The following is a 57,671-nucleotide window of genomic DNA, read 5'->3' as shown; positions in this document are numbered from 1 at the left end:
ATGAGAACGTTAAAAAGAGCCAAGCTCAATCATATGTAAAAGAATTTGATAAAAATTTAACTGAACACAAAGACATTGTATACGAATATCTTGATTACGAAACAGTAGAGTTGATTGACTTCTTTCAAAAATCATTATTCATTAGAATTGATAATAGTTTGGATTATCCCAAAGTACAGAAAGATATGGAGCACCTTGAAGAAATATACAATATGATCCTTGGTGAGAAAATTATAATTGAAGAAAAGTATAGGCACTATAAAAATATAAAATAGCATCCTTCGGGGTGCTTTTTATTTTGGGGAGGGACACAACGTGGACAACTCACTCAGGGAACTAATCATTAACACAGCAATTGGACACGCAATAAGGACAGATCAATTGTATAACGGTCTTAAAGCCTTTAATAAAAGGGGATGCATATGGGCAGATGGGGAGATCATCAGGGGGTTAGGCATGCTTGGTTCTTACGGTGTGAGGGACAGGCAAGCTATAGACAGCTTACTACAGGTCAGCCAGACTCTGTCCTATGAAGCAGCTTGATCCTATCTAGCCTCATATCAAATGGAGTACAGGGAGTTTTATGCCTTACAGAAGGTAGGACATCTTCATGCCTTTGTATTGTTTGCAATGATAGATCAGAGGGAATCTAGTGAATCCAATGCCACCTAAACCATTGAGGGAGTGTAAGGTGCGAGGGTGCAGAGAGTTAACAAGGGATGGTTATTGTCCTACTCATGCTGATGGTAAGCAGCAGCAAGCGAAGTATTACAACAATCATATTCGAGATAAACAATCAACAAGTTTTTATAAATCAAGAGAATGGAAACAGACAAGATAACTTGTTCTAATGAGAGACAATTATCTTTGTCAAAGCTGTTTAAAACGAGATCGTGTCGTTCCTGCTGACATGGTTCATCACATAGTGAAACTAGATTTAAACAAACGCCTAACTTAAACAACCTTGAAAGCATGTGTATCACGATGGATAACAATAGTAAACTGAAAAGCCCTTCCATAATAATGAAGGGACTTTTTTGTTATTTAACACGCTCGATGTTAGTATCTACTTCCGAGATCCATTTTTTTGTTGTGGTTGTTTTGTATTTGCCGTTAACATATATTTTTGTGTTTGCTTGGTATTCAGCTTTAGTATACTTCTTAATCCATCTATACTTTTGTACTGCTTTTAATTTTATTTCACTTTTTGCCGAGATATAACCAGATACCATCCCAGCAAACGCAGCCTTCTTTCTATGAAAAAATGTAATTTAATTTCATTATAAGAAAAAATGTTTTAATTCCAATTTTTATGTAATAGAATTTATATGATTTAAACAAAGGAGTGAGATGGCGGTGAAGCATTTTTTAACGGCAATCGTAGTAGCTATCATTGTGGGGATCATTGTTTATGTTGCAGATAATCGTTTAGGTATGTTTCCGTTGATGCTAATTTTAGCGGTTGCGATCTATATCGTAAGCAGGATTAGTGAATCATTGATAAAAAAATACTCCAAAGAAAATAGTTAATTACACAGCCCCTCCCACTGGAAGGGCGTTTTTTAATGAACCTTCATTTTTTCTTCTCTTTATCTCATTCTAATACAACATTAATTAAGACAAGCTTTTTAACAGCCTTACGAATCTCCTGCTCAGTCACCGCAGAGGTTAATGTTAAATAGAAAGAACATTCTTTCTCTAACTTAAAAAATTAAGGTGTATAGTAGAAGGAGAATATGAAATGAGTAAGGAAGAATTCTAGGGTGTACAAAATCAAATCAGTGATTGACAAGGGGAGCAGCTCTTTGGCTACGGAGTTGATACTGGAAAAGGATATTTTATAGAAGAGCATGCATTGACATTTATACTTTCCCAACATGATTACATATATGATGCACCTGAAGAGAAATTTGAGAAACGTTATGAGGATACAAGAAGCTGGTTAGTCATGTGCTTTCAGGAGAAAGCTGATTTAGAGATCTTTTCTATTGGTTTTGGGGACAGTGTGTACCCAAGCTTTTGGGGGCTGGATGAAAATGGAGAACCCGCTTGTCTTGTGACAGACTTTCTTATAATGGACTGATGAGAAACCCTGGGTTCTTTTTTATTGCTCTCTGATTATGTTCCAAGCAGTTCTTGATTGAACTTGCTATTTTAAGAGGCTGCCTTTAACAACGCGCCTTTCTGCTGCTTTTTTACTATTAATTTCTTTTTAAAAAGACCAATTATTCTATAAAAATTTAAAAAAACTCCGATAATGAAGAAGTAAGATAATGAAAAGGGAGTGTTATTTTTGAAAAAATGGATCGTTATGATGTTACTGGTAATCCTTTCATTCACGCAGTCATTTCAAATGGTACATGCGGCGAAGGATGAATGGAATCAATTAGCTGATTTGCCAACAGCAAGAATTGGGGCTGTAGCTAATGCCGTTGAGGGGAAAATATATGTGATTGGAGGATTTAATGCTCTTAACGAAACATTAGAGTATGATCCATCTACAGATAAATGGACGAAGATGAAAGATATGCCTAGTGGAAGAGGAGGGGCAGCATCTGTTGTTGTAGGGTCTAAAATTTATGTTATAGCAGGCAAACACGAAAATTTATTCAATAAATTCGAAGTATACGATACAAAAAAAGACGAGTGGGAAGTTTTAACTGATATTCCTTTTGAAAGTCCTTCTAAAGGTGCTTATAATGTTCAAGCTGGTGTTATGGGAAATAAAATTTATGTATTAGGTGGCAATGAATTTTTTAGTTATGATCTAACAGAAAACAAATGGAAAAAGGAAGCTTCACCATCATTTAAAACACAAAGTGCAATTGGTTTAGTTTTGAAAGGGAAGTTCTATATTATTGGAGAAAACAATAATAGTGAAATTTTTGAATTTGATGCTACTAATGAAAGTTGGTCCGCAAAAAAAGGAGGATTCAAAAAAGTATATTTGAGTGGAGTTACTTATAAAGATAATATGATATTACCTGGTATTTCACCTAATAGATTATATGCCTATAATGCTGAAAAAGAAGAAATGGTGAAAGTAGTTGTACCTAACAATGATATACGTGTTGGTGCTTCATCAGTTATTATAGGGGATATGTTATATGTAATAGGAGGACGTAAATATAATATAAACTTGAATTATACCGATGTTGCTGATAGAAACTACAAATCTGTCATCTCTATCTCCTTAAAAGACCTGGAACTTCCAAACAACACCGAAACACCAGGCGACAAAGACCCAGAACCAACCACACCGCCTAAAGATGATACAACAGATGAAGACGGCGATGCTCTTCTCATCATCACAATGGTTAATGGCTTACAGAAAGAGTATGACCTTTCAATGAAAGAAGTCAACGCCTTCCTATCCTGGTACAAAAAACGTGATGCCGGCGAAGGTCCAGGGTTTTATGAAATTGACGAGCATGACAACAACAAAGGTCCCTTTGAAAGTAAGAAGGATTATGTGGTGTTCAAAAACATACTCATGTTCGAAGTCAATAAATATAAGAAGTAATTGAAATCAAAGCCATCTAGTCAAACTAGGTGGCTTTTGCGTTTGTTCGACAGTTTTCAGCAATTTTAAGGCAAATTTAAGCTTCTATTTCATTTCAATTACATTAAATCTTTGTTACAATAAGACAGCTTTGCCCGAAGACACGTTCATACTTTGGACATCTTTTTTTCATCAATTCTTAAAATTTTTATGTTTTGATATGAAACTCTTTTGATGATCCATGCGTCTTTATAAGTGTCAAAAGAAAAGAGGTTATCAATATGCTATTCAAAAAGCTATCAGAAAATAAGTCTGTAAAATGGATAGGATATACAAGCTTTTACTTACTTATTTTGCTATTATTGTTCTTTATTTACGGATTCCATACAGCAAATACGGGATCATTCATTTACAACGATTTTTAATTGGAGATTAAACTATGAAACTATTACACACGATTCATGAATACCAACAAACGAAACCGACACAGCCAGCATTTGTTTCTCAACATGCTTCGATCACATATGATGAGCTTTGGCGTCTATCAGACCAAATGGCTGGTGCGATCGATGCAGTCGCAACTGACAGTGCACCTGTCATTGTATACGGTCATATGGAGCCAGAGATGCTGATTTCTTTCTTAGGCAGTGTGAAATCAGGCAGACCTTATATTCCGGTCGACATCTCAATACCTGTCGAGCGCATCGTCTCAATCATTGAAAGCTCAAAAGCCAGTCTATTGATATGTGCAAATGAGCAGAATGTATTAGATGTAGAAGAACACATTGAAGTGAAGAGTGCGGCATCGCTTTTAGCACTTGAAAAAGAAGCACCGCCATCCACGCAGTGGGTTCAACAAGATGATGTTTTCTACATTATTTATACGTCTGGCAGTACCGGAAAACCGAAAGGCGTTCAGGTAACAGCCAGCAATTTAGAAAGCTTTACAGAGTGGATGTGCAGAGACTTCCCAATTGGTGAGGGGCGCACATTCTTAAATCAAGCACCATTTTCTTTTGACTTATCAGTGATGGATCTCTATCCAGCGCTTCAATCAGGCGGCACGCTTTACTGTTTAGTGAAAGAACTTGTGAATAAGCCGAAGGATATGTTTGCAGCGCTTGGTCAATCTGACGTTGAAGTGTGGACATCAACACCTTCTTTTGTGCAAATGTGCTTAATGGATCCTTCCTTTACAGGGGAGCTTTTACCAGAGTTGAAAGTTTTCTTGTTCTGCGGAGAGGCACTTCCTGTCTCTGTAGCAAGTGCGCTTCTTGAGCGTTTTCCTAAGGCGCAGGTCTTTAATACGTATGGTCCGACTGAAGCAACTGTTGCGATTACATCGATTGAAGTCACGCAGGAGATTCTTGATCAGCACGATTCTTTACCAGTCGGTTATGCCAAACCGGATACAGATATCGTCATTTTAGATGAAGAAGGCAAGACACTCCCTGATGGGGAAAAAGGGGAAATTGTCATCGTGGGGCCAAGCGTCACGAGAGGCTACTTAGGTGAACAAGCTTTAACGGATAAAGTGTTCTTTGAATACGAAGGACGCCCTGCTTACCGCACAGGTGACGCAGGTGTGGCGCAGGATGGTTTGATTACGTGCCACGGTCGTCTGGACTATCAAATTAAGCTACATGGATACCGGATGGAGCTTGAAGAAATTGAATATCATGTGAGCGAGACAACGTATGTCAATGCTTGTGTGATTGTGCCATTCCAGCCAAACGGTCATGTGGAGTACTTGATTGCAGCCATTGTTCCAGCAGCGCATTCCTTTGAAAAAGAATATCAGCTGACAAGTGCGATTAAGAAAGAAATGGCGGATTCACTTCCTGCGTACATGATTCCAAGAAAGTTTGTTTATCTTGAGCAGCTGTACATGACGCCAAACGGGAAGGTTGACCGTAAAAGAATCGCGAAAGAGGTTCTTCTATGATTCCGTTTAGTTCATTCTTTTTCTTCATTCTAATTGGTATTCTTCTTTTGCCGACGATGATTCTTGGTCTACGCGGCAAAAGAATGCAGGGCTACAACATGTTTGCAACGGTTGTGGCACTCGCGCTTATTTTCTCAAAGGATGCACATGGCGCTTTGTTGCTGTTCTTGTTTACAGTGTGGCAAGTCTTGATCATCCGCCTATACCTTGCGTACCGGCTGAAGGCGAACCGTGCGTCTGTCTTCTATATGGCAGTGGTGGCATCGATTTTGCCGCTTGTACTATCAAAGGTTTTACCGTTCTTTTTAACTCATCAGCCGCATCAACCGCCGCCAATGAACTGGCTGAGCTTTTTGGGGATCTCGTACTTAACATTTAAAGGTGTTCAGCTAGTTATCGAGACAAGAGACGGCTTGATTAAAAAGAAAATCCCGATTCACCGTTTGGTCTATTTCATCGTCTTTTTCCCGACGATTTCATCAGGTCCAATCGATCGTTATCGCCGGTTTGAAAAGGATATGGATACACCGCCTGAAAAAGAAGCGTACAGTGACCTTCTATATGCAGGGATTCATAAAATTTTTATTGGGTTCTTATATAAGTTCATTATTGGTTATCTCATTCACACATATATTCTCATGAATATTCATCACATTAGTAGCAGTCACTTTGTTCAACAGTTAACGTATATGTATGCGTACAGTATGTATTTGTTCTTTGACTTTGCTGGATATACAGCATTTGCTGTAGGTGTGAGTTATATCATGGGCATTAAATCACCAGAAAACTTTAATAAACCGTTTATCAGCCGTAATATTAAAGACTTCTGGAATCGCTGGCACATGTCGCTATCCTTCTGGTTCAGAGATTATGTGTTTATGAGATTTGTGTTCTTTATGACAAAGAAGAAGTGGATCAAGAACCGAATGGCTGTATCAAATATTGGGTACTTTGTCCTCTTTCTATTGATGGGTGCTTGGCATGGTCTCGCCCTTCAATACATTATTTACGGACTATACCATGCAGTTGTGATGTCCGGTTACAATTTATTTGAGAAGTGGAATAAAAAGCACAAGTGGTGGCCGGATAATAAGGTCACAATGGTAGTGTCGATCATTATTACATTCCATGTGATTTGTTTCGGATTTTATATTTTTTCAGGAAAACCATTTCATCATTAATGATTAAGGGAGTAGAGAATTATGGAATTTAAAAATCAAGTATACGGTATTATTGCAGAGGTTTGTCAGGACGACGTTGTGAAAGAAAATCCAGAGATTGCAATTTTTGACGAAGGTCTTCTAGATTCATTTGGTACAGTTGAATTGCTCATGGCAATTGAAAGTCAACTTGGAATTACTGTTCCGATTACAGAGTTTGATCGTGATGTGTGGGATACACCGAATCACATTGCTGAGCAGCTGGCAGAGATGAAGTAATGAAAAAGCGTTTTTTTGGGCCGCTTATTTTAGCGGCTGTTCTATTCATTGGTGTTCTTCTTGTACCAAATGCATGGCTCTCACATCTGATCCCAAAAGACAAATTACAAAAGTCAGCCACAGAATTAGATCCAGGGATGTTCCAAGGGCTTTATTTACAAGATGAAATGCTAAAAGATCCAACTTATTTGCCGATCTATGGATCTTCTGAACTCTCACGTTTTGATCCATATCACCCTTCGAATTTCTTTCATGAAAATCCTCAAGGGTTTACACCTTATCTTGTTGGAAAAGGTGGATCGCAATCATTAATTCATGCCATGAACTTTGCAGCGCATATGGATGAATTAAAAGGGAAAAAGCTTGTGTTTATCGTGTCCCCGCAGTGGTTTGTCAAATGGGGATCAGACGAAAATCACTTTGCTCCTAACTATTCAGCGCTTCAGGCGCTTGATCTTGCTTATAATAAAGAAATTGATCCAGCTGTTAAAAAAGAGCTTATCAAAAGAATCATGAAGTTTAAGGCAGTAAAGAACGACATGGTCATCACAGAGCTTTTTAAAGCAGAGCTTTCTGGGAACAAATTCGCCTTTGGTGCGATTTCTCCTATTGCAAAAATGTATTATGGCATGCTTCAAAAGAAAGACATGTACTATACGATCGGATCTGGGCATGAGCGCAAGCTTCGTCCGTCTCCTTCAGTGAAAGGGAAAACATGGACTGAGCTTGAAAAAGAAGCGAGCGTCTTAGGATCTGAAAAAGCAGGGGACAACCCGTTTTATATTGATCAGAGACTGTTTGATCGTAAGCTGAAGCCGATCATGAAAAAGATGAAGGATTCTCGTCGTGACAATTCTTATGCAGAATCACCTGAATATAAAGATTTCCAGATCATGCTGGATATTTTAAAACAGGCAGGGGCGAAGCCTTTATTCGTGACGATTCCCGTCAACGGAAAATGGTATGATTACACTGGTTTTCCGAAAGAGGGACGTACAGATTATTATCAAAAAATCAATCGTCAAATTCGGGATAATGGGTATGAAGTCGCAGATTTGACTTCGCATGAGTATGATCCATATTTCTTTAAGGATACGATTCATGTGTCGTATAAAGGATGGGTATACATCGATAAGGCGATCGAAAAGTTTTACAAAGAGCAGTAGATTGCAGCAGCTTTCTGCTGCTTTTTGTTTGTCGAATGAGTGGATTTCTTGTATAAATAAGGTGGAAGGGCTATGCTGAATATGGAGGCGATACGATGAATCGTTCTGAGAAAAAAGAACTATTAAAGCGTTCAAAGAAGCATTTTAATGATCAAGCCTTTTGGGAAAAGTTAAAAAAGACGGCACAAAAAGCTGGAGTTTCTCTTGTCTATGCTGTGCTATTACTTTATTATACATTGCAAAAACCCGAAGTACCGGTTAAAGCGAAGACCCTCATCATTGGGGCGCTAGGGTACTTTATCCTTCCGATTGACCTGATCCCTGATACATTGGTGGGGATCGGCTACACAGATGATCTAGGCGCCATCACATTTGCTCTGCTTCAAGTCGCGATGTACATTGATGACGATGTCAAAGGGAAAGCGAAAGATAGGCTTGGAAAATGGTTCGGTGAAAAAAGCGATACGTCTTTCATTGATCAAAAGCTTGAAGATGGCGGTATGCCGTCTGCTTAAAGAAAAGCCTCCTAAACGGAGTCTTCAGCGTGTAGACAAACCCTCGCATTCTTTGTCAGTCCTGCGCTTCGGTGCTCGTTCTTCCTAGACTTCAAGGGTTTTCAACTACGCTGAAAAAAAGACAAAGGGCTAAAATAAAGTTCATTTTAGCCCTTTGTCAACAATCTATTGCCTCCTAAACGGAGGCTTTTTTCATTATCCTAAAAATTTCACACAAACCGGATGCGGAACGGTGATGTCTGATTGTAAGACAGTGAGTCGACCGGTTTCCTTGTCACGTTTGTATAACACAAGGTTGCTAGATTCTTGGTTTGAGCCGACGAGAAATTCTTCTGTTGGATCAAGGACAAAGTCTCTAGGCCAATTTCCTTCAGATGAAGCAATGTCGACAAGGCTTAGTTTGCCGTCATGATCTGCTTTGAAAATGGCAATGCTGTCATGTCCACGATTTCCTGCATACACAAAGTGACCGTCAGAAGACACATGAATGGCGCTGCCTTGATTATTCTCTGTGAAGTCATTAGGAATGGTTGCGATCGTTTGGATCTCTTCGAAATGACCATCTTCAAAGTAACGAAGTACAATGACCTCTGAGCTGAGCTCTGTCATCACATAGGCCACAGGTTTCGTTGGGTGGAATGTGATATGACGAGGGCCGCTGCCTGGTTTTGTTTCAAATGTATGGGCAAGCTCAAGTTTGCCGTTTTCTTTCTTATACGTATAAATTCCGTCTGTGCCAAGGTCAACAGCTACTGCAAATTGTTCATCAGGTGTCAAACCCATAAAGTGAGTGTGCGGTTTTTCTTGACGGTCTTCGTTTGGTCCAGTACCTTCATGCTGCGCCTGTGACAGCGTGCGGATCACTGAGCCGTTTTCAGCATCAATTTCGTACATCTCTGCTGTTCCTTTATGATAGTTTGCTGTAAACGCCGTTTTCGTTTGGCTGTCCACGCTGACGTGACAAGGAGAAGCCCCATCGGCAAGCTCTTGGTTGATGAAACGAAGTGCGCCGGTGTCGGCATCAATTTGATACGCAGCAAGACCGCCCTGTGCTCCTTCTTTCACAACAGCATACACAAACTTTTGAGAATCTGAGACAGTTAAATATGTAGGATTTTCAAGTTCTGCAGCCACTTCTACTTGTTCAATCTGCTGCTTGTCCGTATTTAAAGTAAAAGAATAGATTCCTTTGCTGTCACCTTTTGTATACGTTCCGATATAACCTCTGATGTTAGCCATGTATTGCCCTCCTTCTATTAGATGCTCTCATTCTATCATAAATTTATAGGAAAACGCTTTAGAAAGGCATGCTGAAGAAAAAAACAAACGCAATGAAATCTCACAATATTCTTCAAAAACCGTGTGAAAAAATATTACAAAAGCTTGTTCAAAAGAAAACCGTTCATGTAGAGTAAATAAATTGAAGAAAAAATACAAAAAATTTTAAGTTTTTTCATTCCTTGTCTAGCAAAGGTGTAAGCGTATACATTTTATTTTGATTAGTCTAAATTGTCTAATAATTTTAAAAATGCTGTTGACACTGTATGGAAAGCGGCGTAAGATGGGTTCAACAAAAGCAAACAGACACGCAGATTAAGCGTGAGACACTTCAATATAAAGTGTCTGAAAATTCAACTACTTTTTGTTTGAAAGAGAGGGTGCTCACTGAAGATGGAAGACCAAAAGGAACAGTGGATCTTTTTAAACGATGAACTCGTGAAAAAAGAGGATGCGAAAATTTCAGTTTATGATCATGGCTTCTTATATGGTGACGGTGTGTTCGAAGGAATACGTGTATATAATGGAAATATCTTTCGAATGAAAGAACATTTAGACCGCCTGTATGATTCCGCTAGATCCATTATGCTGAACATTCCATATTCACTTGAGGAGCTCACTGAAAAAATGATTCATACAGTTGAAAGGAACGGCCTAAAAGATGCCTATATCCGCCTTGTTGTCTCAAGAGGAGCCGGTGATCTTGGCTTAGATCCAAACAACTGTGGGAGAGCCAACACAGTGATCATTGTAGAGCCGCTGGCCATCTTTCCAAAGCACCTATATGAAACAGGTATTGATATTGTGACAGTACCGACAAGGCGAAATCGTCCTGACGTACTAAGTCCAAAAGTGAAATCATTAAACTATTTGAATAACATCCTTGTCCGAATCGAAGCCCATATGGCCGGTGTGAGTGAAGCGCTGATGCTGAACGATCAAGGGTACGTGGCAGAAGGTTCTGCAGACAATGTGTTTATTTATAAAAAAGGTAAGCTCTATACACCGCCAGGTTATATCGGCGCTCTTGAAGGCATCACAAGAAATGCCATCATGGAAATCGCAGAAGACTTAGGCTACGAAGTGAAAGAAGAACCTTTCACAAGACATGATGTGTATACAGCTGAAGAAGTCTTCCTGACAGGAACCGCTGCCGAAGTCATCGCTGTTGTAAAAGTTGACGGCCGTATCATTGGCGAAGGAAAACCAGGGTTCCACACAAACAAATTTCTTGAACAATTCCGCAAACGAGTCGTTGAAGAAGGAGAAAAAGTAGTCTTTACCGATGAAAACATTCACGCAAGCTAAATAGATATCGATAAACGTTGAAGAGGACTAGTAGCTTTAGAGTCAGTATCTACAGAGAGCCGGTGCTAGCTGGAAACCGGTGTTACTTTCTAAAGTGAACTCACCTCTGAGTGTCTGCTTGAAATGATAGTAGGGCAGACCGAGTGACATTGCATCACTCGTTACCAAAATGGATGAAAGATGTCCATGAGACGGCAGCATGATTTGCCGTGAACAAGGGTGGTACCGCGAAAAACAAAGCTTTTTCGCCCCTTTGACCTAGTGAAAAGTAGTGTCATTGTGGGGTGAGAAGGCTTTTTTATATGGTCTCATATCTCTATCTTGAATGGAAAAGGGTGAAAGGACTTGACTGAAGCAAGACAAAGAGGAGGAAATCAAATGGGGACAAATGTACAAATGGAGACGGAAAAATCAAATGCACCACAAACGATGAACGGTGCACTCATGTTAATTGAAGCACTCAAAAGAGAAAAAGTAGAAGTCATTTTTGGTTATCCTGGCGGAGCTGTTTTACCGATCTACGATAAAATTTACGATTCTGGTTTATTTCATGTCCTGCCAAGACATGAGCAAGGAGCGATTCACGCAGCGGAGGGATACGCAAGAGTATCTGGTAAACCAGGCGTTGTTATTGCCACATCAGGACCGGGGGCAACCAACCTAGTCACAGGAATTGCGGATGCGATGATTGATTCACTACCTATGGTTATCTTCACTGGACAGGTGGCAACCTCAGTCATTGGATCAGATGCTTTCCAAGAAGCAGATGTACTTGGTATCACAATGCCAATCACAAAACACAGCTATCAAGTGAGACGCCCAGAAGAGTTACCGGGTGTCATTAAAGAGGCATTTCACATCGCAACAACCGGCAGACCTGGTCCAGTCTTGATTGATATTCCAAAAGATGTCGCTGGCATTGAAGGGACATTTGAATACGATCAGCCAATCGATTTGCCAGGTTATCAGCCGAAAATTGAGCCGAATTATTTGCAAATTCGCAAGTTGGTAGAAGCTGTAAGCAGAGCAAAGAAACCAGTTATTCTAGCAGGAGCTGGCGTTCTTCACGGCAAAGCGTCGGAAGAATTAAGGCAATATGTAGAGCAGCAGCAAATCCCTGTCGCTCATACATTGCTTGGGCTTGGTGGATTCCCGGCAAAGCATCCTCTTTTCCTAGGAATGGCGGGTATGCACGGCACATATGCAGCGAACATGGCACTACATCAATGTGACTTACTCATTTCAATTGGAGCGAGATTTGATGACAGGGTAACCGGCAACCTCAATCATTTTGCAAAGCATGCGAAGGTTGCTCACATTGACATCGACCCAGCGGAAATTGGTAAAAACATTCACACCCATATCCCAGTTGTTGGTGACAGTAAGCTAGTGCTTCAAGAACTGATCAAGCAGGACGGGAAAAAAGGTGAATCAGACGAGTGGAAGAGCCAGCTAAATCAGTGGAAGGAAGAATATCCACTCTGGTACGTTGAAAACGAAGCTGAAGGTTTTAAACCTCAAAAGCTGATTGAATACATTCATCAATTCACAAAAGGTGAAGCCATTGTCGCAACTGATGTCGGACAGCACCAAATGTGGGCTGCACAGTTCTATCCATTTGAAAATGCCGATAAATGGGTGACATCTGGTGGGCTTGGCACAATGGGATTTGGTTTACCGGCAGCGATTGGCGCGCAGCTAGCTGATCAAGAGGCAACGGTTGTAGCGATTTTAGGAGACGGAGGTTTCCAAATGACCCTGCAAGAACTTGCCGTTATCCGTGAGCTGAACCTTCCAGTGAAAGTGATTGTTCTCAATAATCACAGTCTTGGAATGGTAAGACAATGGCAAGAAATTTTTTACGAAGAACGCTACTCACATTCTAAATTTTCAGAGCAGCCAGACTTCGTGAAATTATCTGAAGCTTATGGCATTAAAGGGATCAGAATCTCATCAGACGAAGAGGCGCAAGAAAAGCTAGAAGAAGCATTAACGTCTAGAGAGCCTGTTTTCATCGATGTCAATGTAGCGAGAGATGAGAAAGTATTCCCGATGGTAGCACCGGGGAAAGGACTTCATGAGATGGTGGGGGTGAAACCTTGAAAAGAATTATTGTGTTGACTGTATTAAATCGATCAGGCGTACTGAACAGAATCACAGGCCTTTTTACCAAAAGACACTACAACATTGAAAGCATTACGGTCGGCCATTCTGAGATTCAAGATGTATCACGCATCACGTTCGTCGTCCATGTAGACCAGGAGAAAGACATCGAACAGCTGACAAAACAGCTGAACAAACAAATCGATGTCCTCAAAGTAACGGATATTACAAACCAATCAATCGTTCAGCGAGAGCTGGCTTTGATAAAAGTCGTATCTGCACCAGCATCTAGAATGGAGATCACGGGGGTCATTGAACCTTTTAGGGCTTCTATTGTAGATGTAAGCAGAGAAAGTGTCGTCATTCAGGTGACAGGTGAGTCTTCAAAAATTGAAGCACTCATTGAATTACTTAAGCCATACGGCATTAAAGAAGTCGCCAGAACTGGCACCACGGCCTTTGCGAGAGATAATCAGCAAAAGCCGCAAACAAATAAAACAATTTCAATTGTCTAAACAAAAGGAGAGAGTCAAATGGTAAAAGTATATTATAACGGTGATATTCAAGAAAACGTATTAAACGGTCAAAAGGTAGCTATCATTGGTTACGGATCACAAGGTCATGCACATGCATTGAACTTAAAAGAGAGCGGCGTAGATGTCATTGTCGGCGTAAGAAAAGGCGGATCTTATACAAAAGCACAAGAAGACGGTCATCAAGTATTCACAGTAAAAGAAGCAGCAGCACAAGCAGATGTCGTCATGGTATTACTTCCAGATGAGCAGCAAAAGAAAGTATATGATGAAGAAATCAAAGATCAATTAGAAGCAGGGAATTCACTTGTATTCGCACACGGATTCAACGTTCACTTCCATCAAATTGTTCCGCCAAGTGACGTAGATGTGTATCTTGTGGCTCCAAAAGGTCCAGGACATCTTGTAAGAAGAACATATGAGCAAGGCGCTGGTGTACCTGCACTATTTGCTATCTATCAAGATGTATCAGGTCAAGCGAAAGACAAAGCACTTGCTTATGCAAAAGCAATCGGCGGAGCAAGAGCGGGCGTTCTTGAAACAACATTTAAAGAAGAAACAGAAACGGATCTATTCGGTGAGCAGGCAGTTCTTTGTGGAGGTCTTACTTCATTAGTAAAAGCAGGTTTTGAAACATTAACAGAAGCTGGTTATCAGCCGGAGCTTGCATACTTCGAGTGTCTGCATGAACTGAAATTGATCGTTGACCTTATGTATGAAGAAGGATTAGAAGGTATGAGATATTCCATCTCTGATACAGCGCAATGGGGTGACTTCGTATCAGGACCACGCGTTGTGGATGCAAAAGTAAAAGAATCAATGAAAGCAGTCTTGACTGACATCCAAAACGGAACCTTCGCGAAAGAATGGATTGTTGAAAACCAAGTGAATCGTCCACGTTTCAATGCGATCAATGCAAATGAAAATGAGCACCAAATTGAAATCGTCGGAAGAAAGCTTCGTGAAATGATGCCTTTCGTTAAACAAGGAAAGAAAAAGGAAGCGGTGAGCGTCGGTGCGAAAAATTAATTTTTTTGACACAACACTTCGAGATGGAGAGCAATCACCAGGAGTGAACTTAAATGCACAAGAAAAGCTAATCATTGCAAAGCAGCTTGAGCGCCTTGGGGTTAATATTATTGAAGCGGGTTTTCCCGCTTCATCCCGAGGGGATTTCTTAGGCGTACAAGAAATTGCAAGAACGATTAAGAACTGTTCAGTTGCAGGACTTGCACGATGTGTGAAAGGTGACATTGATGCTGCATGGGACGCATTAAAAGATGGAGCTCAACCAAGAATACACGTCTTTATTGCGACTTCTGACATTCACCTCAAGCATAAGCTAAAGAAAACACGTGAAGAAGTGGTTGAACAAGCTGTTTCAATGGTGAAATACGCGAAAGAGCGCTTCCCAGTTGTTCAGTGGTCAGCAGAAGATGCATGCCGGACAGATCTTTCTTTCCTAGCAGAAATTGTAGAAAAAGTGATCGACGCAGGCGCAAGTGTCATTAACTTGCCTGACACTGTTGGATACCTAGCACCAAAAGAGTACGGAAATATCTTTAAATATATGAAGGAACACGTTCCAAATATCGATCAAGTCATATTGTCAGCACACTGTCATGATGATTTAGGAATGGCTGTAGCGAACTCACTTGCTGCCATTGAAAATGGAGCAGATCAAATTGAAACAGCTGTCAACGGTATTGGAGAGCGCGCAGGAAATGCTGCTTTAGAAGAAATTGCAGTTGCCCTTCATATTCGCAAAGACTTTTACCAAGTCGAATCAACCATTCAGTTGAATGAAATTAAGCGCACAAGTGATGTAGTGAGCAAATACTCAGGTATGATTGTACCGCGTAATAAAGCAGTCGTTGGAAACAATGCATTTGCCCATGAATCAGGTATTCACCAAGATGGATTCCTCAAAGAAAAAACAACCTATGAAATTATCTCTCCAGAGCTTGTAGGCGTCACAACAGATGTGCTTGTCCTTGGTAAACACTCCGGAAGACACGCTTTTAAAGACCGCTTAAAAACACTCGGCTTTAAATTGACTGAAGAAGAAATCAATAAGTTCTTCGAAACGTTTAAGAACTTAACAGAGAAGAAGAAAGAAATCACAGATGATGATTTGATCTCTATTATATTAGAAGAAAAAGTAGCAGATCGTAAAATTGGCTATGAATTTGAAAGTCTTCAAGTTCACTATGGGACAGAGCAAATGCCGACAGCAACAGTCTCTCTTAAAAATCAAGAAACGCAGGAAGTCATTCAAGAAGCAGCTACAGGTGCAGGCAGTGTAGAAGCTGTGTACAACACGCTTGAGCGCTGTATGGAGGAAAGAATTCATTTGCTAGATTATCGTATTCAATCCAATGGAAAAGGCAGAGACGCACTAGCGGAAGTATATGTCACTGTTTCAATAGAAGGAAAAGAAACAGCAGGACGCGGTGTAGCGCAAGATGTGCTGGAAGCATCGGCTAAAGCTTACGTCAATGCAGTGAATAGACATTTAATCTTTAAATCAAACCTAATAGAAATTGAGAAACATCACGCCATCTCATAAGAAAGGAGGAAGGGACTCATGAAAAAGAAAATTGCACTTTTGCCCGGCGATGGAATCGGACCGGAAGTCGTCACATCAGCCGTCGCTGTCCTGAAAGAGACAGCGGCTCAATTTCAACACGAATTTGAATTTGAAACAGCTCTCATTGGCGGTATAGCGATAGATGAAAAAAACAATCCGCTCCCTAAAGAAACAGTAGAAGTGTGCAAAAGCGCAGATGCGATTTTATTAGGAGCCGTTGGCGGACCAAAGTGGGATCAAAACCCGCCAGAACTTCGCCCAGAAAAAGGCTTGCTCTCCATTCGCAAGCAGCTGGACTTATTTGCGAACATCCGCCCTGTCAAAGTATTTGATAGCTTGAGTGAGGCTTCACCGTTAAAACAAGATCACATTAGCGGAGTAGATTTCGTCATCGTTCGTGAATTAACTGGAGGCCTCTACTTTGGCGAACCAAGTGAGCGCTACACGGATGATGAAGGAAAAGAAGCTGCGGTTGATACACTTCTTTATACAAAGGAAGAAATTGTTCGTGTATTAAAAGAAGCGTTCGATATGGCGTTAACGAGACGGAAAAAAGTAACGTCTGTGGATAAAGCGAATGTTCTCGCTTCGAGTAAACTATGGCGGGATGCGGTAGAAGAAGTTGCATCCCAATATCCAGATGTCGCATATGAGCACATGCTCGTCGATAATGCCGCGATGCAACTTATTTATAAGCCCGCTCAATTTGATGTCATCGTGACAGAGAATATGTTTGGTGACATTTTAAGTGACGAAGCATCTATGATTACTGGCTCACTCGGCATGCTGCCATCTGCTAGTTTATCAAGCACCGGCCTACATTTATATGAGCCGATTCATGGTTCAGCACCCGATATTGCGGGGCAAAATGTCGCAAACCCTCTGGCTACTATATTGTCAGCAGCCAGCTTGCTTAGAACATCCTTTGCTTTAGAAGAAGAAGCGGCTGCAATTGAAGCAGCTGTGGAAGCCGTTCTTGCCTCTGGCAAACGAACAAAGGACCTAGCATCAAAAGAGGGAACGTATGAAACGACTGATGATATCACGCAAGCCGTTGTAGATGCACTCAAACAACGTACGAAAACCATTGTATAAATAGAAATCTTGTTGAATTAGGTAGAGGGAGGAAAAAGGGTTATGCCTCGAACAATCATCGAAAAAATATGGGATCAGCATGTTGTCAAAAACGGCGAGGGAAAACCAGACCTTTTATATATTGATCTGCACTTGGTGCATGAGGTGACATCACCTCAAGCATTTGAAGGATTAAGACAAAAAGGGCGCAAGGTGCGAAGACCACAAAACACATTTGCGACGATGGATCACAACATTCCGACTGTGAATCGATTTGTGATCAAAGATGAGATTGCGAAGAAGCAAGTCAGTGCTCTAGAGCGCAACTGTGCTGAATTCGGGGTCCGTCTAGCTGACCTTCACAGTGTAGACCAAGGAATCGTTCATGTCGTTGGACCAGAGCTTGGTTTAACACTTCCGGGTAAAACAATCGTGTGTGGAGATAGTCATACATCTACTCATGGCGCATTTGGTGCACTTGCCTTTGGGATTGGCACAAGTGAGGTTGAGCATGTGCTTTCCACACAAACACTTTGGCAGCAGCGTCCGAAGACACTAGAAATTAGAGTAGACGGAACGCTTCAAAAAGGGGTAACAGCCAAAGATGTCATTTTAGCAGTCATTGGCGCACATGGCGTGAAGTTCGGTTCAGGTTATGTCATTGAATACACTGGGGAAGTATTCAGAAACATGTCAATGGATGAGCGGATGACCGTTTGTAATATGTCAATTGAAGCAGGCGCAAGAGCAGGATTGATCGCACCTGATGAAGTGACCTTTGAATATTGCCGCGGACGCAAATACGCACCGCAGGGTGAAGATTTTGAAGCAGCGATAAAAGAATGGAAAGAACTAAGAACAGATCCGGGTGCGACCTATGATAAAACCATTGTTTTAGATGGAAATCATATTTCACCAATGGTCACGTGGGGAATTAACCCAGGAATGGTGCTCCCTGTGGATGCAGCAATTCCAGGACCTGAAGATTTTGCACAAGAAGATGACCAAAAAGAAGCAAAACGTGCTTATGAATACATGGGGGTTCACCCGCATCAGCGTATTGAAGATATTACGATTGAGCATGTGTTTATTGGCTCATGTACGAACTCAAGAATGACTGATTTACGCCAAGCCGCTTCTATGATCGAAGGACAAAAAGTAGCTGATCATGTCAGAGCGATTGTGGTTCCCGGCTCACAAAGTGTCAAACTGCAAGCAGAAGAAGAAGGTCTTCATAAAATTTTCCTAGAAGCAGGATTTGAATGGAGAGAATCTGGCTGTAGTATGTGCCTCAGCATGAATAACGATGTGGTGCCAGAAGGTGAACGCTGTGCATCTACATCAAACCGTAACTTTGAGGGACGTCAAGGGAAGGGTGCAAGAACGCATCTTGTCAGCCCGGCAATGGCTGCAATGGCTGCCATACATGGCCGATTTGTCGATGTCAGGAAGTTTAATCAAGAGAAAACAGTCGTGTAAGGAGTTGTGTCATAGATGGAGCCTTTAGTCACTCATAAAGGAAAAGCCGCTGTGCTTAACCGTATAAATGTAGATACAGATCAAATCATTCCGAAACAGTTTTTGAAAAGAATCGAACGAACAGGATATGGCCGATTTGCCTTTTTTGACTGGCGATATTTAGCAGATGGCAGTCCGAATCCAGATTTTGAACTCAATCAGCCGATTTATGAAGGAGCCTCTATTTTGATCGCAGGCGAAAACTTTGGCTGCGGATCATCAAGGGAACATGCGCCTTGGGCACTTGATGATTATGGTTTCAAAATTGTCATTGCCCCATCTTTCGCCGATATTTTTCATCAAAACTGTTTTAAAAACGGGATGCTTCCAATCCGCCTTGATTATGATGTGTGGAAAACGTTTGCTGCATCATATGAAAACAAAGGATATGAAATGACAGTTGATCTGGAAAAACAACAGATTCAAGACCATGAAGGGAATGTTACTCCTTTCGATGTAGATCCACACTGGAGAGAAATGCTCCTGAATGGCTATGATGAGATTTCATTAACATTGTTACTAGAAGATGAGATTCAAGCATTTGAAGAAAAACGTAGCAGCTGGCTGCGTGCATAAACAACGAGAAGCCGTCCCCGTGGTGTGACGGCTTCTTTTTTGCATGAAAACCTCTCGTTACTTGTGTTTACTAACCTTCGTTGGTAAACTGATAAAAAATATGCGCCCGAAAGGAACGTAAGCATGAAACATGACAAGAAGAAAGATAATGTCATTTTGTTTCCTGGTCTGAAAGAAAGACTGATTGAAAAAGGAATGGCAGCATTAAAAGATAAACAGTATCAAGAGGCGCTTCACTTATTTTCAGAAGCGAAATCGTATGATGACGATGAAGAATCCGATATTCATCTCGGTATGGCGATTTGTTTTCTAGAGCTTGGTGAGCTACAGGATGCAAAGCGAGTCTGTGAAAAGATGCTACATGAAGGATATGGCCACTATTTCACTGTGCTTCAAGTATATATGACCATCTTAATTCAGCTGAAAGAGTACGAGGAAGTCAAACAAACAATTGAGGCTGTCCTTGAAGAAAATCACCTTCCAGCAGAAAGCGCGGAGCATTTTTATAAGCTGCTTGAATTTAGCAGAAAGATGATTGAATCACCAGAAGAGATTTTAGACGAAGACGAGGAAGGCAGCGGAGAAATCAATATAGATGAAATGCTCGAGCGGCCAGAAGAGCAGGTGCAGTTCATCCATTCGCTGAAAGACCGAAACATCACGCCGCATATGGGTCTATTAAATACGATCCTACAAAAGCCTGATGGAAACCCTTTGGTCAAATCATTGATCCTGCAACTTCTGTCAGATCATGATGTGGCAAAGCCGGTTCATGTGACGAAGTTCGGTGATTCTTTAACGCTTGTTCCTTCTGAGGCTGTCAAGCCAGAGCAAATGCCACTGCTTCAGCAAGTCCTTCGAAAGCTCGATGACACACTCGGCAATGAGAACCCAACCCTTTACCAAGGAGTTGAAGAGTTATGGCGCCGGCACTTATTTGTGCTATATCCATTTCTTCCTAAATATACGGATCCGAATCTTTGGGCTGCGGCACTTCATAAAGTCGGCTATGAAATGCATGGAATCGAGATTGACCTCGAAGAATTGCATTTATTGTATGATTTTAACGAACGAGAGCTGAGAGAAGCTTGTACAATGCTGAAAGATATTGAAGAAATTTCTTATTTGTAATTTGTCGATTTAGTTGAAAGACGGACTTGTTATGTTATAATATAATGGTTGTATTTGTGCATATATCGTGCGGTTGTAAGATTCCAACGGTTGAAAGACGTTATGTATAATCAAGTCAAATATTGTATACATAAGACCGCTTCTTTAGCGGAGTGCGTGGTTTTTGATTGGACGAAGTCTTTATGATGCTTTAGAATGTAACAACGCACAATCTGAATAGATTTTTGGAGGGAAACACACATGTCAGTAAAATGGGAAAAACAAGAAGGTAACGAAGGTGTCTTAACAGTAGAAGTTGACGCTGAAACATTTAACAAAGCACTTGATGATGCATTTAAGAAAGTAGTTAAGCAAGTATCAATCCCTGGATTCCGTAAAGGGAAAGTACCACGTGGTCTTTTCGAGCAGCGTTTTGGAGTAGAATCTCTTTATCAAGATGCACTAGATATTCTTCTTCCAGTTGAATATCCGAAAGCAATCGACGAAGCTGGTATCGAGCCGGTTGACCGCCCTGAAATCGATGTTGAGAAAATCGAAAAAGGCGAAAGCTTAATCTTCACTGCAAAAGTAACAGTGAAGCCAGAAGTAAAACTTGGTGACTACAAAGGTCTTAACGTTGAAAAAGACGACACATCTGTATCTGATGAAGATGTCCAAGAAGAGTTAAAAGCTATGCAAAACCGTCAAGCTGAGCTTGTTGTCAAAGAAGAAGGCGCAATCGAAAACGGCGATACAGTTGTTCTAGATTTCGAAGGATTCGTTGATGGAGAAGCATTCGAAGGCGGAAAAGCTGAGAACTACTCTCTTGAAGTAGGTTCTGGTTCATTCATCCCTGGTTTCGAAGAGCAATTGGTTGGTCTTGAAGCAGGTGCAGAAAAAGACGTTGAAGTGACATTCCCAGAAGAATATCATGCTGAAGACCTTGCAGGTAAACCAGCTGTATTCAAAGTGAAAATTCATGAAATTAAAGCAAAAGAACTTCCAGCACTTGACGATGAGTTCGCTAAAGATGTTGATGAAGAAGTTGAAACGATTGCTGAATTAACTGAAAAAACGAAGAAACGTCTTGAAGAAGCAAAAGAAAACGAAGCAGAAGGCAAACTTCGTGAAGAGCTAGTAGCAAAAGCTTCTGAAAATGCGGAAGTTGACGTTCCTCAAGCGATGGTTGACACTGAGTTAGACCGCATGATGAAAGAATTCGAACAACGTCTTCAAATGCAAGGGATGAACCTTGAGCTTTACTTCCAGTTCTCTGGACAAGATGAAGATGCGCTAAAAGAGCAAATGAAAGAAGATGCTGCTAAACGCGTAAAATCTAATCTTACTCTTGAAGCAATCGCTGCTGCAGAAGACCTACAAGTGTCTGATGAAGAAGTGGAAGAAGAACTTTCAAAAATGGCTGAAGCATACAACATGCCAGTTGAAAATATCAAACAAGCGATCGGTTCTACTGAAGCAATGAAAGAAGATTTAAAAGTTCGTAAAGCAATTGATTTTCTTGTAGAAAACCGTTAATATGGTGCATAATAATAAAACAGGGCGCGAGTGACTCGTGCCTTGTTTTGTACAATTTTTGACTTATCATCGCTTCTTTTGGAAACGATAGTGTAAGTCGCATCTTTCTGTCATACATATCTCAATGTGCAGTGTTACAAACACATCATTACCGTCTTTTAGGAAAGTATGGTAAAATGCATACATACTGGACCCAGAAGGGTAGCTGACTGTTAGCTACAGGCAAGTGAAGAAGAATAAGGGGTGAAAGAATGTTTAAATTCAACGAGGAAAAAGGTCAATTAAAATGCTCGTTTTGCGGAAAAACGCAAGATCAAGTGCGTAAACTGGTCGCAGGACCTGGCGTATATATATGTGATGAATGTATCGAGCTTTGCACGGAAATAGTTGAAGAAGAGCTCGGTACTGAGGAAGAAGTTGAATTCAAGGATGTTCCGAAACCTCATGAAATCCGGGAAATTCTTGATGAATATGTCATCGGACAAGAGAATGCGAAGAAATCCTTAGCTGTAGCGGTTTATAACCATTACAAGCGGATTAATTCCAACAGTAAGATTGATGATGTTGAGCTTTCGAAAAGTAACATTTCTATGATTGGACCTACAGGAAGCGGTAAAACATTACTTGCTCAAACACTTGCACGTATTTTAAATGTTCCATTTGCGATTGCAGATGCGACGTCTTTAACAGAAGCAGGTTACGTTGGGGAAGACGTAGAGAATATTTTACTAAAGCTGATCCAAGCAGCAGATTATGATGTAGAAAAAGCTGAAAAAGGCATTATCTACATCGATGAGATCGATAAAGTAGCAAGAAAATCAGAAAACCCTTCTATCACTCGTGATGTATCTGGGGAAGGTGTACAGCAAGCCCTTTTGAAAATTCTTGAAGGAACAGTCGCTAGTGTACCGCCTCAAGGTGGACGTAAGCATCCTCATCAAGAATTCATTCAGATTGATACAACAAATATCCTCTTCATTTGTGGTGGAGCCTTTGACGGCATTGAGCAAATCATCAAACGCCGCCTAGGTCAAAAAGTGATTGGATTCGGTGCGGAAAATAAAATTGAAGATCTTGAAAAAGAAGTCCTTCTATCAAAAGTTCTGCCAGAAGACTTACTTCGCTTCGGTTTAATCCCAGAATTCATCGGTCGTCTTCCGGTTATTGCAAGCCTAGAGCCGTTAGATGAAAAAGCACTTGTAGAAATCTTGACGAAGCCTAAAAATGCGCTCGTTAAGCAATATACAAAAATGCTTGAGCTTGATGATGTTGAGCTTGAGTTTGAAGAAGATGCTCTTAGCGAAATTGCGAAAAAAGCAATTGAGCGTAAAACAGGAGCTCGTGGTCTTCGCTCCATCATTGAAGGCATCATGCTTGATGTGATGTTTGATCTTCCATCTCGTGATGATATTGAGAAATGTGTCATTACTGGTGCAACGGTTGCTGATGGTGAGCCGCCTCGTCTTGTCTTAAAAGACGGTACAGTCGTGAATAAAGATACAAAAACATCAGCATAAGCCCATTTGAATGACTCCTGAATCTTTTGATTCAGGAGTTTTTTATTTATCGTGGAAGTTGTGTTTATTCCGTCCAGCTCTAGGAAATACTAGCAGACAGAAACCAATACATAACGATAGATGAAGGAGGGAGCACCGATTGAGCTGGACAGGAATCGTATTATTCATACAACTGTTCTTTGGTATCGTCATCGGGTTGTACTTTTGGAACTTACTGAAAAATCAGCGCACACAAAAGGTGACGATCGATAAAGAATCAAAGAAAGAAATGGAAGCACTCAGAAAGATGCGATCCATTAAACTGAGTGAACCTTTATCAGAGAGAGTCCGGCCAAAGGGGTTTCAAGATATTGTAGGGCAGGAAGACGGTATACGTGCACTTAAAGCTGCCCTGTGTGGACCGAACCCGCAACATGTCATCGTCTACGGGCCGCCTGGTGTTGGAAAAACAGCTGCTGCCCGTCTAGTGATGGAAGAGGCGAAGCGTCACGCTGATTCACCATTTAAAAAAGATGCAGTATTTGTTGAGCTTGATGCCACAACGGCAAGATTTGATGAACGAGGCATCGCAGACCCTTTGATTGGTTCCGTACATGATCCCATTTATCAAGGAGCAGGGGCCATGGGACAGGCCGGCATTCCGCAGCCGAAACAAGGAGCGGTCACACATGCTCATGGTGGCGTTCTCTTTATCGATGAAATTGGAGAACTGCATCCGATTCAAATGAACAAAATGCTCAAAGTGCTAGAAGATCGAAAAGTGTTTTTAGATAGTGCTTATTACAGTGAAGAAAATACGCAGATCCCGAATCACATCCATGATATTTTTCAAAATGGGTTGCCCGCTGATTTTCGACTGATTGGCGCCACGACAAGAACACCGGACGAAATTCCGCCGGCTATTCGATCAAGATGTTTGGAGATTTTCTTCAAGGATTTGGATCAGCATGAGCTGAAAATTGTTGCAGCTAAAGCAGTCGAGAAAATACAGAAGGAATTAAGTGATGAAGGGCTGAACCTGTTAACATCCTATGTGAAAAATGGACGTGAAGCGGTCAACATGGTACAGATTGCCGCAGGTATGGCTGTCACTGAAAACCGAAAGGATATTACGATTGCCGATGTAGAATGGGTCATTCATTCAAGCCAGCTGACACCAAGATATGAACAAAAAGTACCGGAAAAGCCAAAAGTAGGAGTAGTAAATGGTCTTGCCGTGTATGGACCGAACAGCGGGGCTCTGCTTGAAATTGAAGTGAACATTTGTAAAGCGCTTGAAAAAGGCAGTATCAATATTACTGGTATTGCGGAAGAAGAAAGCATCGGCAATCAGTCGAAATCGATCAGACGGAAAAGTATGGCGAAGGGCTCAGTTGAAAATGTCTTAACCGTGCTTCGAAACTTAGGCATACGAACAAATGAATATGATATCCACATTAATTTTCCGGCTGGTGCCCCGATTGATGGGCCATCTGCTGGAATTGCGATGGCCACAGCCATTTTCTCAGCCATTCATCAAATTCCGATTGATCATTTAACGGCGATGACCGGTGAGATTGGATTACAAGGTCAGGTGAAGCCGATCGGCGGTGTCATACCAAAAATCAAGGCAGCCAAACAAGCGGGTGTCAAAACAGTGATCATCCCTTATGACAATCAGCAGTCGATCTTAAAAGAGATTGAAGGGGTTACGATTGTGCCTGTGAAGCACTTCCAAGAAGTGCTGGATCAGTGTTTGGTCAATCCGCCAGATGAGAAGAAAGATGGACTAGAAGAAGAAATGAAAAGGAAATCTGTTTAATCCCCATCTCATATGGGGATTTTTTAGTGAAATAGATCTTTTTTTCTTTTTCAAGATAAAAAGAAAGGGTATACTACGGTAAGATCATCATTTCTCAAGTCTTTTACATTGTACAAGACTGAAACAGGTATATTATAATGATTCATACTAGTGACGGAGGTGTCTATCAACATGGCAGATGAAATCAAAAAGAATGTTCCGCTCCTTCCACTGCGAGGCTTGCTTGTTTATCCAACAATGGTCTTGCATTTGGACGTTGGGCGCGAAAAGTCTGTTCAAGCATTAGAACAGGCGATGATGAACGATCATATGATTTTTCTAGCAACACAGCGGGAAATTTCAATAGATGAACCAGGTGAAGAGGAAATTTTCAAAGTTGGCACCTACACAAAAATTAAACAAATGCTGAAGCTGCCAAATGGAACGATCCGTGTGCTCGTCGAAGGCTTAAATCGAGCGCAGATCGAATCCTACATGGAGCTAGAAGACTATACGTCAGTCGATATTAAAGAGTTGACAGAAGAAGAGTTAAAGGACGCAGAAGCAGAAGCACTCATGCGCACTTTGTTAGATCACTTTGATCAGTACATAAAAATTTCAAAAAAAATCTCAGCTGAAACATATGCAACGGTGACGGATATTGAAGAACCTGGAAGAATGGCGGATATCGTCGCTTCCCACCTTCCTTTGAAATTAAAAGACAAGCAAGAAGTGCTGGAAACAGTCGATGTCAAAAAACGGTTGAATCGGGTCATCAGTCTCATTCACAATGAAAAAGAAGTGCTAGAGATTGAAAAGAAAATTGGCCAGCGTGTCAAACGTTCAATGGAGCGAACGCAAAAAGAATATTATTTGCGCGAACAAATGAAAGCTATTCAAAAAGAGCTTGGAGACAAAGAGGGGAAAACAGGCGAAGTCAGTACGCTTATGGCTAAAATTGAAGAGTCCGGCATGCCAGATTCCGTTCGTGAAACGGCTTTAAAAGAACTGAACCGTTATGAAAAAATCCCTTCAAGCTCTGCTGAGAGTTCTGTCATTCGCAATTATATTGATTGGCTGATCAATCTGCCGTGGGGCACTTATACAGAAGATCGTCTAGATTTAAAGCTTGCAAGCGAAATTTTAGATGACGAGCACCACGGGCTTGAAAAAGTAAAAGAGCGGGTACTCGAATATCTTGCTGTTCAGAAACTGACAAATTCATTAAAGGGACCGATTCTTTGCTTGGCAGGACCTCCTGGGGTAGGGAAGACGTCACTTGCTAAATCCATTGCCAAATCACTCGATCGAAAGTTTATCCGTATCTCTCTTGGCGGTGTACGTGATGAATCTGAGATCCGTGGTCATCGAAGAACTTATGTAGGTGCGATGCCGGGCCGTATCATTCGCGGGATGAGCAAGGCGGGCACGATGAATCCGGTCTTTCTTTTAGATGAAATTGATAAAATGTCTTCTGACTTTAGAGGAGATCCGTCTTCTGCGATGCTTGAGGTGTTAGATCCAGAGCAAAATCATAACTTTAGCGATCATTATATTGAAGAGACATTTGATTTGTCTCAAGTTTTATTTATCGCAACTGCCAACAATTTAGCAACCATTCCAGGTCCACTTCGTGATAGAATGGAGATTATCACGATTGCAGGGTATACGGAAGTTGAAAAAGCAGAAATTGTGAAAGATCACCTTCTGCCGAAGCAGCTAAAGGAGCACGGATTAAAGAAAGGGAACTTGCAGCTTCGTGAAGCAGCGATTTACGATATGATTCGCTATTACACAAGAGAAGCAGGAGTCCGCGGATTAGAGCGTCAGCTTGCGGCGATTTGCCGAAAAGCGGCAAGAGCAATTGTGGCTGAAGACCGCAAACGCATCACAGTGACGGAAAAGAACTTATCTGAATTCCTCGGAAAAAGACTTTACCGTTATGGTCAGGCGGAAACGACAGATCAGGTCGGCGTTGTCACAGGGCTTGCATATACCACAGTTGGCGGAGACACTTTGTCCATCGAGGTCTCACTCTCACCGGGTAAAGGCAAGCTTTTGCTAACAGGTAAGCTCGGTGATGTCATGAGAGAATCTGCGCAGGCGGCATTCAGTTATATTCGTTCAAAAGCAGATGAACTGAACATTGATCCTCAATTTAATGAAAAGCACGATATTCATATCCATGTTCCAGAGGGTGCGGTTCCAAAGGACGGGCCATCAGCTGGTATTACCATTGCGACGGCTCTTGTATCAGCACTCACAGGACGTCCTGTTTCAAAAGAGGTTGGCATGACAGGAGAAATTACGTTAAGAGGAAGAGTGCTTCCGATTGGCGGATTAAAAGAAAAAGCATTAGGCGCACATCGTGCAGGACTGAAAACGATTATTCTTCCAAAGGACAATGAGAAGGATATTGATGATATTCCTGAAAGTGTGAGAGAAGGATTAACTTTTATTCCGGTTTCACATTTAGATGAGGTGCTTGAGAAAGCGTTAGTAGGAGAGGGAAGATGAAAGTAACAAAATCAGATATCGTCATTAGTGCGGTGAAACCAGAGCAGTACCCGAGCGGGGGACTGCCTGAGATCGCACTTGCTGGACGGTCAAATGTTGGAAAGTCCTCGTTCATTAACTCATTGATTAATCGGAAAAATTTAGCGCGTACGTCTTCTAAACCAGGAAAGACCCAGACGCTTAATTTTTACATTATTAATGATATGCTCCACTTTGTGGACGTCCCAGGTTATGGCTTTGCAAAAGTATCAAAAACAGAGCGCGAAGCATGGGGGAGAATGATCGAAACGTATATTACAATGCGTGAAGAGTTAAAAGCAGTCGTCCAAATTGTGGATCTGCGTCATAAGCCATCCGCAGATGATGTGAACATGTATGAATTCCTTAAATACTATGGAGTTCCTGTGATCATTATTGCGACAAAGGCCGATAAAATTCCAAAAGGCAAATGGGAAAAGCATGCGAAAGTCGTCAAACAGACACTCGACATCGACCCATCAGATGAATTAATCCTTTTCTCTTCTGAAACAAAAAAGGGAAAAGATGAAGCCTGGAATGCGATTCTTGCGAAGATTAACAGTTAAAAGAAAGGCATCTGCACAAAGCAGATGCCTCAGCGTGAAGACAAACCCTCGCATTCGTTGTCAGTCCTGCGCGCTGGTGCTCACGAATGTCAAATTCGCTCCGCGCCAGTACTCGTCCTTCCTAGACTGCAAAGGTTTTCTATCACGCTGAAAAGAAGACAAATGGCTAAAATCAAGTTCATTTTAGCCATTTATCAACATTCTAAGGCATCTGCACATAGCAGATGCCTTTTTATTGTATAAGTTATTTCCTTTTTAAAAATAATAAGAGGAGACTGACGGCAATCAATACATATGGCCAGTACAATTCAAAACCGGAAGTAGGGATCGAAAGTGTGCTAAGTTGCTTCGTAATTTGTTGAAAGAAATAAAGGAATAGACCGAGTGCAATGAGAACAACACTTTCTATTCGATATTCCTTTTTCTGTGATGATTTCATCAAAAGTGCGAGGCCGACGATGAACACAATCATCGTAAATGTATCTGGCCAGTGTTCTAATGTCGGCTGAAGGATAAAGTGTAGCGCAAGGCCTGTCATGAGCATACCGATAAACACATGAGAGGTTTCCTGTTCCTTCTTTCCTTGATATAAGAAAGCAAGGCCAAAAAGCAGTACAAGTGTATACCATTTCTCCTGATCTTTCCAAATGTCAAATTGATCTCCTGAGAGAATGGCATATAGTGCTACAGCCAGCAAAGTGAGCGGCAGCAAAATAGATTTCTTCTTCAAAGATGTCACCTTCTTATAAGCAGATCATTTGTCCGCACGCGCCAAATCTGGTAAATTGCTTGAAGTGATGATATGGCATTCGATGTCGAACATTTTTCTACTATATCACAACATTTTTGAAATCTGTTCACAATTTTTATCCAGTTAAAAATGAATATATGTTATAATCATTATAAATAATAAATTCTATATTGTAATTATTATAAATTAGACAGGGCGTTGGGGGTGCAAGCTGAAGTTATGCATATTCTTGTTGTGGGTTTAGATTATAAAACAGCCCCTGTTGAGATACGGGAACAGCTGAGCTTTGAACCGAGCGAGCTCGGAACAGCGATGTCCAAGCTTAAAGAAGAAAAAAGCATTCTAGAGAATATCGTCATCTCAACATGTAATCGAACAGAGATCTACGCAGTTGTAGATCAGCTTCATACTGGTCGGTTTTATATAAAAAGATTTTTAGCAGATTGGTTCGGTTTAGAAAAAGAAGATGTCTCTCCATATTTGAAGTTTTATGAAAATGATGGAGCGGTTGAGCATTTATTCCGGGTTGCCTGTGGACTTGATTCTATGGTCATTGGTGAAACACAAATACTCGGTCAAGTGCGCTCAAGCTTTAAAGTCGCTCAAGAGGAGAAGACCATTGGTACCGTTTTCAATTATTTGTTTAAGCAGGCGGTAACAGTTGCGAAGCGCTCTCATGCGGAAACAGATATTGCGTCTAATGCTGTATCTGTCAGCTATGCGGCAGTGGAACTTGCCAAAAAAATCTTTGGACGTCTTTCTGATAAACATGTCCTTATTCTTGGTGCGGGTAAAATGGGCGAGCTGGCGGCTCAAAACCTTCAAGGTCAAGGGATTGGCCAGGTAACAGTCATCAATCGAACGTTTGAAAAGGCCAAAGAACTGGCCGGCCGTTTTTCAGGAGAGCCTAAGAGCTTGAATCAATTAGAAAAGACATTATCTGAAGCAGATATTTTAATTAGCTCTACTGGGGCTAAACAATTTGTGATTACAAAAGAAATGGTCGAAAAAGCGAACAAACAGAGAAAAGGCAGACCTCTATTCATGGTGGATATTGCAGTACCACGTGATTTAGATCCAGCTATTTCTGAAGTAGAAGGTGCTTTTTTGTATGACATTGATGACCTTGAGGGCATTGTGGCAGCTAACCTGAAAGAGCGACGTGCAGTAGCTGAAGAGGTGGAGCTTCTCATCGAAGCTGAAATTGTGGAATTTAAGCAATGGCTTAATACGCTCGGAGTGGTTCCTGTAATTTCTGCTTTAAGAGAAAAAGCACTCTCGATTCAAGCGGATACGATGCAAAGCATCGAACGAAAGCTTCCAAACCTCACAAATCGTGAAATGAAGCTGTTAAATAAACATACGAAAAGCATCATCAATCAAATGCTGAAAGATCCTATCTTAAAGGCCAAAGAAATTGCCGGGGAGCCGAATGCAGAGGAAAAACTTTTACTCTTTAAAGAAATCTTTGATTTACAGGTTGAAGATGAAGAGCAAAAGGCAGAGCCGATGCAGGTGGAGCAAGGGGCGTTTCAGCTGTTTAAAACAAATATGGCACAAGGCCTTGCTACAGTTGCCAGTGAGTGATTAGGCGATGATGGAATCCATTGTAGCGAGACTAGGTGAAGCGACGACCTTGATCTATGCACTCAGTGTCTTGTTCTATTTCATAGATTTTCTTCAACACAACCGGAAGGCTGGAAAAATGGCTTTCTGGTTGCTTTCTATTGTCTGGCTGCTGCAAACAGTCTACATGTTTTATATTATGATGGAAACAGACCGATTCCCTGTGTTGAATGTAGCAGAGGGGTTATATTTTTATACGTGGGTGCTTGTGACATTGTCACTTGTTTTGACAAAAGTATTACGCGTTGAATTTATTGTCTTTTTTACAAATGTGATTGGTTTTTCCATGATGGCGATTCACACCTTTACACCATCCGATCTTCATTCTGCCGAACTGACGGGAAAGCTGACGAGTGAGCTACTCGTCATTCATATTACGATGGCCATTTTATCATACGGCGCTTTTTCACTTTCATTTGCTTTTTCACTACTCTACCTATTTCAATATCGTTTGCTGAAAAAGAAAAAATGGGGAAAATGGCTTTTGAGAATTGAAGACTTATCAAAGCTTGATCATATGGCGTATGTCTTAAATATTATTGGCGTGCCGATGCTCTTGCTTAGTTTAATTCTTGGCATTATATGGGCATATATTTCGTATGATACGTTGTACTGGACAGATGCAAAGGTGCTCGGTTCGTTTATTATGCTGTTTTTATACGGCTTTTACTTATACATTAGACTGGTGAGAAATATGCAGGGCAAAATCGTGGCGCGATGGAATGTCGCTTCATTTCTTGTGCTGATGATCAATTATTTTCTGCTTGGTAGCTTATCAACCTTTCATTGGTTTCAATAATGATGAGTCTTAAGGGCATTGTCGGGAGGAAGACGTAATGCGTACAATTAAAGTAGGTTCTAGACGAAGTAAACTTGCGATTACACAAACAAAATGGGTCATTCAAAAGTTGTCTGAACTAAACCCTTCTTATTCTTTTGAAATTAAAGAGATTGTGACAAAGGGTGATCAAATTTTAGATGTGACCTTATCAAAGGTTGGCGGAAAAGGTCTGTTTGTTAAAGAGATTGAACAGGCAATGCTGAACCATGATATCGATATGGCAGTACACAGCATGAAAGATATGCCGGCCTCTCTTCCGGAAGGTTTAGTCATCGGCTGTATTCCTGAGCGTGAAGATGTGCGGGATGCATTGATTTCAAAGGATCATCTCCGTCTTCATGAACTGCCAAAGGGAGCGGTTGTGGGAACGAGCAGCTTACGGCGCAGTGCCCAGCTTCTTCAGGAGAGACCAGATCTTGAGATTAAATGGATCCGTGGAAACATTGATACGAGACTTGAAAAACTGAAAAATGAAGAATATGATGCGATTATTCTAGCGGCTGCCGGATTGTCTAGAATGGGCTGGAGTCAAGAAGTCGTGTCGGAATTTTTATCTCCTGATACTTGCCTTCCTGCTGTAGGGCAGGGCGCATTGTCGATAGAATGCCGGGGAGATGACGAAGAGCTATTGCACCTGTTAGCTCAATTCACAAATGAGTATACAAAGAAAACGGTCCTTGCTGAAAGAGCTTTCCTTCAACAAATGGATGGAAGCTGTCAAGTGCCGATCGCTGGTTACGCAACGATGAATGAGCGTGATGAAATTGAATTGACAGGTCTTGTGGCATCTGCGGATGGGCATACGATTATTCGAGAAACCGTAACAGGTACTGACCCTGAGACAATCGGAACAGCATGTGCGAAGCAGATGGCTGATAAGGGAGCAAAGGATTTGATCGACAAGGTGAAAAAGGATCTGTCTTCCCAATGACGATAGCCAAATCGCTTTACGGACAGACGGTGCTTGTCACTCGAAATGAACGTCAAGCGGGTGCGTTTCAGCAGAAAATTGAAGCGCTGAACGGCCATGCTGTTTTAACCTCTCTTATCAGGTTTGAGCCAACGCTGACAAAAGAAAAAGCGAAGGCATTTTTAGAAGACTTAGAAGCAAGCCATTGGCTTGTGTTTACAAGTGTAAATGGTGCGTCTTTTTTTCTCAGTTATATAGAGAAGCATCAATTACATCAAAGCTTATCCCACTTGAAAGTGGCGGCCGTAGGTGAAAAAACATCTGCCTATCTGATGCAGCACGGCTTAAAAGTGGATGTGGTTCCAGAACGTTTTATAGCAGAAGAACTGGCAGATGCTTTAATTGAACATGTACACCCAGAAGAATGTGTCTTTGTAGCAAAAGGTCACCTGTCACGAGATGTGGTGAAGAATACCCTCGTTCCGCTTGGCATTGACGTAAAAGAGTGGATTATATATGAAACAGTGAAGGATGAGGACGGAATTATCGCACTCAAGTCGGCAATGATGGAGCAATCATTTGATTTTATTACATTTACAAGCTCCTCCACTGTTCATTCTTTTATGCACGCCATGGAGGCTGATATCGATAGAGTAGCTGCATCAGACACATGTTTTGTGAGCATCGGTCCTCTTACACAAGAGGCACTGCTTCAATACGGGATTTCTTCTGAAACCCCAGATACTTATACGATAGACGGGATGCTTGATTTGATGTGCCGTTTATCTGAAAGGAAGTTGAACCAATGATGAAATTTAACAGACACCGCAGATTGCGTACAAGCGCAGGAATGAGAGAATTGGTGAGAGAAACATTTTTAAGACCCTCTGATTTCATTTATCCCATCTTTTTTGTAGAGGGAGAGAATGTCCGGAAAGAAGTCCCTTCAATGCCGGGTGTCTATCACATTTCAGTTGATCTTGTGAAAGAAGAAGTCCAAGAGCTTGTTGACCTTGGGATTAAATCTATCATTGTTTTTGGGGTACCAGACCATAAAGACCATGTAGGCAGTGAAGCTTATCACGATCACGGGATTGTTCAAAGAGCAACGCTTGAAATCAAAAAGCATTTCCCTGAGCTTGTGGTCATTGCTGATACTTGCTTATGCCAATATACAGATCACGGACATTGCGGAATCGTTGAAGATGGAGAAATTTTAAATGATGAATCTCTTCAGCTCTTAGCGAAAACCGCTGTCAGTCAGGCTCGTGCAGGTGCAGATATCATTGCTCCATCAAACATGATGGATGGCTTTGTTATCGCAATTCGTGAGGCGCTTGATGAGGCCGGCTTTGTTCATGTGCCTGTGATGTCATATGCTGTGAAATATGCAAGTGCTTTTTACGGTCCGTTTCGTGATGCGGCGCATAGCACACCGCAGTTTGGAGATCGTAAAACGTATCAAATGGACCCTGCAAACCGCTTAGAAGCACTGAGAGAAGCGCAGTCTGATGTAGAAGAAGGCGCTGACTTCCTGATCGTGAAGCCGTCACTTTCATACTTAGATATCATGCGTGATGTGAAAAATGAATTTACACTTCCTGTTGTTGCGTACAATGTGAGCGGAGAGTATGCAATGGTGAAAGCAGCAGCTCAAAATGGCTGGATTTCTGAAAAAGAGCTTGTTCTTGAAATGCTGACTAGCATGAAACGTGCAGGCGCAGAATTAATCATTACGTATCATGCAAAAGATGCAGCGAAATGGCTCTCAGAATAAAGAACGGATAGACAGGAGGACATTGAAATGGGACGTAGCTATGAAAAGTCAAAGCAAGCATTTAAAGAAGCGCAGCAGTTAATGCCGGGTGGTGTGAACAGCCCTGTGCGCGCATTTAAATCAGTCAATACAGACCCGATTTTTATGGAACGAGGCAAAGGCGCAAAAATATACGATATTGACGGAAATGAATATATTGATTACGTCTTATCGTGGGGACCGCTTATTTTAGGTCATACGAATGACCGTGTGGTTGAAAGTATTCAGCGAGTAGCTGAACATGGTACAAGCTTCGGTGCTTCTACTTTAGTTGAAAATGAATTAGCTAAGCTTGTATCAGAACGAGTTCCTTCTATTGAGGTCATTCGTATGGTCAGCTCTGGAACAGAGGCGACGATGAGTGCGCTTCGTCTAGCACGTGGTTTTACAGGCAGAAACAAAATTGTGAAATTTGAAGGCTGTTATCATGGCCACGGTGATTCTTTGCTCATTAAAGCTGGTTCGGGTGTGGCAACGCTTGGACTTCCGGATAGCCCTGGTGTCCCTGAAGGTACAGCAAGCAATACGATCACCGTTCCATACAATGATTTAGAAAGCATCAAAGTCGCTTTTCAAGAATTTGGAGACGACATTGCAGGTGTCATTGTAGAACCAGTTGCAGGAAATATGGGGGTTGTCCCTCCGCAAGAAGGTTTCTTGCAAGGATTGAGAGACATCACAGAGGAATATGGCTCTTTACTCATTTTTGATGAGGTCATGACAGGCTTCCGTGTGGATTATCATTGTGCACAAGGCTATTTTGGCATTACGCCTGATCTGACATGTCTTGGTAAAGTCATCGGAGGCGGCCTGCCAGTGGGCGCTTATGGCGGTAGAGCGGACATTATGAGACAAATTGCGCCAAGCGGCCCGATTTATCAAGCAGGAACGTTATCCGGTAACCCGCTTGCGATGACAGCAGGTCTTGAAACATTAAAACAGCTGACACCTGAGTCTTATGAAGAGTTTAGACGCAAAGGAGATCGTTTGGAAGAAGGCATTTCAAAAGCGGCGAAAGCACATGGGATTCCATTAACATTTAACCGTGCCGGTTCCATGATCGGATTCTTCTTTACAAACGAACAAGTCGTCAATTACGATACAGCGAAAACAGCTGACCTCGCTTTATTCGCTGAATTCTACAAGGAAATGGCTGATCACGGCATCTTCCTTCCACCTTCACAATTCGAAGGGCTGTTCCTCTCAACTGCTCATACGGATGAAGACATCGAGTATACAATTGAGACAGTTGAAAAGGTATTTCAAAAATTAGCTCAGTAACCAAAAGCCGATATGGAGACATATCGGCTTTTTGCTTTGCATAAAACCAATCATATTTTCACCGCCTTCTTCATACACCTGTATTGACATCTAATTTTATTTTGAAGGATTAGATGAAAGGAGGACACCGACTTGTCTCAAAACAATCGATTACAGTTTTCGGTAGAAGAGTCCATTTATTTCAAAAACGGACAGGAAGTCAGTGAGCTACTGTCAATTTCTCTCGATCCTGACATTCTCGTTCAAGAAGTGAATGATTATGTTTCCATTAGAGGTTCACTCGAGCTAACAGGAGAATACAACATAAATCAAGAGGAGCTAATGGGTGAATCCAGTTCCTATGCATCATACAGGCAGGCTGATGAGGTGAAGGTAAGAGAGGATGGAACAGCGGAGCTGCTGCATCAATTTCCGGTGGATATCACGATCCCCAAGAACAAAATTAGTCATTTAAATGATGTATTTGTGTTTATTGATGCATTTGATTACCAGCTGACAGAAAGCCGTTTGCTCACGATTCAGGCTGATTTGGCCATTGAAGGTCTGTTAGATGAAGGAACGCCTGAACCACTTGTAGAAGAGCCATATGAATTTGTCCATCGTGCTGAAGAGGAATATGGCGATGTCACCTATGAATATCAGGCGCAGCCTGAATATGAAGAGCAAGAAATGCTGCCACGTGAAGAGCATGAAGAAAATGCAGAACAGCAGGCCGCTTTGCAACATGAAGCGCGAACTGAACAAGAAGAGGATGAAATAGACATCGAGACGGTGATGGTGGAAGAAGCAGAAGAAGAAGAGGAGGAATACGAGGAAGAAGAAGCCGTGGCGCTTGGGTATCGTTCCTTCCCAGAAGCTCAAGTGCAAGAGCCGCCATTCTTTGACCCGCCTAAGCTGCTAGAAGAAGAGGCGCGGGATGAGACGTTCTTTGAGGTGGAAGTGAGGAAAGACCCTGAAGCAGAGAGCAAGGAGGAAGAAGAAGAGCCGCCAGCTTATCCAGCCTTTGAATCACCTGCTTATCAGATGGAACAGACGCAGGAAGAGCGGGATGACAGCTATCAGTTCGAACGATTATATGAACGTGAAGTACCAAAGGTGTATGAATCAGCTCAAGAAGCTGAGGAGTTTGAACATGACCAGAGAGAAGCGTCTGGCAGTGAGAATTCTCTTTATTTAACGAAGCTGTTCGCTAAGCAGGAGGAGGAAGATTTTTCTCGCATGAAAATATGTATAGTTCAGCAAGAAGATACGGTCGATCGTATTTGTGAGCGATATCAGTTGAATGTGCAGCAGCTCCTTCGAACGAATTCATTGTCGGTGGATGCAGAGCTTGAAGAAGGGCAGATTCTTTATATTCCTGAATATCAAAAAAGTAACGCATAGTATGAGATGATGGACCGAGAAAATGTGGTGAGAGAACGTGGATGAAATCCAATCTGTCCTATACGAATACGGGCTTGAGGCTGAATATATCGAACCTGTCAGTCCAGCTGTCGTTAGAGTGTATACAAAGCAGGGCGTATTTGCACTAAAGCGGGTAAAGCCCCATCGACACATGCAGTTTACAGAGCAAATGCTTGAACTAGAATCAAAAGGCTATCGCTCGTTTGTGCCGATTTATCGCACGAAGAGCGGTTCCTTTTTCTCTAATCATCGAGAAAGCCAGTACACGTATTATCTCATGCCATGGCTGACCAATGAAAAGAGAGAAGAGCAGGACGATAAACATGAATATTTATTTCAAGAGATTGCAAGACTTCATAAACGAACAGAAGTTATGATGGACATTACTGAGCAGGAAATAGAGGCTCACTACACCCAAATGAAAAGCAAATGGGAAACAGAGAAAGACATGTATGAACGATTTATCGAGCGGGCAGAACAAACATGGTATATGTCGCCATTTGAGCTGGCTGCTGCTATGTATTTTTCAGAAGCGATGTCTGCAAGTGAATTTGCACTTGAACGTTTAGAGGATTGGCATGAGGAAATGAAAGACCAAGAGACGACACGTATTGTGTTAAACCATGGGCAATTGTCAATCCATCATTTTTTGTACAATGATGTAGGTACAGGACATTTCACCAATTTTGAGAGGTCCAAAAAGGCTGCCCCCATTTATGACCTTTTGACCTTTTACTATCGCACATTCAAAACCTACCCTACTCCTTGTCCTGAATGCACATCTTTGTTTTATACGTATCAAAAGGGAAATCCACTTCGTGAGGAAGAGATTCATTTGTTCTTGAGCTACCTCGCTTATCCGCAGGGTTTGTTTGATACGGTGAAAGCCTATGAAGCAGGCGGACAGGATGAGATGGAAAGTTGTCAGGAGCTGTTAAGGGCGTATTGGCAAATGAAAAATTCTGAGCCGACCGTCATGAAAATACACGAAATTGAGCAGGCTAGACGCCTTGAAGAAGAACAAAATGCCTCGTCATCAGAAGAGTGACGAGGTTGTTTGCTGTTGCGCTATGAAATGTCTAACGAGGGACCTATACATAAGAGTGAGCCTGCAGCTTTCAGCTCTCTTAAAACCAATCAAGGTGAAAGGCACAGGCGAGAAATATAAGAATTCCTAAGATGAGGACGTCAAATGTTGTGGGAAAAATGATCGTGCGAAAGCCTTGAAATATGGCAATCGGGAGAACGACTTGGGAGGCAACTGCCCGAATTTGTCTAAGCCATGGGGGGAGTGTGTAAGGATTGATCTTTTTCAAAATAAAACGCCCTCCTTCTTTATTTTGTTATTATCATATGGGCAAAGAGGCAAAGGGTGCCTGCCCAATTTGTATAAAGAAGAAGAAAAGCGGAAAAGATGATTGACGAAAACAAAAGGCATTTAGTAATATTAATAAAAGATGAGTATAAGCTGATGAACGTGATATATCGTAAGCGTGGATCAGGAAGAGTACGAGCAAGACCCTAAAGAGAGGGAAACCAATAGCTGAAAGGTTTTCTAGGATGTACTTGTTTGGAAGGTCGCCTGTGAGCTTAATTTCTTGAAACATGTAGTAGAGAAATTCGGGAGATCCCCGTTATCCTTTAGAGAGTACGGGACACGTCTAAGTGTTTCGTGAAAAAAGGTGGTACCGCGAAAAAGCTTTTTCGTCCTTTTATAAGGATGAGAAGGCTTTTTTATGTTTCATCAGCCGAAAAAATGTGGAGGTAACACAAATGGGAACAAATAATCAAGAAATGCCAACAAAGTACGATCCAAATGCGATTGAGAAAGACCGATATACGTACTGGCTTGAAGGGAAATTCTTCGAAGCACAAAATGACAAAACGAAAGATCCATATACAGTCGTCATTCCTCCACCAAACGTGACAGGAAAATTACACTTAGGGCATGCGTGGGATTCAACCCTTCAAGACATCGTGACTCGTATGAAACGGATGCAGGGCTATGATGTTTTATGGCTGCCAGGAATGGACCATGCGGGTATTGCAACACAAGCCAAGGTAGAGGCGAAGCTTCGCGAAGAAGGTGTGAGCCGCTATGATCTCGGACGTGAAAAATTTGTAGAAGAAACGTGGAAGTGGAAAGAAGAGTATGCCGATTTTATTCGCAGCCAGTGGGCGAAAATGGGTCTAGGTCTAGACTATTCGCGTGAGCGTTTTACATTAGATGAAGGCTTGAATAAAGCGGTCCGCCAAGTGTTTGTTCAATTGTATGAAAAAGGATTGATCTATCGCGGAGAATACATCATTAACTGGGACCCAGCAACAAAAACGGCCCTTTCTGATATTGAAGTTATCTATAAGGATGTGCAAGGTGCGTTTTATCACTTGAGATATCCGCTTGCAGATGGATCAGGTTCGATTGAAATTGCAACGACAAGACCTGAAACGATGCTTGGAGATACGGCAGTCGCTGTACATCCTGAAGATGAACGCTATCAGCATTTGATTGGGAAAACAGTTGTTTTACCAATTACAGGCCGAAAGATTCCAATCGTTGGGGATGACTATGTCGATATGGAATTTGGATCAGGAGCTGTAAAAATAACACCGGCTCATGACCCGAATGACTTCGAGCTTGGAAACCGTCATAACCTGGAGCGCATTCTTGTGATGAATGAAGATGGCACAATGAATGGAAATGCGCTTCAATACAAAGGAATGGACCGCTTCGAATGTCGTAAACAGCTTGTGAAAGATCTTCAAGAAGAAGGCATTTTGTTCAAAATTGAAGACCACATGCATTCAGTTGGTCACAGTGAGCGCAGTGGCGCTGTAGTGGAGCCATATTTATCAACACAATGGTTTGTGAAAATGCAGCCGCTCGCAGATGAAGCCATCAATCTGCAAAAAGGTGATGAGCAAGTTCAATTTGTTCCAGACCGATTTGAAAAGACGTATTTACACTGGATGGAAAATATCCGTGACTGGTGTATTTCTCGTCAGCTATGGTGGGGCCACCGCATCCCGGCTTGGTATCATAAAGAAACGAAGGAAGTATACGTTGGACTTGATGCGCCAGAAGATATTGAAAACTGGGAGCAAGATAACGATGTACTTGATACATGGTTTAGTTCAGCGCTTTGGCCTTTCTCTACAATGGGCTGGCCAGATGCAGAAAGTGAAGACTTCAAGCGCTATTATCCAACCAATCTGCTTGTAACAGGCTATGACATCATCTTCTTCTGGGTATCTCGTATGATCTTCCAAGGTCTTGAATTCACAGGAGAAAAACCATTTAAAGATGTCCTCATTCACGGTCTTATTCGCGATGAACAAGGGCGTAAAATGAGTAAGTCACTTGGCAACGGAATTGATCCAATGGAGGTCATCGACAAGTACGGTGCAGATTCACTGAGATATTTCTTAGCGACAGGAAGCTCTCCAGGTCAAGATTTACGTTTTAGCTTTGAAAAGGTTGAATCCACTTGGAACTTTGCGAACAAAATTTGGAACGCATCCCGTTTTGCTCTCATGAATATGGATGGTTTAACGTACGATGAGCTTGATTTGACAGGAGAAAAATCAGTTGCTGATCAATGGATTTTGACACGCTTAAATGAAACAATTGAAAGTGTCACACAGCTTGCTGACAAGTATGAATTCGGTGAAGTAGGCAGACATTTATACAACTTCATTTGGGATGATTTCTGTGATTGGTACATTGAAATGGCGAAACTTCCGCTTTATGGAGAAGATGAAGCAGCGAAGAAAACGACTCGTTCGATCCTTGCGTATGTATTAGATCAAACGATGAGACTTCTTCATCCGTTTATGCCGTTCTTAACAGAAGAAATCTGGCAGCATCTACCTCATGAAGGTGAGTCCATTACTGTAGCGGCATGGCCTGAAGTGAAGCCGGAGCTTTCCAACGAACAAGCTTCTGCTGATATGAAACTGCTTGTTGAACTGATTCGTTCTGTTCGTAACATTCGCAGTGAAGTGAACACGCCAATGAGCAAACAAGTTGAGCTTTACATTAAAGCATCTACGTCTGATGTTCAGGAACGTTTAGAGAAAAATCGTTCATATATTGAGCGCTTCACGAATCCAAGTGTTCTTGAAATTGGCACAGATGTCCCAGCTAGTGATAAAGCGATGACGGCTGTTATTTCTGGAGCAGAACTCATTCTGCCGCTTGAAGGCTTAATCAACTTAGATGAAGAAATTGCTCGTCTGCAAAAAGAGCTGGATAAACTGACAAAAGAAGTGGAACGAGTTCAGAAAAAGCTTGGCAATGAAGGCTTTATGAAAAAAGCGCCTGAAAGTGTCGTAGAAGAAGAGCGTGCGAAAGAACGTGATTATGTCGCAAAACGCGAAGCTGTTCAAAAGCGTATTGAAGAGCTGAAAGCATAAGAGTGAAAAGACGGCTCCTAATGAATTGGAGTCGTCTTTTTTGAAAATTTCGTATGAAATGAGAGATGACATTGTTTACAACCTATCATGAAGCCATTGAATGGATTCATAGCAGACTCGCTTTCGGTGTCAAACCGGGACTTGAACGAATGAAATGGCTGATGGACAGACTAGACCATCCTGAACAAAAAATAAAAGCGGTGCATGTAGCTGGAACAAATGGAAAAGGATCAACGATTGCATTTACTCGATCCATTTTACAGTCAGCGGGCTATTCAGTTGGAACCTTCACCTCGCCATTTATTTTAACGTTCAATGAACGAATTAGTGTTAATGGGGAGCCGATTTTGGACGAAGAGTGGCTGAGTTTGGTGAACGAAATCAAGCCTTTAGTTGAAGAATTAGATGATACAGAGCTTGGTGCAGCAACAGAGTTTGAGATCATTACAGCATGTGCGTTTGCTTATTTTGCCCATGTGCACCAAGTAGACTTTGTCCTCTTGGAAACAGGACTTGGCGGAAGACTTGATTCTACAAATGTGGCAGCGCCCATCTTAACAGCAATTACGTCGATTGGACACGATCATATGGCCATTTTAGGCGACACACTTGATCAGATTGCAGCAGAAAAAGCTGGCATTATTAAAGCTGGGGTTCCGATGATCACGGCCGTTCATCAAGCGGAAGCTCTTACTGTGATTCAACACAAAGCCGAAGAAAAGAATGCGCCGTTTATCTCGTTACATGATACTTGTACCTTTAAGGACCAGCAGCCGACGGAAACAGGTGAACGCTTCACATTTACTACCCCAAAAAGGGAGTACTCGCAGCTAGAGACAGGGTTAATCGGAACGCATCAAATGCAGAACGCCTCCCTTGCCATTCTACTGATCGAATGGCTGGAGCAAGAAGGATATATCCATGTGCTAAATGAGCAAGTGTATGAAGGAATTCGGCAGGCGGTGTGGGCTGGAAGATTTGAAAAGATCCAAGATCAGCCTCTTGTTTATTTAGATGGTGCTCATAACGAAGAAGGAATGGACCGTTTAATCGAAACTGTACAAGCTCATTTTTCTAGTAAACAGGTTCATGTATGTTTTAGTGCGTTAAAAGATAAACCTTACAAACAAATGATCGAAAAGCTTGAAAGGATTAGTTCATCGATTCATTTTGTTTCCTTTGACTTTCCAAGAGCTGAGTCAGCGGAAAAGCTTTATGATTGCAGTCATTTAGAAGCAAAATCGTTTGATGAAGACCCTCGTGCAGTGCTTGACTTCATTCAGAAGAAAAGAGATGACCCTTCAGCAATGATTCTGGTGACAGGTTCCCTTTATTTTATCTCAGATGTACGAAGTCGTATTTTACAGTAAGGAAAAGACGCAAATTGCTTCTATGCAATGTGCGTCTTTTTTCTTTTGATATGTAGGAGAGGGGGAAAATCACTTTTTCGCAATGTGATCAAAGGTGAATCGCTATGGTACAATCCGGTCTATTCTATTTCCGGGAGGAGTCACCTAATTTGATTGATTTTTTTATGTTTTTCACAGGCATGGTCATGGGGTCATTTTTTCATCTTGTTGGTGAGAGGCTTCCAATGAAGCGGTCTATTCTTTTTCCTCGTTCACATTGCGGAGCTTGTAAAGAGCCGCTTTCTTTTCACGACATGCTCCCGCTTGTTTCTTATATTGTATTGAAAGGGTCATGTAAGCATTGTGGAACCCGGCTCTCTTTGCTTTATCCAATGGTTGAGCTGTTGACAGGCGGCCTTTTTTTCCTCGTTTATAAACATGCTGGTTTCTCTTTTGAGGGCCTTTTTCTTGTGAGTCTATGTAGTTTATTCGTGATTGCTGTCGTGAGCGATCTTTTTTATATGAGAGTACCCAACGAGCTCTTTCTCTTCTTTTTTCCTCTTTTCGTCACATACCGCACGCTAGAACCGCTTTTTATTTGGTGGGAAGGAGCGGCATCTCTTCTTATTTGTCTTCTTTTGTTTTATAGTTTAGAACATTTCAAGCCAAATAGTATGGGGGGAGCGGATGTCAAACTATTTGGTGTGCTTGCATTTTGCTTCGGATTTAAGCCGTTTCTGACCATTCTTTTTCTTTCGTCTGTCACGGGAATGGTTTACGCAAAGGTGTTTTCTTACAAGGCAAATGAACCCTTTCCTTTTGTTCCTGCCATCGCTTGTTCTTTCTGGTTATATCTTTTTTGTGGTGATCTGTTAAACCCAATTGGTGATTTTTTTGGATGAGAAAATTGGCGAACACTTTTTGAACCTGCCGACAAAAGTCTTGTTCTTTTTTTTATTGGCTATGTTAAAGTGTGAAACAGAAAGAAGGACGGGTTACATTCGCGCTATTTCATTGGACAGAAAGGTCTTTCTTACAAACAATGTCAGAAAGCGGGGAATGACAGTGAAAAAAAGGCAGGCAAAAAAACAAGGGTTAAAGGTCAATATTAATGGCAAGGAAGAAATGCTGCATGGAGAAGAGCATCAGCCTCAAAAACAGCAAGAGGATCAAGTGACGTTTTCGAACTGGGAGGAAAAGAGGCAGTCGGAACAGGAGACAGCCGCTTCCGGGGAAGAACCGTCTAAACCGAAAGAAGAAGATTTTCAATGGGACGATGCAGCTGATCACATTTATCATTCGGATCCAAAGGTCGTCACACCTTATCAAAAGAAAAAAGGTTCTTTTGACCAGAAGTTCAGTAAAAACCGCGGTCCCTTCAAACGAGTGATGACAACGATTGTGTTTGCAGTCGTTCTAGGGACAGGCCTCGGTGTATTTGCACTAAGTTTAAGCAAAGATGGATCTGCCAATCCATCAGGAGGCGATCATATCAGCGTCTCAGCATCTGGAAGCGGGCCTTCGGCGAAAGCTGGGGGAGATGCACCACCGGCTGATCTTGCAGATACGTCAAAGGACAATGAAGGTGAAAAAAGTGCAGCAGGTCATTTTTCAACCTTTGTGGTGCAGGCTGGAAAGTTTTCTTCTGAAAAAGGAGCAGATGACTTAGTTGACAGTTTAAAAGAGGCAGGATATGCAGGTAAAAAGGTATCAATGGATGATGGATATTATGTTATTGCCGGACTTGCCACAGAACAAGGCATGACAAGTGCCGTTGGGAAAAAATTGATCGATCAGCATTTTGAAGCATGGGGAGGAAAAGAACTCTCATTTCAAGTGCCGGATGAGCTGACAGGTTTAATAGAGAAGGCATCTGTCTTATCCTCTAAGGTGATTGCAGGAGAAGATGTGGATCAAAAAGAAGTCACTCAGTTGATTTCTGAGCTTGAAAATGCCAAAACAACCGACGCACCAGCCAAAAGCAGTTTGCTGAAAGCTGTACAGCTTTTAAATGACCCATCTGCTGAAAATGGCTGGAAATCTCAGCAAGCGCTATTAGATCAACTAAATACGTAAAATCATGTTTTTAACAGCCAAACTAGTCAAAAAATGACTAGTTTTTTTCTTTTGCTTCCAACATAATGATGTAGGAACATGAAAATGGCATTTTCGTTAATTGTCGGTAAGATGTTCATTTGATAGGATGAATGGGTATCTTACTTCTTAGGCTAAACCCTGAAAGGATGAACAAACATGAACCAGTTAATACTCGCATCTCAATCACCTAGAAGAAAAGAATTGCTTGATTTAGCAGGGTTTTCTTATGACATTCAAGCAAGTGATTTAAAAGAAGAAATAAATCGAAACCTTTCTCCTGCTGAGAACGTCCAATGGTTGGCAGAACAAAAAGCAAATGATATTCAAAAAATACATCCCAAAGCTGTGATCATTGGTGCAGATACAATTGTTGCAATTGATGGCAAATGTCTTGGAAAGCCAAAAGACAAGGAAGATGCAGCCTCAATGCTTCAATTATTGTCAGGTAAGACACATCAAGTCTTGACTGGTGTCACGATTCAATCAGAGAATAGAAAAGAAACATTTTATGAACAGACAGACGTGACATTTTGGCCGCTTACACAAGATGAAATAGACCGCTATATTGAAACCGGTGAGCCTCTTGATAAAGCTGGAAGCTACGGCATTCAAGGAAAAGGTGCACTGTTTGTACAAAAAATAGACGGTGATTATTTTTCCGTTGTAGGACTCCCTATTGCTAAAACAGTCAGAGTGCTTGAAACATTTGGTATCACCCCTTTTTGATGACGGGAAGGAATCAAAAAAGGAGTGTAGATCTTGAATCATTTCCCTATGCTGCTGAAGCATTTTCCTCATGATGAAAAGCCGCGCGAACGATTTGTCAAATATGGCCCAAGCAGCTTATCAAACCATGAACTTGTCGCGATTCTTTTGAGAACAGGCACAAAAAAGGAATCAGTTCTTCAAGTGTCCGCAAGACTTTTGCAAACATTTGGTGGTCTTCGTTCTGTGAAGGAAGCTTCTATTGAAGAATTGTCAAAGATTCGAGGAGTTGGAAAAGCGAAGGCGATCTCTCTTTTAGCTGCTTTAGAACTCGGCACTAGATTACACCATCAAACGACGGACAATCGTTATGTGATCCGCACGCCGGAGGATGGTGCGAATTTTGTGATGGAAGATATGAGATTTTTGACGCAGGAGAATTTCGTTTGTCTTTATCTCAATACCAAAAATCAAGTTCTTCATAAACATACTGTGTTTATCGGAAGTCTAAATTCGTCGATTGTTCACCCGCGTGAAATTTTTAAAGAGGCCTTTAAACGTTCGGCCGCTTCATTTATATGTGTGCACAACCATCCATCTGGAGATCCGACGCCCAGCAGGGAAGATATTGAAGTCACACAGCGACTTTTTGAATGTGGGAAGCTGATTGGAATACAGCTGCTTGATCATCTAGTGATCGGTGATCAAAAATTTGTGAGTTTGAAGGAAAAAGGGTATTTGTAACACTTTTTTTTTCAATGTTTTACGATATAATAGAGTTTATGAGTTTTTCCCTAAAGGGAATTTTGGTTTAAGAAAGGAAGATACATACATATGTTTGGAATTGGTACAAAAGACCTTGGAATAGATCTTGGAACAGCGAATACGCTTGTTTTTATTAAAGGAAAAGGCATTGTTGTGAGAGAACCTTCGGTCGTGGCTTTGGAAACTGATACGAAGTCTATAGTGGCGGTTGGAAATGATGCTAGAAACATGATCGGTCGTACACCTGGTAATGTTGTGGCACTGCGCCCAATGAAAGACGGAGTCATTGCAGACTACGAGACGACAGCAACAATGATGAAATATTACATTAATCAAGCATTAAAAGGTAAAGGGCTTTTTGCTCGTAAACCGTACGTGATGGTGTGTGTACCATCTGGTATTACAGCAGTAGAAGAGCGTGCTGTCATTGATGCAACAAGACAAGCTGGTGCTCGTGACGCATACCCTATTGAAGAGCCATTTGCTGCGGCAATCGGTGCTAACCTTCCTGTATGGGAGCCAACTGGAAGCATGGTTGTAGATATTGGCGGAGGTACAACAGAAGTAGCCATTATTTCACTTGGCGGTATTGTGACATCTCAATCGATTCGTGTTGCAGGAGACGAGATGGATGATGCGATCAGCAGCTACATTCGTAAAACGTATAATCTTATGATTGGTGATCGCACCTCAGAAGCGATTAAAATGGAAATCGGTTCTGCGCAGCCTGACGTACATGATGAGATGGACATTCGCGGCCGTGACCTTTTAACAGGTCTGCCAAAAACGATCTCTATTACGGCAGAAGAAATTGCAAAAGCGCTTCGCGATACGGTGGAAACAATTGTCGATGCGGTCAAAATGACACTTGAAAAAACGCCACCTGAGCTGGCAGCAGATATTATGGACCGTGGAATCGTTTTAACAGGCGGTGGTGCATTGCTACGTAATCTTGACAAAGTCATTAGTGATGAAACAAAAATGCCGGTCATTATTGCTGAAGATCCGCTTGACTGTGTGGCGATCGGAACAGGGAAAGCACTAGAACATATTCACTTGTTCAAAGGAAAATCTAAAGATAATCGATAATTGGGCGTAAATAAAGAGGTGTAAGACATGCCGCAGTTTTTTATGAATAAAAGATTAATGTTGCTCCTTGTCTGTGTCATCGTACTGGTGGCCATGATTGGTTTTTCAGTGAAAAGCGGCAGAGGTGCTTCATGGCCGGAAAAATTAGTGGGGGATACGACAGGCTTTTTTCAAGGTGTCTTTCATAAACCATCACAATTTATTGCCGGTATTTATGGGAACGTACAAGATTTAAAGAACACATATGATGAAAACGAGCGTCTTCGAAAAAAACTTGATGGACAAACCCAATATGAGGCGAAACTTCAAGAACTAGAAGATGAGAACAAAAAGCTTCGCAAGCAGCTCGGATATGTGAACTCTATTCGTGACTACACGCCCATTCTTTCAACAGTCATTGCGAGAAACCCGTCCCTTTGGGATAGTTTTGTCATGATTGATAAAGGGAAAAAACAAGGCGTTGAAAAAGATATGGCGGTCACCAATGAGAGTGGTGCGTTAATTGGGAAAATTGAAAGTGATAAGCTCAACAATTTTACGTCGACTGTAAGGTTGCTAAGCTCTACAGATCAAAATAATAGAATTTCAACGAAAATTTTTGCGAAAAAGGGCAAAGAAGAACTCAATGGAATTATTAACGGTTATGACAGCAAGAAAAAAATGCTGACAATGAACATTTTAAAATCCGATGCTGATGGGGATGTCAAAAAAGGAGATCTTGTTGAAACATCTGGAGCAGGGGGCGTATTCCCGCAGGGCTTGACGATTGGAAAGGTAAGCGAAATTGAGCCGGACCATTATGGACTGACAAAAATTATTTATGTAGAACCAGCTGCTGAACTCAATAATTTAGACCGCGTGATTGTTGTGAATCGCAGCACAAGTACGGCAGATGCATCTCAATTAACGAAGGAGGAAGGCTCGTGAAACGTGTCCTTCTTGCTTTCGTCATGTTGTTTATTTTCGTATTTGACAGTATTTTTGTCGATTTAGTGAAGCTCCCATTTGTTTCAGACAATCAAATTTTAGCACCTCATTTCATCTTACTCGCACTTGTATTTATGACAGCTTTTGTGAATCAAAAATATGGTGTGATTTATGGATTTATCTTTGGACTTTTATATGACATTTCGTATACAGGTATTCTTGGTGTTCATATGTTTGGCTTTGGTGCGCTTTGCTATTTGTTAGCAAAAGCCTTCAAAGTTCTCCAAACGAATATGTTAGTCGTTGTCTTTCTATCGATGATTGCTGTTGCAGTGATGGAGTTTTATGTGTACGGCGTTCAAGCGACGATTCAACCAGGTATTATGCCTTTTAATACGTATGTCATCGAACGCTTTATTCCAACGATTCTTTTAAATACTGCTGCGTCTCTCATACTTGTTGTGCCGCTTAGGCTCTTTTTCATCAATGTGAAACAAGGACTGATCGACGAATAAAAGCAGGAGTTTGTCCAATTACGGCGAAATGAGTATGTTGTTGAGGTGAGCATCTTGAAAACTCAAAAACAGCAGTATGTGACAATAAAAGGTACAAAAAACGGATTAACATTACAGTTAAATGATGACTGTTCGTTTGAAGACCTTCTTTCTGGCTTGCGAGAGGTTCTTTTACTTGAGCAATATACAGATGGAAGAGAAGGACATAAAGTCAATGTGCATATTAAACTTGGTTTTCGATATTTAACAGAGGATCAAGAGGCGCGTTTAACTGAAGCGGTGTCTGAAAATGAACATCTCGTCATTCACTCTATTGAAAGTGACGTCATGTCAACTGAAGAGGCGAGACGTTTAAAAGCAGAGGCTGAGATTACTTCTGTAGCAAAAATTGTACGCTCTGGACAGGTGCTTTATGTCGAAGGAGATCTCTTATTAATAGGAGATGTCAACCCTGGCGGCACCATTCGTGCAGGGGGGAATATTTTTGTGCTCGGTGCATTAAAAGGTGTAGCGCATGCTGGATGTAATGGAAACAAACAAGCTGTGATTGCGGCATCTCATATGATTCCAACCCAGCTTCGTATCGCACAGGTGTTTAACCGTGCACCGGATCAAAAAGAAGATGGAAATGAAATGGAATGTGCTTATTTAGATATAGATGGCAATATGATCATTGAACGCCTGCAGCAATTGGCTCATATAAGACCTAATCTGACAAGGCTTGAGGGAGGAATGTGAAATTGGGCGAGGCTATTGTGATTACCTCAGGAAAAGGCGGCGTTGGCAAAACAACAACATCTGCAAACTTAGGCACAGCACTAGCAATTCAAGGAAAAAAAGTGTGTCTAGTTGATACCGACATCGGCCTTCGGAATTTAGATGTCGTGATGGGGCTTGAAAACCGCATTATTTATGATCTAGTCGATGTAGTAGAAGGAAGATGCAAGATTCACCAAGCGCTTGTGAAGGATAAGCGGTTCGAGGATCTTTTGTATCTTTTACCTGCTGCTCAAACAAGCGATAAAACGGCGGTAGAGCCGGAGCAGATCAAAGAATTAATTCAATCATTGAAACAAGACTTTGATTATGTTGTCATTGATTGCCCTGCTGGAATTGAGCAAGGCTTTAAAAATGCTGTATCAGGTGCTGACAAAGCGATTGTGGTCACGACACCTGAAATCTCAGCTGTGAGAGATGCAGACCGAATTATCGGCTTGCTGGAACAAGAGGATATTGAACCGCCTCGTTTGATTGTGAACCGCATTCGTACACACATGGCGAAAAATGGCGATTCGATGGATGTGGATGAAGTTGTCCATCATTTATCAATTGATCTTCTCGGCATTGTAGCCGATGATGATGATGTCATTAAGGCTTCAAACAATGGTGAACCGATTGTCATGGATGCTAAAAATAAAGTTTCCATTGCGTATCGCAATATTGCTCGCCGCGTACTAGGTGAATCTGTTCCTCTTCAATCCTTTGAAGAAGAAAACAAAGGGATGTTTGCAAAGCTGAAAGCATTTTTCGGTGTAAGAGCATAATGATTCACGTGAGATGAGACCGATTCGATGAGAATCGGTCTTTTTGTTGCATATCATATGAGGTCGCCACATAAAATGTACAAACTGTTTGTATGTAAAGGGTGATCTTATGAAAAGAGTGGACGAGTATCGAAAGAAAATAGCGCAGCGCCGCAAAATGAAGCAGCCAGCTGCTGCCCCTAAGAAAGCAGCTTTCAAGAAGAAAGATGATATTCCACCATGGGTCATGTTAACAGAAGAAGAAAAGCATTCTGGCTCGGCTTCCTACGAGTCAACTTCTCATCAGCCGAAAAAATTTCGCCATCCGTTATTTCATTCAAATACATTTGTGCTTAAATGTTTACTTTCTGCCTCTCTAGTACTGATTGCCGCTATTTCATTTAAAGGACAGGCGGGGCCTTTTCAGCAGCTGAAGCCGATGATCAGTCAAACCTTTGAACAAGATTTTCAATTTGCCGCCGCCAACCGGTGGTTTGAGAAGACTGTCGGAAACCCACTTGCCTTTTTAACCGATAAAAAAGAAGGACAAAAGGACGTACAAGCCAATCAAGAGCTGGCTGTCCCTGCCTCTGGAAAAGTGCAGGAATCCTTTACGCAAAATGGTGCCGGAGTGAAAGTTGAAACATCTGCTGAAGCCATCGATAGTATGAAAGAAGGCTATGTCGTAGAAGTGAAAAAGAAAAGTGATACGGGGCTCACAGTCGTGGTGCAGCATGCAGATAACAGCTACAGCTGGTACGGCCAACTAAAAGAAGCTGATGTGGCTTTATACGATTTTGTCGATAAAGGGGAAAAAATTGGTCAAATTGCGCTTGATAAACAAGGCAAGGGAACATATTACTTCGCCATTAAGCAAAATGAACAGTTTATTGATCCCATTCAGGTGATGACCTTTGAATAGATGGCTGCTCATGCTGACAAAGGTCCATGTTCACCCGCTCCTTTGGATAGTCATGGCATTTGCCATGCTATCAGGTCAAATTAAGCCGCTGCTTTGTCTGCTCATCATCGTCTGTGTCCATGAGCTTGGACATGCAGCGGCTGCTTGTTATTATCACTGGCGGATTCGGCGGATTTTTTTACTTCCATTTGGCGGGGCGGTAGAAGTAGAAGAGCATGGGAACCGTCCGCTAAAAGAAGAGCTGGCGGTCATTTTATGCGGACCGCTTCAGCATGTCCCGCTCCAGCTCGTCGCCTGGCTTCTCATGGAATCCTCACTTATCTCATATGACGTCTTTACGATGTTTACTTTTTATAATGTAGCGATTTTTCTAGTGAACCTTTTGCCCATTTGGCCACTTGATGGCGGGAAATTATTCTTTTTGCTCTTATCTGTTTTTTACCCTTTCCAACAGGCACATGCCCTTGCAATAAAAGGCTCTCTCATTTTTTTCGGTCTTTTGACAGCAGGGTTACTCTGTTTTGCTCCGCTACAATTCAACGGCTGGATCCTGCTCACTTTTTTAGCCTACTCGCTTGTGATGGAGCACCGGCAGCGGCATTATATCAGGGTACGTTTTTTACTAGAACGTTATTACGGTAAAAAAGAGCAAAAGGTAGAGAAACTCATTCCGCTGAGAGCGGGTGCTGAGGAGAAAATATATGAAGTGATGGCGCGATTCCAAAGGGGCTGTAAGCATCCCATTATTATCGAACGGAATGGTGTGAAAATGAGCCAGCTCGATGAAAATGAATTGCTCCATGCTTATTTTTCAGATCGAAGAACCACCTCTTCCATGGAAGATCTTCTTTTGCCGTACTAATGGTGAAAATACATTGACATTCAGCGTCTAATTTGATATATTTTTTAATGTTATGGATATGTAGCACCCGTGCTACAACCGCGCGGAGCAGGTGTAAAGAGCCTATTGGCCCCCTGTATTCGGCGAGTCTGAGTTTATTAGGAGGTGCAGAGATGTACGCAATTATCGAAACTGGTGGTAAACAAGTAAAAGTTGAAGAAGGTCAAACTGTTTATGTTGAAAAACTAGCTGCTGAAGCAGGTGAAACAGTTACTTTCGAAAACGTATTGTTTGTCGGCGGAGACACTGTCAAAGTGGGTAACCCTTCAGTTGCTGGAGCAACAGTAACGGCTAAAGTTGAAAAACAAGGTCGCGGTAAGAAAATTACTGTGTTCAAGTACAAACCGAAGAAAAACAACCACAAAAAACAAGGTCATCGTCAACCTTACACTAAAGTTGTTATCGAAAAAATCAACGCTTAAGGCGTGTGAGTGATATGATCAAAGCAACCATTACTCGGTCGCCAGCAGATGAAAGCATTACGTCTTTTCAGATGACTGGACATGCCGAGTTTGCTGAAAAAGGTCAGGATCTCGTTTGTGCAGGTGTATCTGCTGTTGTTTTCGGGTCAGTCAATTCAATTATTGCACTGACAGGAATGGATCCACTGCTTGATATTGGAGATGAAGGCGGGTATTTCTCTTTTGAACTGCCAGCTGATACAGATCCAGTCACCTTTGAAAAAGCCCAGTTGCTTTTAGAAGGCATGGTCGTTTCCTTAGAAACAATTGAACGAGATTATCACGATTATGTGAGAATATCTACAAAAAAATAGGAGGTGAACTTCATGCTTAGATTAGATCTTCAATTTTTCGCATCTAAAAAAGGGGTAGGTTCTACAAAGAACGGACGTGACTCTGAGTCTAAACGTTTAGGCGCTAAACGTGCTGATGGTCAATTCGTAACTGGTGGTTCTATCCTTTATCGTCAACGTGGAACGAAAATCTATCCAGGTGAAAACGTTGGACGCGGAGGCGACGACACTCTTTTCGCTAAAATCGACGGAACGGTTAAATTCGAACGTTTCGGTCGTGACCGTAAAAAAGTGAGCGTATATCCTGCGGCACAATAATTGCTAAAAACTCCGGTCATTGACTGGAGTTTTTTTCACTATTCAGGGAGCTTTTGCGCTTTTTACAAGTAGTACCGAAGATGATAAAAGAAGATGCACTCCATAAATATCAAAGAATGTTTGCTGACTTTGCCTCATTTTCTCCTATACGATCAGAAAAAACAACCTTTCCTCACATAACTAGTGTTTTTCTAAGCTGTCTTCTCTGTTATAATTCAGGGAGACATATTGATGATAAGACTCCTAAAAGAGAGACCAAACGATTGGGAGTGCGATAATGGAAGAGATACCAAGTAAACAAAACGAAAAATTAACTCACGTTGCATTAACGAATGAATTGATCCATCTGCTTAGTCGTTCAAGACACGACTGGATGAATAAATTGCAGTTAATCAAAGGCAACTTGACATTAGAAAAATATGACCGAGTGTTCGAAATAATAGAAGAAATGGTCATTGAAGCACAGCATGAATCCAAACTCTCAAATTTAAAAATTCCCCAATTGGCCTATTACTTTCTAACCTTTAATTGGGAGTCGCATTTTATCACCCTAGAATATGAAGTGCTTGGTGAAACCCGAGACTTATCAGCATATGAATCGCAGCTGCTAACGGTATCACGGGAGTTGTTTTCGATATTCGATCAATCAGTTTGCCAAAAAACTGAAAATCATTTAACGGTCACTTTCCAAACGGATCATGAAGAGAATGATGTGATCTTATATTTTGATTTCAAAGGAAAATTAACAAGTTTGGATGCGTTAAATGCGTTTCATGACGCAAACTATCCATGTATGAGTATAACGCAATTTCATGTGACGAATCACGAGTCCATGATTGAGCTTTGTTTGAGGCAAGAACGAGATATGTGATGCAGAGAAACGGAGGAAGTTATGTTTGTAGATCAGGTTAAAGTGTATGTTAAAGGCGGTGACGGCGGAAACGGTATGGTGGCGTTCCGTCGTGAAAAATATGTGCCAAAAGGCGGGCCAGCAGGCGGCGACGGCGGAAATGGTGCAGATGTAGTATTTGAAGTAGACGAAGGACTCAGAACGTTAATGGACTTTCGTTATAAGCGTCATTTCAAGGCGGACCGCGGTGAGCATGGAATGAGTAAAAACCAGCATGGCCGAAATGCGGAAGAAATGATTGTTAAAGTTCCGCCGGGTACAGTGGTGACAGATGCCGAGACGGAACAAGTACTAGCTGACTTGACAGAGCATGGACAGCGGGCTGTGATTGCCAAAGGTGGACGTGGTGGACGTGGAAATTCACGCTTCGCAACACCAGCAAACCCTGCACCACAGCTGTCTGAAAACGGTGAGCCAGGTAAAGAACGTGACGTCATCTTAGAATTAAAAGTACTTGCAGATGTTGGACTTGTTGGTTTCCCAAGTGTCGGGAAGTCAACACTGCTTTCGATTGTCTCTTCTGCGAAACCAAAAATTGCGGATTATCATTTTACAACGCTTGTGCCAAACCTCGGAGTTGTTGAAACAGACGATAACCGAAGCTTTGTCATGGCGGATCTGCCAGGACTGATCGAAGGAGCGCACGAAGGTGTTGGCTTAGGTCATCAATTTTTACGCCACATTGAACGTACACGTGTCATTGTCCATGTCATTGATATGTCTGGACTTGAAGGGCGTGACCCATACGAAGATTACGTGACGATCAATGAAGAGCTTGAGCAATACAATATGAGATTGACAGAGCGTCCGCAAATCATTGTAGCGAACAAAATGGACATGCCGGATGCAGCTGACAATCTAGCGGCATTTAAAGAAAAATTAACAGATGACTATAAAGTGTTCCCAATTAGTGCGATCACAAGAGAAGGGCTTCGTGAGCTCTTATTTGAAATCGCCAATCAGCTTGAAACAACACCGGAATTCCCGCTCTACAATGAAGAAGAGCTCTCTGATAACCGTGTGATGTACAAGTTTGATGAAGGAGAAGCAGCATTTGAGATCTCAAGAGATCCTGATGGTACGTTTGTCTTAACTGGTAAAGCACTTGAGCGACTGTTTAAGATGACAGATTTCTCAAGAGACGAGTCAGTGAAACGATTCTCTAGACAGCTGCGCGGAATGGGCGTTGATGATGCCCTGCGTGAACGTGGTGCAAAAGATGGAGACATCATTCGTCTGCTTGAATTTGAATTTGAATTTATCGATTGATCAAAAGGAGGGTCCAGTTCATGGGCTCTCCCGTTTTTAAAAGGGGAGAAAACAGGTGAAAGAAGAAACGTTCTATTTAGTAAGAGAGGATGTACTTCCGGATGCGATGCGAAAAACGCTTGAAGTCAAAAAGCTTCTCGATCGCAAAAAAGCGGATTCAGTTGCTGATGCTGTTCAAAAAGCGGATTTAAGCCGCAGTGCTTTTTATAAATATCGAGATGCTGTTTTTCCATTTTATACTATGGTCAAAGAGCAGATCATCACATTGTTTTTCCACCTGGAGGATCGGTCTGGGGCTCTGTCTAGGCTGCTGCAAATTGTGGCTGACTCTGGCTGTAATGTGTTATCCATTCACCAAACGATTCCGCTGCAAGGAAGAGCGAATGTTACCCTGTCGATCAGTACGGCCGGCATGGCAGATGATATCAATACAGTCATGAATCAATTAAGAAAACTTGAATTTGTCGAAAAAGTTGAAATTCTAGGTTCTGGGGCGTAAAAGGAGAGATCATAGCAGATGAAGCAATTAACGGTAGGTTACTTTGGACCAGAGGCCACATTTACTCATTTGGCTGTCTGTTCTTGTTTTCCAAAAGAAGCAGAGCAACGGGCTTATGCAACCATTCCGCAATGTATGGATGCCGTGTCAAAGGGAGAAGTAGATTTGGCGGTCGTTCCACTTGAAAATGCACTCGAAGGATCTGTGAACTTAACGATTGATTATTTAATTCATGAGGACGCTTTGTCCATTGTGGGCGAAATGACAGCACCGATTCGCCAGCACCTGCTTGTCCATCCATCGAGAGCGGAGAGCTGGGAGACATTAGATGTGATTCAGTCACATCCGCACGCCATTGCGCAGTGTCATCAATTTTTGAAGAGGCAGTTCCCTGATATTCCGCATCGGCCAGTGGAATCAACAGGCTATGCAGCAAAATACATCAGTGAGCATCCAGATGAAGCTGTTGGTGCGATTGCGAATGAAATCGCCGCAAAAACGTACGGATTGACGATTGCGAAAAAAGACATTCATGATTATCCGCACAATCATACACGTTTTGTTATTTTACATAAAGAGGCGAAGGCATCGTTCCCAATGAATTCTGGTTTTTCTTCAAAGCCAAAAACAACCATTGTTGTCAGCCTGCCAAAGGATGATCAGTCTGGTGCATTGCACCGCGTGTTATCAGCTTTTTCATGGCGGAATCTCAATTTGTCTAAAATTGAATCGCGTCCGACAAAAACAGGCCTTGGACACTATTTATTTATCATTGATATCGAAAAAGAGATGGATGATGTACTTGTCCCTGGTGCCATTCAAGAATTAGAAGCGATTGGCTGTGAAGTGAAACTACTCGGCAGCTATCAAACATATGAATTAACGAATGAAAAATAGTGTCCTGCAGGGGACACTATTTTTTTAGTCTTTAATGAGAAATCCAGCGTCATCAAGCGCTTGAATGGCTTGGTCAAGCTGCTTTTGGCTGTAGGAAGTAAGGGTATGTAAGTGTACGCCGTCTGTCAGCTCTGATAAGTAGGAGGCGCTTGTATTAGAAATATGATGAACGAAGTCAGCCACTTGTTTGCGCGTACTCACTCGAATAGAGGCCGTTAGCTCCCCGTAGACAGGGTGCTCAATCATCACGTCTTTCACCGTTACACCGTAGTCTACAATCAGTGTGAGCTCCTCTTCTGTACGATGAGGATCGTGCTTGCAAGCGATAATCTGTTCAATTTCAGTTTCCGGTGTATGCTGCGCCATATACACATAGCCTTGGCTTGTGGCAATAATGGGTTCGTTTTTTGCTTTGAGTAATGAAATATCTTGTACAATGACTTGTCGTGAGACAGCGGCTTTTTTGGCTAAAAAACTTCCGGTGAGTGGTGTATCTGTCTCTTTCAGCCACTTTAAAATGGCGTTTCTTCTTTCTTCGCCAATGAGTTTTCTCTCTTGTTCCACGTTTATGCTCCTTTCTTCTCCTTTTGCAAGC

General features: G+C 41.7%; 55 protein-coding genes, 3 pseudogenes and 3 other annotated features (2 of these 61 only partly in view). Of the genes and pseudogenes, 53 read left to right on the top strand and 5 right to left on the bottom strand.

The genetic code is table 11. The features are described 5' to 3' along the window. From MHI20_RS06625 to MHI20_RS06580, 11 genes and pseudogenes are all read left to right on the top strand, one after another. Nucleotides 1-275, top strand: partial view of a hypothetical protein gene (locus MHI20_RS06625; protein ID WP_144684109.1) — the end only. 322 nt of this gene lie to the left of the window's left edge; only the last 275 of its 597 coding nucleotides appear in the window; the start codon falls outside the window, past its left edge; the stop codon is at nt 273-275. A gap of 386 nt (nt 276-661) precedes the next feature. Next, nucleotides 662-993, top strand: a pseudogene (locus tag MHI20_RS06620) (HNH endonuclease); the annotation flags it as partial. Between the two features lie 357 nt (nt 994-1,350). Further along, nucleotides 1,351-1,530, top strand: coding sequence for a hypothetical protein (locus MHI20_RS06615; RefSeq protein ID WP_017358156.1), 180 nt, complete (start codon nt 1,351-1,353; stop codon nt 1,528-1,530). A 274-nt stretch (nt 1,531-1,804) separates the two neighbouring features. Continuing rightward, nucleotides 1,805-2,083 (top strand): annotated as a pseudogene (locus MHI20_RS19200) (DUF4241 domain-containing protein); the annotation flags it as partial. A 210-nt stretch (nt 2,084-2,293) separates the two neighbouring features. Further along, nucleotides 2,294-3,523 carry a Kelch repeat-containing protein gene (locus MHI20_RS06610; RefSeq protein WP_268362852.1) on the top strand — a complete coding sequence of 410 codons (1,230 nt, stop codon included), beginning with the start codon at nt 2,294-2,296 and terminating at the stop codon, nt 3,521-3,523. A 254-nt stretch (nt 3,524-3,777) separates the two neighbouring features. Beyond that, complete coding sequence (locus MHI20_RS06605; RefSeq protein WP_024427820.1) at nt 3,778-3,927, top strand: teichoic acid D-Ala incorporation-associated protein DltX; 150 nt, start codon at nt 3,778-3,780, stop codon at nt 3,925-3,927. 14 nt (nt 3,928-3,941) lie between these two features. After that, nucleotides 3,942-5,447, top strand: coding sequence for a D-alanine--poly(phosphoribitol) ligase subunit DltA (dltA, locus tag MHI20_RS06600; protein WP_340937270.1), 1,506 nt, complete (start codon nt 3,942-3,944; stop codon nt 5,445-5,447). Further along, nucleotides 5,444-6,628, top strand: a complete 1,185-nt coding sequence (gene dltB, locus MHI20_RS06595; protein WP_017367738.1) for a D-alanyl-lipoteichoic acid biosynthesis protein DltB — start codon at nt 5,444-5,446, stop codon at nt 6,626-6,628. The genes dltA and dltB overlap by 4 nt, the downstream gene beginning before the upstream one ends. Nucleotides 6,629-6,649: 21 nt before the next feature. Continuing rightward, nucleotides 6,650-6,886 carry a D-alanine--poly(phosphoribitol) ligase subunit 2 gene (gene dltC / locus MHI20_RS06590; protein ID WP_003216498.1) on the top strand — a complete coding sequence of 79 codons (237 nt, stop codon included), beginning with the start codon at nt 6,650-6,652 and terminating at the stop codon, nt 6,884-6,886. Beyond that, nucleotides 6,886-8,052: a D-alanyl-lipoteichoic acid biosynthesis protein DltD gene (gene dltD / locus MHI20_RS06585; protein ID WP_024718418.1), complete on the top strand. Its 1,167-nt coding sequence runs from the start codon at nt 6,886-6,888 to the stop codon at nt 8,050-8,052. Before dltC ends, dltD begins: the two co-directional genes overlap by 1 nt. Nucleotides 8,053-8,147: 95 nt before the next feature. Further along, nucleotides 8,148-8,567, top strand: coding sequence for a YkvA family protein (locus tag MHI20_RS06580; RefSeq protein WP_024718417.1), 420 nt, complete (start codon nt 8,148-8,150; stop codon nt 8,565-8,567). Nucleotides 8,568-8,762: 195 nt separating this feature from the next. On the opposite strand, the gene MHI20_RS06575 is transcribed toward MHI20_RS06580, so the two are convergent. After that, the gene (locus MHI20_RS06575) at nt 8,763-9,806 is read right to left on the bottom strand and encodes a lactonase family protein (RefSeq protein ID WP_024718416.1); all 1,044 of its coding nucleotides are present in this window, start codon (nt 9,804-9,806) and stop codon (nt 8,763-8,765) included. 432 nt (nt 9,807-10,238) lie between these two features. On the opposite strand from MHI20_RS06575, the gene ilvE reads away from it, so the two are divergent. The 14 genes from ilvE to yihA all read left to right on the top strand — a co-directional run bounded on the left by ilvE (nt 10,239) and on the right by yihA (nt 28,591). Then, nucleotides 10,239-11,153 (top strand): branched-chain-amino-acid transaminase, encoded by a 915-nt coding sequence (gene ilvE / locus MHI20_RS06570; RefSeq protein WP_144667264.1) that lies wholly within the window; start codon nt 10,239-10,241, stop codon nt 11,151-11,153. Nucleotides 11,154-11,161: 8 nt separating this feature from the next. Continuing rightward, nucleotides 11,162-11,409: a binding site (T-box leader), on the top strand. Between the two features lie 122 nt (nt 11,410-11,531). Beyond that, on the top strand, nt 11,532-13,256 hold the full coding sequence (gene ilvB, locus MHI20_RS06565) for an acetolactate synthase large subunit (RefSeq protein WP_047946274.1): 1,725 nt from the start codon (nt 11,532-11,534) through the stop codon (nt 13,254-13,256). Next, complete coding sequence (gene ilvN, locus MHI20_RS06560) at nt 13,253-13,771, top strand: acetolactate synthase small subunit (RefSeq protein ID WP_007501584.1); 519 nt, start codon at nt 13,253-13,255, stop codon at nt 13,769-13,771. The genes ilvB and ilvN overlap by 4 nt, the downstream gene beginning before the upstream one ends. 18 nt (nt 13,772-13,789) lie before the next feature. After that, nucleotides 13,790-14,818, top strand: a complete 1,029-nt coding sequence (gene ilvC / locus MHI20_RS06555; protein WP_007501581.1) for a ketol-acid reductoisomerase — start codon at nt 13,790-13,792, stop codon at nt 14,816-14,818. Further along, nucleotides 14,805-16,358 carry a 2-isopropylmalate synthase gene (locus MHI20_RS06550; RefSeq protein ID WP_008342850.1) on the top strand — a complete coding sequence of 518 codons (1,554 nt, stop codon included), beginning with the start codon at nt 14,805-14,807 and terminating at the stop codon, nt 16,356-16,358. Before ilvC ends, MHI20_RS06550 begins: the two co-directional genes overlap by 14 nt. Before the next feature lie 18 nt (nt 16,359-16,376). Beyond that, complete coding sequence (leuB, locus tag MHI20_RS06545; protein ID WP_281215558.1) at nt 16,377-17,474, top strand: 3-isopropylmalate dehydrogenase; 1,098 nt, start codon at nt 16,377-16,379, stop codon at nt 17,472-17,474. A 42-nt stretch (nt 17,475-17,516) separates the two neighbouring features. Continuing rightward, nucleotides 17,517-18,932, top strand: a complete 1,416-nt coding sequence (gene leuC / locus MHI20_RS06540; protein WP_041090960.1) for a 3-isopropylmalate dehydratase large subunit — start codon at nt 17,517-17,519, stop codon at nt 18,930-18,932. A 15-nt stretch (nt 18,933-18,947) separates the two neighbouring features. Next, nucleotides 18,948-19,547: a 3-isopropylmalate dehydratase small subunit gene (leuD, locus tag MHI20_RS06535; protein ID WP_008342843.1), complete on the top strand. Its 600-nt coding sequence runs from the start codon at nt 18,948-18,950 to the stop codon at nt 19,545-19,547. A gap of 123 nt (nt 19,548-19,670) precedes the next feature. After that, nucleotides 19,671-20,678, top strand: coding sequence for a DNA damage checkpoint antagonist DdcA (gene ddcA, locus MHI20_RS06530; RefSeq protein WP_008342841.1), 1,008 nt, complete (start codon nt 19,671-19,673; stop codon nt 20,676-20,678). A 240-nt stretch (nt 20,679-20,918) separates the two neighbouring features. Then, nucleotides 20,919-22,193, top strand: a complete 1,275-nt coding sequence (gene tig / locus MHI20_RS06525; protein WP_017358146.1) for a trigger factor — start codon at nt 20,919-20,921, stop codon at nt 22,191-22,193. Between the two features lie 251 nt (nt 22,194-22,444). After that, on the top strand, nt 22,445-23,710 hold the full coding sequence (gene clpX / locus MHI20_RS06520; protein ID WP_007501568.1) for an ATP-dependent protease ATP-binding subunit ClpX: 1,266 nt from the start codon (nt 22,445-22,447) through the stop codon (nt 23,708-23,710). A 139-nt stretch (nt 23,711-23,849) separates the two neighbouring features. Further along, nucleotides 23,850-25,511, top strand: coding sequence for an ATP-dependent protease LonB (lonB, locus tag MHI20_RS06515; protein WP_007501566.1), 1,662 nt, complete (start codon nt 23,850-23,852; stop codon nt 25,509-25,511). 171 nt (nt 25,512-25,682) lie between these two features. Next, nucleotides 25,683-28,007, top strand: a complete 2,325-nt coding sequence (gene lon, locus MHI20_RS06510) for an endopeptidase La (RefSeq protein ID WP_007501564.1) — start codon at nt 25,683-25,685, stop codon at nt 28,005-28,007. After that, nucleotides 28,004-28,591 carry a ribosome biogenesis GTP-binding protein YihA/YsxC gene (gene yihA, locus MHI20_RS06505; protein ID WP_007501562.1) on the top strand — a complete coding sequence of 196 codons (588 nt, stop codon included), beginning with the start codon at nt 28,004-28,006 and terminating at the stop codon, nt 28,589-28,591. Before lon ends, yihA begins: the two co-directional genes overlap by 4 nt. Before the next feature lie 244 nt (nt 28,592-28,835). Here yihA and MHI20_RS06500 read toward each other — a convergent pair whose 3' ends face one another. After that, entirely contained in the window at nt 28,836-29,321 is a 486-nt protein-coding gene (locus MHI20_RS06500) for a hypothetical protein (protein WP_135009361.1), read from the bottom strand. A gap of 240 nt (nt 29,322-29,561) precedes the next feature. Between MHI20_RS06500 and hemA the strand changes: the two genes are divergently transcribed. The 8 genes and pseudogenes from hemA (at nt 29,562) to ysxE (ending at nt 38,268) form a co-directional block, all read left to right on the top strand. Continuing rightward, a complete protein-coding gene (gene hemA / locus MHI20_RS06495; protein WP_024718410.1) occupies nt 29,562-30,929 on the top strand; it encodes a glutamyl-tRNA reductase in 1,368 nt (455 codons plus the stop codon). Between the two features lie 7 nt (nt 30,930-30,936). Further along, entirely contained in the window at nt 30,937-31,767 is an 831-nt protein-coding gene (locus tag MHI20_RS06490; protein ID WP_007501558.1) for a cytochrome c biogenesis protein, read from the top strand. Nucleotides 31,768-31,804: 37 nt separating this feature from the next. Next, the gene (hemC, locus tag MHI20_RS06485) at nt 31,805-32,740 is read left to right on the top strand and encodes a hydroxymethylbilane synthase (protein WP_340937255.1); all 936 of its coding nucleotides are present in this window, start codon (nt 31,805-31,807) and stop codon (nt 32,738-32,740) included. Further along, nucleotides 32,737-33,528, top strand: a complete 792-nt coding sequence (locus MHI20_RS06480; RefSeq protein WP_340937253.1) for a uroporphyrinogen-III synthase — start codon at nt 32,737-32,739, stop codon at nt 33,526-33,528. The genes hemC and MHI20_RS06480 overlap by 4 nt, the downstream gene beginning before the upstream one ends. Beyond that, nucleotides 33,525-34,496, top strand: a complete 972-nt coding sequence (gene hemB / locus MHI20_RS06475; protein WP_007501555.1) for a porphobilinogen synthase — start codon at nt 33,525-33,527, stop codon at nt 34,494-34,496. Before MHI20_RS06480 ends, hemB begins: the two co-directional genes overlap by 4 nt. 27 nt (nt 34,497-34,523) lie before the next feature. Next, the gene (gene hemL / locus MHI20_RS06470; RefSeq protein WP_249855670.1) at nt 34,524-35,816 is read left to right on the top strand and encodes a glutamate-1-semialdehyde 2,1-aminomutase; all 1,293 of its coding nucleotides are present in this window, start codon (nt 34,524-34,526) and stop codon (nt 35,814-35,816) included. Between the two features lie 132 nt (nt 35,817-35,948). Beyond that, nucleotides 35,949-36,428: pseudogene (locus tag MHI20_RS19195) on the top strand (LysM peptidoglycan-binding domain-containing protein); the annotation flags it as partial. An 808-nt stretch (nt 36,429-37,236) separates the two neighbouring features. After that, nucleotides 37,237-38,268 (top strand): spore coat protein YsxE, encoded by a 1,032-nt coding sequence (gene ysxE / locus MHI20_RS06460; RefSeq protein ID WP_338705671.1) that lies wholly within the window; start codon nt 37,237-37,239, stop codon nt 38,266-38,268. 79 nt (nt 38,269-38,347) lie between these two features. On the opposite strand, the gene MHI20_RS06455 is transcribed toward ysxE, so the two are convergent. Beyond that, nucleotides 38,348-38,536, bottom strand: a complete 189-nt coding sequence (locus MHI20_RS06455; protein ID WP_003216497.1) for a hypothetical protein — start codon at nt 38,534-38,536, stop codon at nt 38,348-38,350. Between the two features lie 169 nt (nt 38,537-38,705). Beyond that, nucleotides 38,706-38,935 (top strand) — a binding site (T-box leader). A gap of 58 nt (nt 38,936-38,993) precedes the next feature. Here MHI20_RS06455 and MHI20_RS06450 point away from each other — a divergent pair. The 20 genes from MHI20_RS06450 (at nt 38,994) to pheA (ending at nt 57,076) form a co-directional block, all read left to right on the top strand. After that, nucleotides 38,994-41,636, top strand: coding sequence for a valine--tRNA ligase (locus MHI20_RS06450; protein WP_340937250.1), 2,643 nt, complete (start codon nt 38,994-38,996; stop codon nt 41,634-41,636). A gap of 65 nt (nt 41,637-41,701) precedes the next feature. After that, nucleotides 41,702-43,006, top strand: a complete 1,305-nt coding sequence (locus MHI20_RS06445; RefSeq protein WP_340937248.1) for a bifunctional folylpolyglutamate synthase/dihydrofolate synthase — start codon at nt 41,702-41,704, stop codon at nt 43,004-43,006. 149 nt (nt 43,007-43,155) lie between these two features. After that, the gene (locus tag MHI20_RS06440) at nt 43,156-43,887 is read left to right on the top strand and encodes a prepilin peptidase (protein WP_340937246.1); all 732 of its coding nucleotides are present in this window, start codon (nt 43,156-43,158) and stop codon (nt 43,885-43,887) included. Next, complete coding sequence (locus MHI20_RS06435) at nt 43,868-45,061, top strand: SPOR domain-containing protein (RefSeq protein WP_045034118.1); 1,194 nt, start codon at nt 43,868-43,870, stop codon at nt 45,059-45,061. Before MHI20_RS06440 ends, MHI20_RS06435 begins: the two co-directional genes overlap by 20 nt. Nucleotides 45,062-45,238: 177 nt before the next feature. Then, the gene (locus MHI20_RS06430; protein WP_007501543.1) at nt 45,239-45,808 is read left to right on the top strand and encodes a Maf family protein; all 570 of its coding nucleotides are present in this window, start codon (nt 45,239-45,241) and stop codon (nt 45,806-45,808) included. A gap of 48 nt (nt 45,809-45,856) precedes the next feature. Further along, nucleotides 45,857-46,531, top strand: coding sequence for a RadC family protein (gene radC / locus MHI20_RS06425; protein WP_026050121.1), 675 nt, complete (start codon nt 45,857-45,859; stop codon nt 46,529-46,531). A gap of 90 nt (nt 46,532-46,621) precedes the next feature. Beyond that, complete coding sequence (locus MHI20_RS06420) at nt 46,622-47,641, top strand: rod shape-determining protein (RefSeq protein WP_007501538.1); 1,020 nt, start codon at nt 46,622-46,624, stop codon at nt 47,639-47,641. Between the two features lie 27 nt (nt 47,642-47,668). Continuing rightward, nucleotides 47,669-48,568 (top strand): rod shape-determining protein MreC, encoded by a 900-nt coding sequence (gene mreC / locus MHI20_RS06415; RefSeq protein WP_007501536.1) that lies wholly within the window; start codon nt 47,669-47,671, stop codon nt 48,566-48,568. Beyond that, on the top strand, nt 48,565-49,083 hold the full coding sequence (gene mreD, locus MHI20_RS06410) for a rod shape-determining protein MreD (protein WP_008342803.1): 519 nt from the start codon (nt 48,565-48,567) through the stop codon (nt 49,081-49,083). The genes mreC and mreD overlap by 4 nt, the downstream gene beginning before the upstream one ends. 54 nt (nt 49,084-49,137) lie before the next feature. After that, nucleotides 49,138-49,821, top strand: coding sequence for a septum site-determining protein MinC (minC, locus tag MHI20_RS06405; protein WP_007501533.1), 684 nt, complete (start codon nt 49,138-49,140; stop codon nt 49,819-49,821). A 2-nt stretch (nt 49,822-49,823) separates the two neighbouring features. Continuing rightward, nucleotides 49,824-50,627: a septum site-determining protein MinD gene (gene minD, locus MHI20_RS06400; RefSeq protein WP_017358134.1), complete on the top strand. Its 804-nt coding sequence runs from the start codon at nt 49,824-49,826 to the stop codon at nt 50,625-50,627. 109 nt (nt 50,628-50,736) lie between these two features. Further along, entirely contained in the window at nt 50,737-51,528 is a 792-nt protein-coding gene (locus MHI20_RS06395) for a M23 family metallopeptidase (protein WP_024718399.1), read from the top strand. After that, the gene (locus MHI20_RS06390; protein ID WP_340937241.1) at nt 51,521-52,390 is read left to right on the top strand and encodes a M50 family metallopeptidase; all 870 of its coding nucleotides are present in this window, start codon (nt 51,521-51,523) and stop codon (nt 52,388-52,390) included. Before MHI20_RS06395 ends, MHI20_RS06390 begins: the two co-directional genes overlap by 8 nt. Before the next feature lie 66 nt (nt 52,391-52,456). Further along, nucleotides 52,457-52,530 (top strand) — a sequence feature (ribosomal protein L21 leader region). Nucleotides 52,531-52,542: 12 nt separating this feature from the next. After that, entirely contained in the window at nt 52,543-52,851 is a 309-nt protein-coding gene (gene rplU, locus MHI20_RS06385; protein WP_003216781.1) for a 50S ribosomal protein L21, read from the top strand. A gap of 14 nt (nt 52,852-52,865) precedes the next feature. Beyond that, the gene (locus MHI20_RS06380) at nt 52,866-53,204 is read left to right on the top strand and encodes a ribosomal-processing cysteine protease Prp (RefSeq protein WP_007501524.1); all 339 of its coding nucleotides are present in this window, start codon (nt 52,866-52,868) and stop codon (nt 53,202-53,204) included. Between the two features lie 12 nt (nt 53,205-53,216). Further along, a complete protein-coding gene (gene rpmA, locus MHI20_RS06375; RefSeq protein ID WP_003216586.1) occupies nt 53,217-53,501 on the top strand; it encodes a 50S ribosomal protein L27 in 285 nt (94 codons plus the stop codon). A 277-nt stretch (nt 53,502-53,778) separates the two neighbouring features. Further along, nucleotides 53,779-54,372, top strand: a complete 594-nt coding sequence (locus MHI20_RS06370; protein ID WP_007501522.1) for a sporulation initiation phosphotransferase B — start codon at nt 53,779-53,781, stop codon at nt 54,370-54,372. A 21-nt stretch (nt 54,373-54,393) separates the two neighbouring features. After that, on the top strand, nt 54,394-55,680 hold the full coding sequence (obgE, locus tag MHI20_RS06365; RefSeq protein ID WP_007501521.1) for a GTPase ObgE: 1,287 nt from the start codon (nt 54,394-54,396) through the stop codon (nt 55,678-55,680). 55 nt (nt 55,681-55,735) lie between these two features. Then, nucleotides 55,736-56,179 carry an ACT domain-containing protein gene (locus tag MHI20_RS06360; protein WP_008342790.1) on the top strand — a complete coding sequence of 148 codons (444 nt, stop codon included), beginning with the start codon at nt 55,736-55,738 and terminating at the stop codon, nt 56,177-56,179. 18 nt (nt 56,180-56,197) lie between these two features. Then, nucleotides 56,198-57,076 (top strand): prephenate dehydratase, encoded by an 879-nt coding sequence (pheA, locus tag MHI20_RS06355; RefSeq protein ID WP_039167032.1) that lies wholly within the window; start codon nt 56,198-56,200, stop codon nt 57,074-57,076. A 24-nt stretch (nt 57,077-57,100) separates the two neighbouring features. Here the strand turns inward: pheA and MHI20_RS06350 are convergent, their stop codons facing one another. Beyond that, nucleotides 57,101-57,640 (bottom strand): transcription repressor NadR, encoded by a 540-nt coding sequence (locus MHI20_RS06350; RefSeq protein ID WP_340937235.1) that lies wholly within the window; start codon nt 57,638-57,640, stop codon nt 57,101-57,103. Nucleotides 57,641-57,642: 2 nt separating this feature from the next. Beyond that, nucleotides 57,643-57,671: the final stretch of an IscS subfamily cysteine desulfurase gene (locus MHI20_RS06345; protein WP_340937233.1), read on the bottom strand. Its footprint extends 1,120 nt past the window's final position; the window shows 29 of its 1,149 coding nt (coding positions 1,121-1,149); the start codon falls outside the window, past its right edge — the gene reads right to left on this strand; it ends in the stop codon at nt 57,643-57,645.

The sequence above is a fragment of the Bacillus sp. FSL K6-1106 genome (genome assembly GCF_038005245.1).
Lineage (GTDB): Bacteria > Bacillota > Bacilli > Bacillales > Bacillaceae > Bacillus > Bacillus altitudinis.
Note: the sequence above shows the minus strand (reverse complement) of the source record. Positions and strands in the feature narration are given on the sequence as shown.

What these genes read in the sequence shown, in the direction of transcription:
- radC (WP_026050121.1), top strand. Translation starts at nt 45,857, where the DNA reads ATGCTGCTGAAGCATTTTCCTCATGATGAAAAGCCGCGCGAACGATTT.
- ilvE (WP_144667264.1), top strand. Translation starts at nt 10,239, where the DNA reads ATGGAAGACCAAAAGGAACAGTGGATCTTTTTAAACGATGAACTCGTG.
- ilvC (WP_007501581.1), top strand. Translation starts at nt 13,790, where the DNA reads ATGGTAAAAGTATATTATAACGGTGATATTCAAGAAAACGTATTAAAC.
- MHI20_RS06395 (WP_024718399.1), top strand. Translation starts at nt 50,737, where the DNA reads ATGAAAAGAGTGGACGAGTATCGAAAGAAAATAGCGCAGCGCCGCAAA.
- MHI20_RS06430 (WP_007501543.1), top strand. Translation starts at nt 45,239, where the DNA reads ATGAACCAGTTAATACTCGCATCTCAATCACCTAGAAGAAAAGAATTG.
- MHI20_RS06450 (WP_340937250.1), top strand. Translation starts at nt 38,994, where the DNA reads ATGGGAACAAATAATCAAGAAATGCCAACAAAGTACGATCCAAATGCG.
- rpmA (WP_003216586.1), top strand. Translation starts at nt 53,217, where the DNA reads ATGCTTAGATTAGATCTTCAATTTTTCGCATCTAAAAAAGGGGTAGGT.
- leuD (WP_008342843.1), top strand. Translation starts at nt 18,948, where the DNA reads ATGGAGCCTTTAGTCACTCATAAAGGAAAAGCCGCTGTGCTTAACCGT.
- dltB (WP_017367738.1), top strand. Translation starts at nt 5,444, where the DNA reads ATGATTCCGTTTAGTTCATTCTTTTTCTTCATTCTAATTGGTATTCTT.
- dltC (WP_003216498.1), top strand. Translation starts at nt 6,650, where the DNA reads ATGGAATTTAAAAATCAAGTATACGGTATTATTGCAGAGGTTTGTCAG.
- MHI20_RS06370 (WP_007501522.1), top strand. Translation starts at nt 53,779, where the DNA reads ATGGAAGAGATACCAAGTAAACAAAACGAAAAATTAACTCACGTTGCA.
- leuB (WP_281215558.1), top strand. Translation starts at nt 16,377, where the DNA reads ATGAAAAAGAAAATTGCACTTTTGCCCGGCGATGGAATCGGACCGGAA.
- MHI20_RS06575 (WP_024718416.1), bottom strand. Translation starts at nt 9,806, where the DNA reads ATGGCTAACATCAGAGGTTATATCGGAACGTATACAAAAGGTGACAGC.
- mreC (WP_007501536.1), top strand. Translation starts at nt 47,669, where the DNA reads ATGCCGCAGTTTTTTATGAATAAAAGATTAATGTTGCTCCTTGTCTGT.
- hemL (WP_249855670.1), top strand. Translation starts at nt 34,524, where the DNA reads ATGGGACGTAGCTATGAAAAGTCAAAGCAAGCATTTAAAGAAGCGCAG.
- MHI20_RS06445 (WP_340937248.1), top strand. Translation starts at nt 41,702, where the DNA reads ATGACATTGTTTACAACCTATCATGAAGCCATTGAATGGATTCATAGC.
- clpX (WP_007501568.1), top strand. Translation starts at nt 22,445, where the DNA reads ATGTTTAAATTCAACGAGGAAAAAGGTCAATTAAAATGCTCGTTTTGC.
- MHI20_RS06490 (WP_007501558.1), top strand. Translation starts at nt 30,937, where the DNA reads ATGATGGAATCCATTGTAGCGAGACTAGGTGAAGCGACGACCTTGATC.
- ddcA (WP_008342841.1), top strand. Translation starts at nt 19,671, where the DNA reads ATGAAACATGACAAGAAGAAAGATAATGTCATTTTGTTTCCTGGTCTG.
- rplU (WP_003216781.1), top strand. Translation starts at nt 52,543, where the DNA reads ATGTACGCAATTATCGAAACTGGTGGTAAACAAGTAAAAGTTGAAGAA.
- tig (WP_017358146.1), top strand. Translation starts at nt 20,919, where the DNA reads ATGTCAGTAAAATGGGAAAAACAAGAAGGTAACGAAGGTGTCTTAACA.
- hemC (WP_340937255.1), top strand. Translation starts at nt 31,805, where the DNA reads ATGCGTACAATTAAAGTAGGTTCTAGACGAAGTAAACTTGCGATTACA.
- hemA (WP_024718410.1), top strand. Translation starts at nt 29,562, where the DNA reads ATGCATATTCTTGTTGTGGGTTTAGATTATAAAACAGCCCCTGTTGAG.
- dltD (WP_024718418.1), top strand. Translation starts at nt 6,886, where the DNA reads ATGAAAAAGCGTTTTTTTGGGCCGCTTATTTTAGCGGCTGTTCTATTC.
- MHI20_RS06480 (WP_340937253.1), top strand. Translation starts at nt 32,737, where the DNA reads ATGACGATAGCCAAATCGCTTTACGGACAGACGGTGCTTGTCACTCGA.
- dltA (WP_340937270.1), top strand. Translation starts at nt 3,942, where the DNA reads ATGAAACTATTACACACGATTCATGAATACCAACAAACGAAACCGACA.
- MHI20_RS06580 (WP_024718417.1), top strand. Translation starts at nt 8,148, where the DNA reads ATGAATCGTTCTGAGAAAAAAGAACTATTAAAGCGTTCAAAGAAGCAT.
- MHI20_RS06380 (WP_007501524.1), top strand. Translation starts at nt 52,866, where the DNA reads ATGATCAAAGCAACCATTACTCGGTCGCCAGCAGATGAAAGCATTACG.
- obgE (WP_007501521.1), top strand. Translation starts at nt 54,394, where the DNA reads ATGTTTGTAGATCAGGTTAAAGTGTATGTTAAAGGCGGTGACGGCGGA.
- MHI20_RS06420 (WP_007501538.1), top strand. Translation starts at nt 46,622, where the DNA reads ATGTTTGGAATTGGTACAAAAGACCTTGGAATAGATCTTGGAACAGCG.
- MHI20_RS06615 (WP_017358156.1), top strand. Translation starts at nt 1,351, where the DNA reads ATGGCGGTGAAGCATTTTTTAACGGCAATCGTAGTAGCTATCATTGTG.
- pheA (WP_039167032.1), top strand. Translation starts at nt 56,198, where the DNA reads ATGAAGCAATTAACGGTAGGTTACTTTGGACCAGAGGCCACATTTACT.
- ilvB (WP_047946274.1), top strand. Translation starts at nt 11,532, where the DNA reads ATGGGGACAAATGTACAAATGGAGACGGAAAAATCAAATGCACCACAA.
- yihA (WP_007501562.1), top strand. Translation starts at nt 28,004, where the DNA reads ATGAAAGTAACAAAATCAGATATCGTCATTAGTGCGGTGAAACCAGAG.
- lon (WP_007501564.1), top strand. Translation starts at nt 25,683, where the DNA reads ATGGCAGATGAAATCAAAAAGAATGTTCCGCTCCTTCCACTGCGAGGC.
- hemB (WP_007501555.1), top strand. Translation starts at nt 33,525, where the DNA reads ATGATGAAATTTAACAGACACCGCAGATTGCGTACAAGCGCAGGAATG.
- leuC (WP_041090960.1), top strand. Translation starts at nt 17,517, where the DNA reads ATGCCTCGAACAATCATCGAAAAAATATGGGATCAGCATGTTGTCAAA.